Below are 56460 nucleotides of genomic sequence, written 5' to 3' on the forward strand. Positions count from 1 at the left end.
GAAAAAGGCGGCGACTTCAAGTCCTGCCCGATCGGCACTGGGCCGTTCGAGCTGGTCTCCTACGATGTCGGCCAGAAAGTGGTCTACAAGCGCCGCGAAGATAACAAATGGTGGGATGGTGAGGTCTTCCTCGACGGCATCGAGTTCGTCGACTACGGCACCGATCCGGCGGCCATGGTCAGCGCCTTCGAAGCAGGCGAGGTACACACCAATTTCGAGACGTCGGCCGACTATGTGTCGATCCTCGACGGCATGGACCTGGTGAAGTCGGAGATCGTCACCGCCTCGACGATCGTCTGCCGCACCAATGTGACCAACAAGCCTTATGGCGACCAGAAGGTTCGCAACGCCCTGCAGCTCGCGGTCGACAACAATGTCGTCCTCCAGCTCGGCTACGGCAATGCCGGCACGGTTGCCGAAAACCACCATGTCGCCCCGATCCATCCGGAATACTACGAACTGCCGAAGATTGCTCGCGACCCGGCCAAGGCGAAGGCGCTGATGGCGGAAGCCGGCCAGGCCGATTTCGAGCACGAGCTGATCACGGTCGACGAGGACTGGCACAAGAATACAGGCGATGCGATCGCCGCGCAGATGCGGGACGCCGGCATCAAGGTGAAGCGTACGGTGCTGCCGGGTTCGACCTTCTGGAACGACTGGACGAAGTATCCGCTGTCGATGACCAACTGGAACATGCGGCCGCTCGGCGTCCAGGTTCTGGCGATCGGCTACCGCACAGGTGAAGCCTGGAACGAGACGGCCTGGTCGAATCCGGAGTGGGATGCCAAGCTCAACGCTGCGCTCGCAGTCGCCGACGCCGCCAAGCGCAAGGAAATGATGAAGGATATCGAGCAGATCCTGCAGGATTCCGGCATTATCATCCAGCCTTATTGGCGCAAGCTCTACAGCCATTCGGTCAAGGCGGTGCAGAACTACAAGATGCACCCGACCTTCGAGCGCGACTATGGCAAGGTCTGGCTCGAGCAGGCCTGACCGGACGATCCGGAAAGGGGCGTCTCGCCCCTTTCCGTCGCTCTTTGCATGATCCATGGACCGGAAGTCGGCGCAGCAAAAAGTTGCGGACTCTTCGGCCGGGGTCTGCAATAAAAGGGTATTGCATCTGGGACTGGTCTGAAGGCTTGTTCTGCCGCTGGCGGCAGGGCGGCTTGCAAACCGGTTCCAACCCCCAACCCGACCGGCAGGGGACCGCCATGCTTTCTTTCGTTATCAGGCGTCTCGGCACCATGGCATTGACGATGCTGTGCCTGACGATGATCGTCTTCTTCCTGGTCAATCTCGGGCCCAATCTGAAGAAGCTGGCGATCAGCCAGACCGAAATGCACACATCCGCCGAGCAACTTGAGGCCTGGCTGGTCAACCATGGCTATCGGCAGAATTTCTTTGTCCGCTACGGCCAATGGCTGGGCATCATGCCAAAGCAGCCGGTGACCGACCCGGCGACCGGCAAGCCCGCACAGCGTTTCTCCTTCTGCAACGATCCGGTCGTGCCGACATTCTCCGGCATCCTGCAAGGCGATTTCGGATGCTCGACCAAGTTCAAGACGACGGTCGCTTCGAAACTCTTTCCGGCGCTCAGCGCCACCGGCATCCTGATGCTCTGCGTGCTGGCCGTAATGGTGCCGATCTCGCTTTTGATCGGCATTCTCGCCGGCATGCGCGAGGGCTCACGCACCGACCGTACATTGTCGGTGGCTTCGATCGCCTCGACGGCGACGCCCGAATACGTTTCGGGCGTCATCTTCACCGTGATCTTCGCCTCCTGGCTCGGCGTGCTGAACGGTTCGGCGGCCTCGGCCAGCCAGGGCATCACCTTCTACAATTTCACCTTGCCGGTAATGACGCTGGCGATCTACGGCATCGGCTACATCGCCCGCATGACCCGCGCCTCGATGGTGGAGGTGATGACACAGCAATATATCCGAACCGCCCGGCTGAAGGGCCTCTCCTTCGGCAGCGTGGTGATAAAGCACGCTCTGCGCAACGCGCTGATCGCACCGTTCACGGTCATCATGCTGCAGTTTCCCTGGCTGCTCACCGGTGTCGTTATCGTCGAGGTGATGTTCCGATACCAGGGTTTCGGCTACACGCTGGTCGAGGCTGCCGGCAACAACGACATCGATCTTCTGCTCGGCTGCTCGCTGGTCTCGGTGTTTATCGTCTTGATCACACAGCTCATCTCCGATGTCGGCTACGCGTTCCTCAATCCGCGCATCAGAGTTCAATAGGAGACCGGGCGGATGCAGGTCGAATATCTCAGCGCCCTCAACGTCGTACTCGGCGTGCTTGCCCGCTTCTGGCCGGTCTGGATCGCTCTTGCCCTGGTGATGGGAGCGAGCTTCGGCTACAAGAAGAAACTAGGCCTTTACGGCCAGCTTTTCGACAGCGGCGTCGGCATCGTCGGCGTCGGCATCTGCCTGTTCTGGCTGTTTACGGCGATCTTCGCGTCGACCATCTCGCCCTTCGATCCGCTTGCCCAGGTGCCGATCATGAAGGACGCGCTGCCGGGCGCGATCGAGCCGGCGTCGAAACTTGTATACTATTTCGGCGGCGACAAGCTCGCCCGCGACGTGTTCTCCCGCATGGTCTATGGCAGTCAGATCGTGCTGATCATCGCGCCGGCGGCGACCGGTTTTGCGCTGATGGTCGGTATTACGCTCGGCCTGCCGGCCGGCTATTATGGCGGCAGGATCGATACGGTGCTGTCCTTCCTCGCAAACCTTGTGCTGGCCTTCCCGGTGATCTTGCTGTTCTACCTGCTGGTGACGCCGGGCATCATGGACACGCCGATCCCCTACGCGATGGCAGGGCTGTTCTTCCTGTTTCCGATCATCTTCTTCAGTGTGTTGTTCTGGACGCGCTACAAGAACCGTCCCGACCGCCTCTATATCCTGCTTGGCCTGACGTTGGTGCTTGGCGGCTGGATCTATGCCGGCCTTGTCTTCGATGCCGATCCGTTCAAAATCATCCACATCGATCCCAACCAGCTCAACATCTTCGTGGCGGTGGTGTTCGCCTCCAGCCCGGGCGTGTTCCGCATCGTGCGCGGCCTGGTCATGGACATCAAAACGCGCGACTATGTTGCGGCGGCTCAAACGCGCGGTGAATCGCCCTGGTACATCATGCTGTGGGAGATATTGCCCAATGCGCGCGGGCCGCTGATCGTCGACGCCTGCCTGCGCATCGGCTACACTACGATCCTGCTCGGCACGCTCGGCTATTTCGGGCTGGGACTAGCGCCGGAAAGCCCGGACTGGGGCACGGCGATCAAGGATGCAAGCCGGCTGCTGCGCTCCTTCATCCACCCGGCGCTGCCGCCGACGATCGCGTTGATGTCGTTCGTGCTCGGCCTCAACCTCCTGGCGGATTCGCTGCGCGAACAGTCTATGAAAGATTGATGCCGGGAAAGATTGACGCCGGGAAGACCGATGCCGGGTTCGGCCCGACGTGCCTGAAGAACAAGGATTGGAGCGACCCATGAATGAGGCAGTTCGAAATCCCGCCAAGCCGACCAGTGGGCCGACCAATGAGCCGATCATCGAGATCGAGAACCTGTCGATCTCCTTCTTCACCCGTAAGGGCGAGATCCCGGCGGTCATGGATTTTTCCTGCACCGTCATGCCCGGCGAGGCAATGGGCATTGTCGGCGAATCCGGTTGCGGCAAGTCGACCGTGTCGCTCGGCATCATGCGCGACCTCTCCAACATCGGAAAGATCGTCGGCGGAAAGATCAAGTTCCAGGGCAAGGACATGGGAGAACTGTCCGATGAGGAACTGCGCGCCATCCGCGGCAACAAGATCGCGATGATCTACCAGGAGCCGATGGCCAGTCTGAACCCGGCAATGAAGGTCGGCCAGCAGCTGATGGAAGTGCCACTGATCCACGACAAGGTGTCGAAGGACGAAGCTTATAAACGCGCCTTGGAAATGGTGCGCGCGGTGAAGCTGCCGGATCCCGAACGCATGATGCGTTCCTATCCGCACCAGCTTTCGGGCGGCCAGCAGCAGCGCATCGTCATTGCCATGGCGCTGCTGTCGAAGCCGGCGCTGCTCCTGCTCGACGAGCCGACGACAGCGCTCGACGTGACGGTGGAAGCCGGCATCGTCGACCTGGTCAAGGGGCTGGGCGAGAAGTTCGGCACCTCGATGATCTTCGTGTCGCACAATCTCGGGCTGATCCTGGAGACCTGCGACCGCATTACGGTGATGTATTCGGGCGAAGCGGTGGAGACCGGCAAGATCAAGGACGTCTTCGACCGGATGCGCCATCCCTACACGCAAGGCCTGTTCCGCTCGATCCCGCTGCCCGGCGCCGACAAGAATTCGCGGCCGCTGATCTCGATCCCGGGGCAGTTGCCGCTGCCGCACGAGCGGCCGAAGGGCTGCAATTTCGGCCCGCGCTGCCACCATTTCGTCGAGGGCGTCTGCAACGCCGCCGAAATTCCGATGATCGCGGTCGAAGGCCATGACGGGCATTTCTCGCGCTGCGTGCGCTTCAACGAGATCGACTGGGAGGCGCTGCCGCCCGGCGCCAAGAAGGTCAACGAGCGCGTGGTGCCCGGTGCGCCGGTGCTCCAGATCGAAGACCTCAGGAAGTATTACAAGGTCGGCGGCAGCGAAGTGTTCGGCTCGAGCGAGGGCCGCGTCGTCAAGGCCAACGAGACGATCTCCTTCATGGCCCGCGAATCCGAGACCGTCGCTATCGTCGGCGAATCCGGCTGCGGAAAATCGACCCTGGCCAAGGTGCTGCTCGGCCTCGAAACGGCAAGCTCCGGCCGCGTTAAGCTCGGCAACAAGGAGATCCAGTCGACCGGGATCGAGAAGCGCAGCGTCGACACGGTGTCGTCGATCCAGATGGTGTTCCAAAATCCGTTCGACACGCTCAATCCCAGCCATTCGGTCGGTTCGCAGATCATCCGTACGCTGGAAAAGTTCAATGTCGGCAACACGGTGGCCGACCGCCGCAAGCGGATGCTGGAGTTGCTCGACCTGGTGAAGCTGCCGAGGGCGTTCGAGTCGCGCAAGCCGCGCCAGCTTTCAGGTGGCCAGAAACAGCGCATTGGCGTGGCGCGGGCTTTTGCAGGCGACGCCAAGGTGGTGGTGGCCGACGAGCCGGTCTCGGCATTGGATGTGTCAGTGCAAGCGGCGGTGACCGAGCTGCTGATGGATATCCAGCGCAAGAACAAGACGACGATGCTGTTCATCAGCCACGATCTGTCGGTGGTGCGCTACATCGCCGACCGCGTCGTCGTCATGTATCTCGGCTATATCGTCGAGCAAGGCACGACCGACCAGATCTTTTCGCCGCCCTATCACCCCTACACCGAGGCGCTGCTGTCGGCGATCCCGATCGCCGACACCAGCGTGGTGAAAAGGCACATCGTGCTTGAAGGCGACATTCCGTCGGCAATGAACCCGCCCTCGGGCTGTCCGTTCCAGACGCGCTGCGGCTATAAGAAGCTGGTGCCGGACAATCTTTGCGAAACCAAGGTGCCGCCGGTCAAGCATCTCGGCGACGGCCATATGAGCCTGTGCTGGCTGGCCGACGACGTGCTGGCGAAAATGGAGCCGGTGATCAAATTCGACAAGGAGCACGCCGCGAATGAGGGCGTGCCGGACGATGCGTCGCACGGTACTGGTCCGGGCTTTGCCGGTGATCCGCCCAAGCGTCCACACGGCAAGACCGGCAGCGCGGAAGCTGATGCCGAGGGCGAGGTAGCGGAGAATGGAGAAGCGGTCGCCAAAGCCCGCCGTCATGAGGTTCGCGACGAGGTTTCAGAGACCGGCGGCACCTCAAGCTCTGCCGATAGCGCGTCGGCACCAATCATGCCGCCGACAGTCGGCGACGGCCGCCAGGCGGACGACGCCACGCGCAAGCCACGCAAACCCAAGGGCGGCTGAGAGCCGTTAGTAGGCTAGGGCGCGCATTGCCGTAGCTGAGCGGCGTAGTCCTGCGCCATCTGCTCCGTGGCGTGCGCATAGCGCTGCACGTCGGCGTCGCCGCGACTGCCGCGCTTGTAGGCATTCCAGCCGAGATAGTAGGCGAGATACAGATTGTATGTGTCGTTGCGGGCGACGCCGAGCGTGTCGGCGGTCTTGGAATGATACCAGCCGACAAAATCCACGGCATCGGCAAACCTGGTGCGGCGCGCCGCCCAGCTGCCGGTCTCGTTCTGGTATTGCGCCCAGGTCCCGTCGAGTGCCTGCGAGAAGCCGGTGGCGCTGGAGATATGTTTCCAGGGAATGAAGCCCAGCAGCTTGGTGCGCGGCGGCCTGGCATTGCTCTTGAAGCCGGACTCCTTGCGCACCGTCGCCATCAGCACGGGAACCGGCACACCGTACTTCTGCTCGGTGCGTTGTGCCGCCGCCTGCCAATTGTCGAACCAGCCGTCATTCTGGTCGAAAACGGCGCACACATCGTTGATGTGGTTCGGCGGCGTCGCGCAGGCCGAAAGCGCCAGCGGCACGGCAATCGCTACAATTTTACTAAAACTCGACCTACGCATTGGAAAAGCATTAGGCCGAAAACATAAAAGGAATCTTGCTGTCTTCCTTAACGGCTCATCGGCCGCTTTGGCCGACACTGAACAGGTATAAATATTCCGACGTTTGCTGTCGCTTTTACCGACGTGAAATTCTCACAATGGCGCCTTGGCTAAAATCACGCCCGCAGGTGGCGGATTCTTGACAGCCCGATGCTCATGCCGGCGCTTTGATGCGCCGCATGAGCGAACCAAGACGCAAGCGCGGCGCCGAGCGAACCAGCAACAGGGGACCGACCGCCATCCCACAACTGCCGCTCAGGCGGGTGACAAACCCTTATCCGCCGATGGCGATGCTCTCGGCCGACCAGATCGAGGCGATCCATGAAGCCTCTATGCATATTTTGGAGAATTTCGGCATCGAGGTGATGAGCCTGCGGGCACTGTGGCTATTCGAGAAGGCCGGGGCCAAGGTCGATCATGCCTCGATGAACGTCCGCATCGATCGCGGCATGATCGAGGAAGCGCTGAAGACGACGCAGTCCAGCTATACGCTTACGCCGCGCAATCCCGCCCATGCCGTCCACCTCGGCGGCAATACCATCAACTTCACGCTTGTCGCCGGGCCGCCGAATGTGCACGACATGGAGCGCGGCCGCCGTGCCGGCAATTTGCGCGATTATTCCGATCTCGTCCGGCTGGCGCAGCATTTCAACTGCATCCACATGCTAGGCAACCAGGTCTGCGCGCCGGTGGAATTGCCGGCGAATTCCCGTCACCTCGACACCTATTTCGCCAATCTGACACTGACCGACAAAAGCTTTCACGTCTCGGCCATCGGTCGCGGCAGGGCGCTCGACGGCATCGAAATGATGGCAATCGCGCGCGGACTGACGCCTGACGGGATGCGCGACGATCCCGGCGTCACCACGATCATTTCGGTCAACTCGCCGCGCCGCTTCGACGAGATGATGGCCGAGGGGCTGATGACAATGGCCGAGTTCGGCCAGTCGGTGGCGGTAACGCCATTCACACTGATGGGGGCGATGAGCCCGGTGACGCTTGCCGGCGCGCTCGCCCAGCAGAATGCCGAGGCGCTGTTCGGCGTGGTGCTGACGCAGCTCGTCCGCCCCGGCGCGCCGGTGATGTATGGCGCCTTCACCTCCAATGTCGATATGAAATCGGGAGCGCCGGCTTTTGGCACGCCTGAAAACACCAAGGCGAATATAGCGTCCGGACAGTTGGCGCGGCGCTACAAGCTGCCTTACCGCACGACGCCGGGCTCGGCTTCCAATGCCGCCGACGCGCAAGGCGCCTATGAGACGCTGATGGCGCTGTGGGGCGCGGTGCTCGGCCACGGCAACCTCATTTACCACGCCGCCGGCTGGCAGGAGGGCGGGCTGACTGCGTCGTTCGAAAAGTTCATCATCGACGTCGAGATGATCCAGCACATGATGGAGTTTTTGCGCCCGATCGAAGTCAACGAGGCCGAGCTCGCCGTCGAAGCTCTGGGTGCGGTACCGACCGGCGGCCACTTCTTCGGCGAGCCGCACACGTTGGAGCGCTACGCCACGGCCTTCTACCAGCCTATGCTGTCCAACTGGCAAAATTTCGAGGCCTGGCAGGAGGCTGGCGGGCTCGATGCCACGGCGCGGGCGACGAGGCTTTGGAAGAAGGCGCTGGAGGACTATGTCGAGCCGGTGATGGAAATCTCCAGGCGCGAAGCGCTGGAGGCATACGTGGCCAAGCGCAAGGAAGCGATCGGGCAAAGCGAGCCGTGATGATCGAAGGCTCGCGCTCGTGGGGCTCCTCCCCGAATTCATCGTTTCCATCCAACTCGTTGACGTCAGAGAGAATCCCATGAAATCGCATGCAAAGGTCGTGGTTATCGGTGGTGGCGTCGTCGGGTGCTCCGTGCTGTTCCATCTGGCCCGGCACGGCTGGACCGACATCGTGCTTCTGGAGCGCGATGAATTGACCTCCGGCTCGACCTGGCACGCCGCCGGCGGCATGCACACCATCAATGGCGATCCCAATGTCGCCAAGCTGCAGAAATACACAATCTCGCTCTACAAGGAGATCGAGGAACTGTCCGGCCAGGCGACCGGCGTGCATTTGACTGGCGGCGTCTTGCTGGCAGCGACGGAGGCGCGGCTCGACTGGCTGCGCGGCGTCGTCGCCAAGGGCCGCTATCTCGGCATCGAGCTCGAGGAGATATCGCCTGACGAGGCGGCCGAGCTGATGCCGTTGCTCGATCCCAAGCAGTTCGTCGGTGCCGTGCGCAACAAGGAGGACGGTCATCTCGATCCGTCCGGCGTTACCCATGCCTACGCCAAGGCGGCGAGGAAGCTTGGTGCCGAGGTCGAGCGTTTCACCAAGGTCGAGGACATTGTGCGGCGCGCCGACGGGTTGTGGCGTGTCATCACCAACAAGGGTGAGGTGGTGGCCGAGCATGTGGTCAACGCGGGCGGCCTGTGGGCGCGCGAGGTCGGCCGCATGGTCGGGCTGGAGCTGCCGGTGCTGGCGATGGAGCACATGTACCTGATCACCGAGGACATGCCGGAAGTCGCCGCCTGGAACCAGAAGACCGGTACCGAGATCATCCATGCAGTCGATTTCGACGGGGAGCTCTATCTGCGTCAGGAGCGCGGCGGCATGCTCATGGGCACTTACGAAAAGGCCAACAAGCCATGGTCCGAGTTCCAGACGCCATGGAATTTCGGCCACGAACTGCTCGAACCCGACATCGACCGCATCGCACCGTCGCTGGAGGTTGGCTTCCGGCATTTCCCGGCATTCCAGAACACCGGCATCAAGCAGATCATCAACGGACCCTTCACCTTCGCGCCGGACGGCAATCCGCTGGTCGGGCCGGTGCGCGGCCTGCCGGGGTTCTGGGTGGCCTGTGGTGTCATGGCGGGGTTCTCGCAGGGCGGCGGCGTCGGCCTGGCGCTGTCGAACTGGATGATCGAGGGCGATCCCGGCGCCGACATCTGGGCGATGGATGTGTCGCGCTACGGCGACTGGGCGACGATGGCCTATACCAACGCCAAGGTGCGCGAGAATTATTCGCGGCGGTTTTCGATCCGCTTCCCGAACGAGGAGTTGCCGGCTGGGCGACCGCTCAAGACGACGCCGGTCTATGATCTGCTGTCGGCCGAGGGCGCGCAATGGGGCGTCGCCTATGGGCTGGAAGTGCCGCTGTGGTATGCGCCCGAAGGGGTCAAGGACGAATTCTCCTGGCGCCGCTCGAGCGACTTCGAGCATGTCGCGAAAGAAGTGGAGACAGTTCGGCAACGCGTTGGTCTGTCGGAAATCTCGTCATTCGCCAAATACAGAGTCACCGGTTTGGGCGCAGCAACCTGGCTCGACAGTATGCTCGCGTGCAAATTGCCAAGGCCCGGCCGCATGACGCTAGCGCCGATGCTGAAGGAAGACGGCAGGTTGATCGGCGATTTCACGCTGGCCAACCTCGGCGGTCCAAATTCTGCAAGTAAGGATTGGTTCCTGGCCGGCAGCGGTGTCGCCGAGCAGTACCACATGCGCTGGTTCGAAGCGCATCTGCCGAAGGACGGCTCTGTTAGCATCGAGGCGCTGGGAGCAAAACTCACCGGCCTGTCGATCGCCGGGCCGACCGCGCGGAACCTTCTTGAAAAGGTCACACGGTCGGACGTGTCGAATACGGCCTTTCCGTTCATGGCCATCAGCAAAATGGACGTCGGCATGGCGCCATGCCTGGTCGGGCGGGTCAGCTACACCGGCGATCTCGGCTACGAAATCTGGGTCGCGCCGGAATATCAGCGCGCCGCCTATCAGACGCTGATGGCCGCGGGGGAGGAATTCGGCATCGGCCTGTTCGGCTCGCGCGCGCTCAACGCATTACGACTTGAGAAGAATTACGGCTCATGGGCGCGCGAATACCGGCCGATCTATGGACCGTTGGAAGCCGGGCTCGACCGCTTCGTCGCCTACGGCAAGCAAGCCGATTTCATCGGCAAGCAAGCGGCGTTGGCCGAGCGCAAGCAAGGCGGCAGACTGCGGCTGCGGGCCTTTGTCGTCGATACTGTCGATGCCGACGTCATCGGCGACGAGCCAATCTGGTACGGCGGTGCCGTGCGCGGTTGGGTCACGTCGGGCGGCTACGCGCATCATTCGAAAAAGTCCGTCGCCATCGGCTATGTGCCGAAAGAGATTGCCGACGAAGCCGACGGCTTCGAGATTGAGCTTCTGGGCAAACGCCACGCTGCGCGCATGCAGCCGATCCCGCTGTTCGACGCGAATTTCGAGCGGATGCGTGGGTGACGTTTCAGGCACCGCGGCGGTTGTCCAGCGCCAGGGCGCCGGCGCCGGCAAACACCAGATAGAGGAAGATGAAGCAGAACGAGATCGCCGAATCGCCGCCATTGTTGACCGGGAAGAAACCCTGCGGCATGTGCGCCATGAAATAGGCGATCGCCATTTCGCCGCAGAGAAGGAACGCCACCGGCCTGGTCAAAAGCCCCAATGCCAGCAGGATGCCACCGGCGAATTCAAGTAGGGCAGCGGTCAGCGTCAGCCCGGTCAGAGCGCCCGCGTGATCGCTGACGGGAAAATTGAACAGTTTCTGGGTACCATGCTCGATGAACTGCAGCGCCGTCATGATGCGCAATGCGGCCAAAGCCTGCGGCTGATATCTGGCAAGACCGTCAAAAAGCTTCATCTAAAACTCCATTTTACCCCTCCCGGACCGGCCATAAATTATCGCCCGGAAATGGACTACTCACTTCCCATGGCCTGCCATCAACAATCGGTGATTGAAAATGATTCCCCAGTCTGACTTTCATATGTGCTCTCTCTATGGTTGCATTTACATATCTATGGTTGTATTGATGCATAGATACTCCAGACACGTGGGTTCACTTCGCCACGAAAAAAGTCGTCATCAGCCTATTCGCAATCCTTGCAGGTACCAGCTTCGCCATGGCCGGGGACGCCGGCTGTGATGCCTTCAAATGGCCGGTGACACGCGAGCAGGCATTGTTTCCGGCATTGCCCTCCGCACAGTCCGGCGGTGCCCTGACGATCGGGCAGGCGGTGGATTTCACGCTCGCAGCGGTCGATACGATCGGCTTTGCTGTTCCGCCGGAACGTGCGCCTGCAGCCGGTACATTCGGCGCGACGGCAAGCGTGGCCGTGCCCCTGGAGGGAGAGCTCCAGATCAGCCTGTCTAATGAGGCCTGGATCGATGTCGTTCAGGACGGCAAAGCCGTGAAGTCGGCGGGGTTCAGTGGTATGAAGACCCGTCCGGGGATCCGCAAGAGCGTGCGCTTTAAGCTGGCCGCCGGCCCGGCGACTATCCAGCTCAGCGGCGCCAAGAAAGAGACCCTCAAGGTTGCGGTGCTGGCGCCGGAATGACTTTGCGCCCTGAGACAATTCATTTGCTCGCATCGCACCAACGGTGCGGTGCGGCTGTTCAATTTTGATAGGTATCGGGCTGGTTCAGCGTCCCGGCGCGATCAGCGCGAAATGCGGGCGAACCGCCGCCATGGGCACGATAGATTTCGCCTAAAGAACGTCACCCGGATCGAATGGTACTCCGGCTCCCCGAAGCTCTTTCGCTAACTCGCGCTCCCAATTCTTGCCGTCGCCGAACGACACATAGCCGATGCCATCAAAGTCTGAAGGTCTCTCAACACCCTCGCCCATGAGTGCGCAGACGTTCTTTGATTCGAGCTTGCCGATGAAAAATCCTAGCTCGAACACTACGTTTTGTCGGGCTCGCTTTCCTGGGGTTGCACCCGCCAAGCCACCAACGTCTTCCGGCATCATGAGAACGACGGCGAACGAAGCACCCTCGGCTACCTCTTGGAACTTCGTCAGGAGCGATCTGCCCGCATTAGCACTCCGGTGAAGGATAATCGGTTCAAGCTTGAGGCGTCGCAAGAACACCTCGACTTCGTTCAGCGAACTTTTGTCGCGTCCATGAACGACAAACACCTTCCGCGATTTAGGTTGTGGCACTTCTGGTGGCTCCTTAACGGGCATCGCTGTAGATGAGCCGAGAGCCGCGCCCAAATCGCGCACCTGATCAGCGGTGAGTTGACCAACGGCTTTGTCAAATAGCGCTGGGTGAACGTTGCGAACACTTCGCACCGGGTCGCCAAAAAGAATTCTCGTGCCCAGTCCTGTGCTTACCGCATTCTTTGGCACCAGTTTGCCGTCGAGCATCTTCAAACCTTCGGTGTCCAACGCGATCCAAAAATCCATGCGGTTTTGAGCACTGACGTCGTTCAAAATTCCGTTGGGATAGTTCCTGTCCAAGTTCCCCGCTTTCTGGACAAGAAAAATATCCAACCGCTCCCCGTCCAAAGTCAATTCGGATGAGTTAGCTACCGCAAATCTTGCCAGCGCCATTGCACGCGCGAGACGGCCTCCCTTGTCTCGCCCAGCATCTATACCGTCGAGCCCAATCTCCAATATGAGTTGATCAAACTCAGAATGGCCTAGCGAGGCCAAAATGTTGCAAGCGCCGAGCACAAGCTTTCGCGCCAATTTGAATTCAAGCATAACTTCAATGCCTCGCCCAAAACCTCAGGCGCAACAATATACGAAGCGCCGAACGAACCGTAACCGATTTGGGACACGTTAACAAAAAGCACAAGGAAAAAACCTTGGCCGATCAGGCCAAAGCTCATTGGTTAGGGTTGATTTATTTCACAAATCGTCATCAGCCTATTCGCAATCCTTGCAAGCACCAGCTTTGCTATGGCCGATGATGCTGCGCCACCTTTAAATGGCAGGTTGCGCGTGAGCAGGCGCTGTTTGCGGCCGCGCACGCCGCGCCAAGAGGCGTAACAGAACGGCCAAGGCTCTAATCGCCACTGGATGACAGTTCAGTGGCAGGTCACTGGCACTCGTGCCGGTTAATACGATCAGCTTTGCCGTGCCGCCGGAACATACGCCCGCAGCCGGCACGTTCGGCGCGACGGCAAGCGTGACAGTGCCGCCGGAGGCGAGCTCCAGATCAGCCTGTCCGGCGAGGGCTGGGTCGATGTCGTTCAGGACGGCTATGCCGTCGCTCGGTCGATTTCAGCGGCGTGAAACCCTGTCCTGGCATTCGCAAAAGCGTGCGTTTCACGCTTGCGGCGGGTGCGGCGACCGTCCAACTCAGCGGCGCCAAAAAGGCCGGTCTCAAAGTTGCGGTGCTGATGCTGGAATGATCCAGCAGCAGCACTCGGTTGGTCAGGACGCCTACCGCACCGGCGCCATCAGCGCGAAATGGGCACCTTGCGGGTCTGTGCACTGTACGATCCAGCTGCCGCCGGGGACCTCCATCGGACCCATCAGGATCTTGCCGCCATTGTCGGTGACGCGCTTGGCTGCCGCGTCGATGCCGGGCACGTTGAAATAGAACTGCCAGACCGGCGCCGGGATCTGCTCGGGCTTGTTCATCATGCCGCCAACGGGCTCGCCGCCGAAGGCGAAAAGCTGGTAGACGCCCATCGGACCCATGTCCATGGCGTCGCCCTTCTCCCAGCCGAACTGGCTGGAATAGAAATCGAACGCCGCCTTCCAGTCTGACGTGTAGAGCTCATGCCAGCCGATGTTGCCGGGGGTCGCCAACGGTAGCGGCGGCTGGTCGGGGCCGCTGGGCTGCAGGAAGTTGAACATCGCGCCTTGCGGGTCTGCAACGACGGCGAAGCGGCCGACGCCAGGAATGTCGTCGGGTTCGCGGTGAACCGCGCCACCAGCCTTCTTGAGGGAGGCCGTTGCGGCATCGACGTCCCTGGTGAGGATATAACCGACCCAGGCCGGCGGCATGCCCATCTTGCGCGCGTCATCGGGCAGCGTCATCAACCCGCCGACGCCGCGCTCGCCGACATTCATGACGATATAGCGCGGCATGCCCTGGGCCCCTTCGAAAGGCTGCCCCCTCCAGCCCACCACGGAGGTGTAAAACGCCTCGGCGGCGTCGAGATCGGTGGTCATCAGCTCGTACCAGAAGAAGGGCATGGGGGACTGTGGCATTGTCGTGCTCCTTGCGGTTTGTACATCGATCATGCGCGATCCATTCTAGGACGATCTTCACGACGAAAATCCGACAGCGGCCAAAAAAGATGACGGCAAATTGGAAATGTTACCGGGTTGCGCGCCCTGCGGTTTTCGACTTTGCTCTCAGTCAACGAGGGGTTGTTGATCCATGCGCCGGATGTCGCTCATTCCCTGACCAGAGCGGACCATCACCAGTCTAAGGCCTATCCCGCTGCCCGGAATGGTTGTGGAAGGCGTGGTGCGAAGCGAGGGGTCAGATCCAAGCAGCTATGGCTTCACGAGCAATCACCTCTACCGTGCATTCGAGACTGAGCAATAGGAAATGCGAACAGTCGTCTGTCGGCCCGGGTATTGATCGCAACCAGTGCGAGTTCTCGACTCGGAGGAGGGGCCATCTATAGGAGGCTTGCCCGCCAGAGCCAATCAATGGGATTGAGCTGCTAGCGCTGACATGGGTCACTCCCAACATGTCGTCATGAGCCGAAAGTGCTAGCACTCCGTGGAAGTTGATCTTGAGGGTTCGTTCGGATGCCCCGACGAAGAAGTCGCCTTCGACGGCCAATTCAAAGTAGTTGTCGGATTTCAGACGTCACACCTGACAGGCAGCCAGCGGTAAATCTTCCACAGGCTCCCACCGCTGAACCGCCTCCTGAACAATGTCCATCACCTTCTCCAATGTTTGAAAATCGCGCACGATGCTCAAGCGCCTACCGCCCCGTAAGCGCTTTCGAACAGCTTGTCGCCACTGGTAGCCAATTCTGGGCGCCGCATCCATTGAGGCGCAACGGACGGTGCTCAAAAACATGAGTGCATTTATCATGTTTTTATCGAGAGGTTTCAGCGAGTTGCGCCGAAAATTGACCAATTGATAAAAAAATAAAACGTGCTAGCCTTCCCCAAAACAAGAACATGGGGAACTGACGATGCCAGAAGGCCAGTTCAAGCAAGGCATTGCCGGCGGGCGGCTCTCGCCGGACCAATATGCCGACAATTTCGCCGACCTGCACCCGCCGCTCGATCATCACGAGGCGCTGGTCGAGTCCGACCGCTGCTATTTCTGCTATGATGCGCCGTGCATGAATGCATGCCCGACCTCGATCGACATCCCGCTGTTCATTCGCCAGATTTCGACGGGCAATCCGATCGGCTCGGCCAAGACTATTTTTGACCAAAACATTTTGGGCGGCATGTGCGCCCGCGTCTGCCCGACCGAGACGCTATGCGAAGAAGTCTGCGTGCGCGAGGTGGCCGAAGGCAAGCCGGTGCAGATTGGTCGCCTTCAGCGCTACGCCACCGATGTCGCCATGGCCGAAAACAAGCAGTTCTACAAGCGCTCCGAACCGACCGGCAAAACGGTCGCCGTGGTCGGCGCCGGACCGGCCGGGCTTGCGGCCGCGCATCGGCTTGCCCGTCATGGCCACGACGTGACCATCCTGGAAGCCCGCCCGAAGCCCGGCGGCCTCAATGAGTACGGTATAGCCGCCTATAAAAGCGTCGACAATTTTGCCCAGGCCGAAGTCGACTATGTCACGTCGATCGGCGGCATCGACATCCAGAACGGCAAGGCGCTCGGCCGTGATTACCAGCTGTCGGACCTGACCAGGAATTACGATGCGGTGTTCCTCGGCATGGGGCTTGCCGGCGTCAATGCCTTGCGAGCGGATGGCGAGGAGGCCCCGGGCGTCAGCAATGCTGTCGAGTTCATTGCCGAGCTTCGTCAGGCCAGTGATCTGGCCAGCCTGCCGGTCGGCCGGCGTGTTGTCGTCATCGGCGGCGGCATGACGGCGATCGACGCGGCGGTGCAATCGAAGCTGCTCGGAGCCGAAGAGGTGACGATCTGCTATCGGCGCGGCCCGGAGCACATGAATGCCTCCGAATTCGAGCAGGATCTGGCTGCAGCCAACGGCGTCATCATCCGGCACTGGTTGCAGCCGAAGCGGGTCATTGCCGACGCTGGCAAGGTGTCGGCGATCGAGCTCGAATACACCGCGATGGACGGCGACCGGCTCGTCGGCACCGGCGAGCGGCTGACGTTGACCGCCGACCAGGTGTTCAAGGCGATCGGCCAGAGTTTTGTCCCGGCTGCGCTCAACGGCAGCGGTGCGGAGGTCGCGCTGGAAGCCGGCCGCATCAAGGTCGATGCGGAAGGGCGCACCTCGCTGCCAAACGTCTGGGCCGGCGGCGACTGCATTTTCGGCGGCGATGACTTGACTGTTTCAGCTGTCGCGCAAGGCCGCGATGCGGCGGAGAGCATTCATCGGGCACTGACCTCGAACGGGAGGGCATGAGCATGGCAGACATCCGCAACAATTTCGTCGGCATCAAGTCGCCGAACCCGTTCTGGCTGGCTTCGGCGCCGCCGACCGACAAGGCCTATAACGTCATCCGCGCCTTCAAGGCGGGCTGGGGCGGCGTGGTATGGAAGACGCTCGGCGAAGAGGGCCCGCCGGTGGTCAACGTCAACGGTCCGCGCTACGGCGCGATCTGGGGCGCCGACCGTCGTCTGCTCGGCCTCAACAACATCGAGCTGATCACCGACCGCGACCTGCAGGTCAATCTGCGCGAGATCAAGCAGGTCAAGATGGACTGGCCCGACCGGGCGATCGTCGTCTCGCTGATGGTGCCTTGCGAGGAGCATGCCTGGAAGGCGATCTTGCCGGTAGTCGAGGAGACAGGCGCCGACGGCATCGAACTCAATTTCGGCTGCCCGCACGGCATGTCGGAACGCGGCATGGGTGCGGCAGTCGGCCAGGTGCCGGAGTACATCGAAATGGTGGTGCGCTGGTGCAAGGCCAACACCCGCATGCCTGTCATCACCAAGCTGACGCCCAACATCACCGACATACGCAAGCCGGCACGCGCTGCCCTTGCCGGCGGCACCGACGCGGTATCGCTGATCAACACCATCAATTCGATCACCGGCGTCAATCTCGATAGTTTCGCACCGGAGCCGACGATCGACGGCAAGGGTTCGCATGGCGGCTATTGCGGCCCGGCGGTGAAGCCGATCGCCATGAACATGGTGGCCGAGATCGCGCGCGATCCGGAAACGCATGGCCTGCCGATCTCCGGTATCGGCGGCATTACCACCTGGCGCGACGCCGCCGAGTTCATGGCGCTCGGCGCCGGCAATGTGCAGGTGTGCACGGCGGCGATGACCTATGGCTTCAAGATCGTGCAGGAGATGATCGCCGGCCTGGAAAACTGGATGGACGAGAAGGGCCATGCCTCGCTGGACGACATCGTCGGCCGCGCCACGCCCAACGTCATCGACTGGCAGTATCTCAACCTCAACTACGTCGCCAAGGCGCATATCGACCAGGACGCCTGCATCAAATGCGGCCGCTGCCACATCGCCTGCGAGGACACCTCGCACCAGGCGATCACCAGCATGGTCGACGGCGTCAGGCATTTCGAGGTGATCGAGGCCGAATGCGTCGGCTGCAATCTCTGTGTCAATGTCTGTCCGGTCGAGAATTGCATCACCATGGAGCCGCTGGCGGCCGGCGTGATCGACCAGCGCACCGGCAGGCCGGTGTCGCCGATCTATGCCAACTGGACGACGCATCCGAACAATCCGATGGCCAAGGTGGCGGCGGAGTAGCATTGCGGAAAAAAAACGGCGTTCATGGGCGCCGCTTTTTAACTTTCCTATTGCAGATAAAAGTTATCCACGATAATCTATATCCATGAACAGGAGAGCGAAATGAAGCTGGGCGAAGGGGTCGAGGCGGCTATTCATTGCGCCGCTATGCTTGCCGGCGTTGATGGCGCCGCGACCTTGCCAGGTGCTGCCATGGCCGAAGCGTTCGGGCTGTCGCCGAGCTATCTGCTTAAGCATCTCAACGCGCTGACTGCGTCCGGCATTCTGGATTCAGTGCCGGGGCCGTCCGGCGGCTACCGGCTGGCGCGGCCGGCGGAGCGCATAACGCTGCTCGATATCGTGCTGGCCGTCGAGGGGCGTGAACCGGCGTTCCGCTGCGCCGAAATCCGCCAGCGCGGCCCAGCGAAGCTCGATGCCTCGGTCTATGTCAAACCCTGCGGCATCAACGTAGCCATGCTGAAGGCCGAGCGTGCCTATCGCGCCGCGCTCGCCGACGCCCGGCTGTCCGACATCGTTGCAGAATACACGGCCGATGCCGATCCCCGTTCGGTCGCCGCGAACTGCGCCTTCGTCGAGCGCCATCGGCGCCCGCAGAAATCAAGTTCAACCAAGCAAGCATGAAAGGCTACAGACGATGAAACAGAGGCTGCAATTTTTCGGCGCGGCGCCGGAGATCATGAAGGCGGTGTCGGCGCTCAACAAGGCAGTCGACGAATGCGGGCTCGAAAAAAGCCTGTTGCATCTGATCAAGCTCAGGGCGTCGCAGATCAACGGCTGCTCGTATTGCGTCGAGATGCATAGCCGCGAAGCGCGCCGCGACGGCGAAAGCGAGCAGCGGCTCTATCTCGTCTCCGCCTGGAAGGAATCGCCGCTGTTTTCAGAGCGCGAACGCGCGGCCTTGGCCTGGACCGACGCGCTGACCAGGATTGCCGACAACGGTGTGTCGGACGAACTCTATGCAAGGACGCTCGAATATTTCTCGGAAGAGGAGCTGGTCAAGCTCTCGGTGGCGCTCGGCATGATCAACACCTGGAACCGGCTTTGCGTTCCGTTCCATGCAATCCATCCGATGCCAGCGGTCTTGGCCGCCTGAGGACAAGGTGCGCGGCCTTGCGCCGCGCGCCTCTTTTCTGCCCAAGGACCCCCGACAGCATGTTTTTAAACTTTGATAGTGAGATCCTATTCGCCGCCCGCCTGCTGCTTGGCGGCGCCTTTGTCTTTGCCGGCCTGCGCAACATCCAGAATGCGGCGTTGGTGAGCCAATTGATGACGACGCGCGGCGTGCCGCAGGCACGGCCGGTGCTGTGGCTGGGGATCGTCCTGCAGATCATCGCCGGAGCACTGGTGATCGCGGGCATCTGGACCGCTCCGGCGGCGGCATGCCTGATCCTGTTCCTGATCGTCGCCACGCCGATGTTCCATAACTTCTGGGATCATCAGGGCCCGGAGCGCGCGTCCCGCATCAATGGCTTTGTCGGCAACGTCGCGCTGGCCGGAGGATTTCTGGCGCTGATCGCGCAGTCGCTTTGACAACGACTGATGCCTCTTGGAGGCAGCCGCTCACGCCGCATACCGCAAGCCGCCGTCGCAGGTCAGGATCTGGCCGGTGACGAAGCTGTTCGAAACCAGGAACGCGATCGCCTCGGCGACGTCCTCGGCGCGGCCGATGCGGCCGACCGGCGTCCTGCCGGCATAATCGGCAAACACCGCATGGCGCTGTTCATCGGGTAAAAAGTCCCACCAGGGCGTGTCGATGACACCTGGCGCCACGACATTGACGCGTAACGGCTTCAGCTCCATTGCCAGGATCGGCACCACGGTCAGCAGCATGCCGTTGACGGCGGCGATGCCGGCGACACCCGGCGCCGACAATTGCGCCGACACCGCCGAGATGAAAGTCACCGAGCCGCTCTTGTTCAGCGTCGGCAAGGCGGCCTGCAGGCAGGAGAGCTGTGGCCGGACTTTCTCGTCGACGCCGCCGCCGATGTCGGTCAGGTCAAGCGTTTCGAACGCGCCGAGGCCCTTGCCGCCGCTGGCGGCCAGCACCAGGTGATCGAAAGGGCCGAGATCGCTGAAGAACCGGCGAACCTCGTCCGGCTTCGCGGCGTCGAAGGCAGCTTTTTCGACTGTGCCGCCAAGGCTTTGCCATGCGTTGTCGAGCTTTTCCCTGCTGCGCCCGGTGATCGTCACCTTCATCCCCGGGCCGAGCAGCTTTGTCGCGGTGGCGAGGCCGATGCCGGAGGAGCCGCCGACGATCACGGCGTGCTGCGTTTTCTCGATCATGAATTTTCTTTCTTCGATGTTGCGGAAGCGGGTGCGAGCCCGACAAGGCCGAGGCTCAATTCGCGCAACTGCTGCCTCGCCTTAGCGTCATAGGCTTGCGCATCGGCGCGGGATTTTCTTTGGCCGTCGAAATAGAGGCCGCTTCGCCCCTCAAGCGCCGGCGATGTGGCGAGGTTGATGATGGCCTCGGCGCCGGTTTCGACGGAGCTCCAGGGTGTGATGCCCGCCTGCCGCACCATCGTAGTGTTCATGTAGCTTGCCGGATGCAGGCTGTTGACCGTGACACCGGTGCCGTTCAGCTGCTCCGCCAGATCGATGGTGAACATGATCTGCGCCAGCTTGCTCTGGCAGTAGGCACGGACGCCGCCATAGGAGCGGGTCAGCATGACGTCGTCGAAGTCGATCGCCTGCTGGCCGGCCGAGGCGACGTTGACGATGCGCGCCGGCACGCTGGACTTGAGCAGCGGCAGCAGCTCCGTGGTGAGCAGGAAACCGGCGAGATAGTTGACGGCAAAGCGCAACTCGTAGCCGTCGGCGCTGACCTGCCGTTTCGCGTTTGGGCCGGCGGTGCCGACGCCGGCATTGTTGATGAGGACATCGAGCCGCTTGGTCCTTGCGCGCACGGCCTCGGCGAGGCGGCGAACTTCCGCCAGGGAGGAGAGATCGGCGACCAGCAGCTCGGCCTTGCCGCCGGCGGCTTCGATTTCGGCCCCGATCGCCTTGCCCCTTGTCGCGTCGCGGCCATGCACCAGGATGCGCGCACCGCCGGCGCCGAGCCTTTGCGCGACGACGCGGCCGACGCCGTCGGTAGACCCTGTGATGAGGATTGTCTTGTTTTTCAGTTCCATGTTCGGAGCCTCCATCTCGTAGCTCTGAGCGGAAAGATGGGGCACCAGCCACTTGCCAAACAGTTCAAACTTTATCCTGGTATCGGTACTGCTATAATAGCGCCGATGGATTCCACCACGCATTCCGCCGAAGACAGCCGCCGCCGCGAGCTTGGCGCCTTCCTGCGCTCGCGGCGCGAAAGGCTGACGCCTTCGGCCACCGGCATATCGACCGGATTGCGCCGGCGCACGCCCGGGCTGCGGCGTGAGGAAGTGGCGATGATCGCCGGCGTCGGCACGACCTGGTACACCTGGCTGGAGCAGGGCCGCGACGTTCGGCCATCGGCAGAGGTGCTGACGGCGCTCAGCCGGGCGCTGCGCCTGGACACTGCCGAGCAACGGCATCTGTTCATCCTTGCCGGCCGACCGCAGCCGGAGCGTCGCGTCGACGCGCCGGAAAAAGTCGATAGCCCGTTACTGCACATGCTGCAGAGCCTGGTCCTGCAGCCGGCCTATGTCCTTGGGCGGCGCTGGGACGTGCTGGCCTGGAACTCTGCCGCGGCAGCCGTGTTCGGGGACTATGGTCTGCTGGAGGGCGATGCCCGCAACATCGTCCATATGGTTTTCACCAGCCCGCAGCACCGGCGCCTGCTCGTCGACTGGGAGGAACTGGCGCGTGCCGTGCTGGCGTCATTCCGGGCAGAAAGCGCCAGATATGTCGGCGATCCGGATTTCGAGCGGCTGATCGCGCTGATGACGCGCTCGAGCCCGGAGTTTCGCGCCTGGTGGCCGCTACGCGACGTGGCCCGCAACCTATCGGGTGTGAAGCATGTCCGGCACCCGATAGCGGGCGCCATGGCGTTCGAGCATATGAGCCTGTCGATCGACGACGGCTCGGACATGAAGCTGATCGTCTACACGCCGCTCGCCGAGCAAAACTCGATCGCCAAGCTCGAACAACTGCTGGAGACGCTTCCGGCCGAGCGGCGCAGCGCGTGATGCCCATCGCTTCGCTGAAGCCTCAGCCCTTCGGCTTCAGCCCGTCAATGAACAGTTGCTCGAGAAACCTTGCGGCATCCTCGAAGCGGCCGTCGCCGCCGCGATCGGGGCCGAGCACGGCGCGGACCTGGACGTCGAAATCGGCATAGTGCTGCGTCGTCGCCCAGATCGAGAAGATCAGGTGCCAGGGGTCGGTGCGGGCAATCTTGCCGGCGCGCATCCAGCCCTTGATGACGTTGGCCTTCTCGTCGACCAGTGTCTTCAATTCGCCCTCCAGCATCGGCATGATGCGCGGCGCGCCCTGCAGGATCTCGTTGGCGAACAGCCGGCTCTCGCGCGGGAAATCGCGCGCCATTTCGAGCTTGCGCCTGATATAGCTGCGCAGTTCGGTCAAGGGATCGCCAATGTCGTCGAGTTCGCGCAGCGGCGCGAGCCAGGTGTCGAGAAGCCGCTGCATCAGCGTCTCGTGGATGTCCTCCTTGCGGCGGAAATAATAGAGCAAGTTCGGCTTCGACATGCCGGCGGCTTCGGCGATCTGGTCGATGGTCGAGCCGCGAAAACCGTTGGTGGAGAAGACTTCGAGCGCCGCCTCTAGGATGAGCTCGCGCTTTTCCAGCTGGATGCGGGTGCGGCGAGGAGCGGAGCTTTCGACCGCCCCCGTCACCTCGAAAAACCCTCGCCGCGAGGCGTGTCTGGACCAATTCTCTGGACCAGTTTTTCTCCGCCCTGTGGAGCGCACTTCGAAAGCCGCATTTCCGCTAGTAATCCCTTGACCGCTGATAAGGCGGTGCTAACGTTTGTCCAACCGGTCAAAAATTTGCGTAGCACGAAAACGCAGCAAAGACCAAGTGTTGGAAAGACCAGGCGTTAGCCGCACCGAAACGGGTTACAAGGGGAAGTCTTGGTCATGTCCAACCGGCTGAAAGTCACGCCGAACGATCTCAGCGCATTCTGGATGCCGTTCACGGCAAACCGGCAGTTCAAGCAGGCGCCGCGCATGTTCGTGTCCGCCAAGGACATGCATTACACGACCAGCGACGGGCGCAAGGTTCTCGACGGCACCGCCGGTCTGTGGTGCGTCAATGCCGGCCACTGCCGTCCGAAAATCACCGAGGCGATCCAGAGCCAGGCGGCAGAGCTCGATTATGCGCCGGCGTTCCAGATGGGTCACCCGATCGTGTTCGAGCTTGCAAATCGGCTGGTCGATATCGCGCCGAAGGGCATGGACCATGTGTTCTTCACCAATTCTGGATCGGAATCGGTCGAGACCGCGCTGAAGATGGCCATCGCCTATCACCGCGCAAAAGGCGAGGGCTCGCGCACCCGCCTGATCGGCCGCGAACGCGGCTATCACGGCGTCAATTTCGGCGGCATTTCGGTTGGCGGCATCGTTACAAACCGCAAGATGTTCGGCACGCTGCTCGGCGGCGTCGATCACATGCCACACACCCATCTGCCGGAAAAGAACTCCTTCACCAAGGGCGTGCCCGAACATGGCGCCGAACTGGCGAACGAATTAGAGCGTATCGTTGCCCTGCACGACGCCTCGACAATCGCCGCCGTCATCGTTGAGCCGGTTGCCGGTTCCACCGGCGTCATCCTGCCGCCGAAGGGCTATTTGCAGAAGCTTCGCGAGATCTGCACCAAGCACGGCATCTTGCTGATTTTCGATGAGGTCATCACCGGCTTCGGCCGTCTCGGCACGCCGTTTGCCGCCGACTATTTCGGCGTCACGCCCGATATCATGACCACCGCCAAAGGCGTCTCCAACGGCGTCATCCCGATGGGCGCGGTGTTCGTGAAGAAGGAAATCCACGACGCCTTCATGACCGGGCCCGAGCACATGATCGAGTTCTTCCACGGCTACACCTATTCGGGCAATCCGATCGCCTGCGCCGCGGCGCTGGGCACGCTCGACACCTACAAGGAAGAGGGGCTGCTGACGCGCGGCGAGGAACTGGCGCCGTACTGGGAGGACGCGCTGCATTCGCTGAAGGGCGAGCCGAATGTCATCGACATCCGCAATATCGGCCTGATCGGTGCGATCGAACTGGCGCCGATCGCCGGCCAGCCGACGAAACGCGCCTTCTCGGCTTTTGTGAAGGCGTTCGAGCGCGGTGCATTGATCCGCACCACCGGCGACATCATCGCGCTGTCACCGCCGCTGATCATCACCAAAGGCCAGATCAACGAATTGATCGACCATGTGCGCGAAGTGTTGAGGGCGGTGGACTAGATACTCCCCAACATGTAGGGGCGACGACGGGAACCGTCGTCCTAATATGAGAGTAAATGAGAGGAACTTGAATGGCCGCCCCCGGCGAGAATCTGCGAATCAATTCAGACCGTTTGTGGGATTCGATAATGGAGATGGCGAAGATCGGCCCCGGCATCGCCGGCGGCAACAATCGCCAGACCGTTACCGACGAGGACGGCGAAGGGCGGCACCTGTTCAAGCGCTGGTGCGATGAGGCGGGGCTCGAAATGGGCGTCGACGAGATGGGCACGATGTTTGCCCGCCGCGAGGGCACCGACCCAAGCCTGCCGCCGGTCTATGTCGGCAGCCATCTCGACACGCAGCCGACCGGCGGCAAGTATGACGGCGTGCTCGGCGTGCTCGGCGGCCTGGAGGTCGTGCGCTCGCTCAACGATCTCGGCATCAAGACCAAGCACCCGATCGTCGTCACCAACTGGACCAACGAGGAAGGTGCCCGCTTTGCGCCGGCAATGATGGCGTCCGGGGTATTCGCCGGCGTGCTCGACCAGGCCGACGTCTATTCACATGTCGACAAGGACGGCAAGCAATTTGGCGAGGAGCTCGAACGCATAGGCTGGAAGGGCACCGAGAAAGTCGGTGAGCGCAAGATCCACGCTTTCTTCGAGCTGCATATCGAGCAAGGCCCGATCCTCGAGGATGAAGGCATCGACATCGGCGTCGTCACCCATGGGCAAGGGTTGAAATGGCTGCAGGTGACGCTGACCGGCAAGGAGGCGCATACCGGCTCGACGCCGATGCCGAAGCGGCGCAATGCCGGGCTCGGCATGGCGCGGGTGATCGAATTGGTGCACGAGATCGCCATGGACTACCAACCCGACGCCGTCGGCGCGGTCGGCCATATGGAGGTCTATCCAAACTCGCGCAACATCATTGCCGGGCGCACCGTCTTCACCATCGACATCCGCTCGCCGGAAAAGGAGGTGCTGGACGCCATGGACGGGCGCATCCGCGAAGGCATCGACACGATCTGCGACGCGCTCGACATCAAATATCAAATCGAGCAGGTCGGCCATTTCGACCCGGTCACCTTCGACGCGGGCTGCGTCAAGGCTGTGCGGGATGCGGCGGAGCGCTTGGGATATACGCATCGCAATATCGTCTCGGGCGCCGGCCATGACGCTTGCTGGATCAACCGCGTTGCGCCCACCGCAATGGTGATGTGCCCTTGCGTCGACGGTCTCAGCCACAACGAGGCCGAGGAAATCACCAAGGAATGGGCAGCGGCCGGCGCCGATGTGCTGTTCCATGCGGTGGTCGACACGGCGGCGATCGTAGGGTGAGAGGTTTGGGCTGGAGCAGACGGATTCTTGCGAAGAGGGACCCCCACCCTAACCCTCCGCACAAGGGGGAGGGAACTCCTGTCAGCGCCGATTTGCGGCAAATTACCAACGTTTCCAACGCCAAGGTCGTAAGTCGGATTGCGCGGCAGCATTCCCTCCTCCTTGTGGGGAGGGTTAGGGTGGGGGTCCCTCTTCGCAAAAAATTCGTACGCGATTTCTCTGCCTTTGCGGGAAGAGATTGAGGGTGGGGGTACTCGTTTTGGCACCGACCGGTATCGACCCCGCCGCCATCAAACGTGCCAGGGCATTACGCCGAAACATGACGGATGGCGAACGCAAGCTCTGGTCGGAATTGAAAGAGTTCCGTCATCTCTACGGCCTGCATGCCAGGAAGCAGGCGCCGATCGGGCCTTACATTGCGGACTTCGTTCTGCATGAGAAGAACCTCGTCATCGAAGTAGACGGAGAGCATCACTTCACGCCGGAGCAAATGGACAAGGATCGAGTACGCGATGCATGGTTTGGCCGGCAGGGCTATCGTGTGCTGCGGTTTTCGACCGGAGATCTGGCGGAATCTTTCGACGGGTGTATCGAAGAGATACTGCGGGAAGTTGGAGTCATGTAGAGGCCATTTACAGCCCCGTTGGTCCTGACCCAACCTGTAACACCGACAAGACGCTCACAAGAAGCGCGAGAGAACAAGGGAACAAGAAAATGACCAAAGTCATCAAGAATGGCACCATCGTCACCGCCGACCGGACGTGGAAGGCCGATGTGCTGTTCAAGCACGGCAAGATCATCGGCATCGGACCGGATCTGCATGGCGACCATGAGTTCGACGCCAGCGGCTGCTATGTGATGCCAGGCGGCATCGACCCGCATACCCATCTCGAAATGCCGTTCATGGGCACCTATTCGGCCGATGACTTCGAATCCGGCACCCGCGCGGCCCTTGCCGGCGGCACGACGATGGTCGTCGATTTCTGCCTGCCATCGCCGCAGCAATCGCTGCTCGAGGCCCTGCAGATGTGGGACAACAAGACCTCGAAGGCGTCCTGCGATTATTCCTTCCACATGGCGATCACCTGGTGGGGCAAGCAGGTGTTCGACGAAATGGCCACCGTCGTCGACAGGGGCATTACCTCGTTCAAGCATTTCATGGCCTACAAGGGCGCGCTGATGGTCGACGACGACGAGCTCTATTCGTCGTTCCAGCGCTGCGCCGATCTTGGCGCGCTGCCGCTGGTCCATGCTGAGAATGGCGACGTGGTGGCCGCCCTGTCGCAGAAGCTGCTGGCGGCGGGCAACAACGGCCCGGAGGGGCACGCCTATTCGCGCCCGCCGGAAGTGGAAGGCGAGGCGACCAACCGCGCCATCATGATAGCCGACATGGCTGGCGTGCCGCTGTATGTCGTGCATGTCTCCTGCGAGCAAGCGCACGAGGCCATCCGCCGCGCGCGGCAGAAAGGCATGCGAGTGTTCGGCGAGCCGCTGATCCAGCATCTTACGCTGGACGAGAGCGAGTATTTCAACAAGGACTGGGACCATGCGGCACGCCGCGTCATGAGCCCGCCCTTCCGCAACAAATGGCACCAGGATTCGCTGTGGGCCGGCCTGCAGGCCGGGTCGCTGCAAGTGGTGGCGACCGACCATTGTGCCTTCACCACCAAACAGAAGCGCAACGGCGTCGGCGACTTCACCAAGATTCCGAATGGCACCGGCGGGCTCGAGGATCGTTTGCCGGTGCTGTGGACGACCGGCGTCAACACCGGCCGGCTGACGATGAACGAGTTCGTCGCGGTGACCTCGACCAACATCGCCAAGATACTCAACATGTACCCGAAGAAGGGCGCCATCGTCGAAGGCGCGGACGCCGACATCCTCGTCTGGGACCCGAAGCGCAAGAAGAAGATCACGGCCAAGAAGCAGCAGTCGGTGATCGACTACAACGTCTTCGAAGGTTTCGAGGTGACCGGCCTGCCGCGCTTCGTCTTTTCGCGCGGCGAACTGTCGATCGAGGAAAACGAAGTCAAGGCAAAGCCCGGCCATGGCGAGTTCGTCGCTCGCGAGCCCAACGCGGCGGTCAACCGGGCACTGTCGACCTGGAAGGAGATTTCCGCGCCGCGCAAGGTGGAACGTACAGGCATCCCGGCGACGGGCGTTTGAGCTTGGCGAGCCACGGTGCGATTATCTCACTGGCCGCGGTGATCCTTGCCGCCGGGCCGGCGGCGGCTGACGTCCTTGCCGGTTCCTATGGCAATGAGGTCGGTTGCACTGGCGTACGGCTCGGTTATCAGGACAGCGACGATTATGTCGTGCTGACCGCCGACGGCGTCGAAACCTATGGCAGCGGCTGCGAGTTCGCACAGCGATTGACGGCGATGCCTGGCACCCAGTTGTTGAACTCCACCTGTTTCGCCGAGGGCGAGGACGGGACGACCACGGATGTCGTCAAGGTCGTCAACAAAGGAGGGGACGGTTTCTTCGTGACCATTCCCGGCCTTGAGGAGATAGGGCCGCTGAAATCATGTTCGTGACGGTGCCGATGACGGCCGCCGCCTCGATGCCGGCTTCAGGCGACCAACCCGTCCAGTTCCGGCAGCAGGACGACGCTTTCCTGTTCGTTGGGATCGGTGCGGGCAATGACCGCCGAGGCGGGGCTGTCGCTCAGATTGGCCGGCAGATGCGGCACGCCGGCCGGAATGTAGAAAAGATCGCCGGCCTTGACCACGATATGCTGTTCAAGCCGGTCGCCATACCAGGTATGGACTTCGCCGGAGAGCACATAGATCGCGGTTTCATGGTTTTCGTGCAAATGCGCCTTGGCGCGGGCACCCGGCGGCATGGTCAGCAGATGCATGCAGATGCCGGACGAGCCGACTGTTTCGGCGGCGATGCCGGCGAAATAACTCAGGCCCTGTTTGCCTTCATAAGAGCTTTCAGGGCGGATAAGATGGCACGTCGGTTTGGGCGACATCGGGGCAACTCCGGGCGTCTATGTGATGGGACAAGGGCGCGTCGAACTGAGGCGAGTAAAACTGGGGCGAGTAGGACTGGGCGAGTGGAAAGCAACATCGGGATAAAATCAATGGGATTCCGGCCGGCGCCGCAGTGGCCGGAAGCGACAGGCTACGGCCGATGACGGGAGTATCGCCAGCCGTTGTTTCGGCAAGCAAGCTTGGCCTGACCTTCCAGACCAACGATGGTCCGGTGCAGGCGCTGTCGAATGTCGACCTGACCATCGGCAAGGGCGAATTCGTGTCCTTCATCGGGCCGTCCGGTTGCGGCAAGACGACCTTGCTGCGCGTGATCGCCGATCTGGAGAAGCCGACATCGGGAGCCATCTCCGTCAACGGCATGACGCCCGAGCAGGCGCGCCAGAGCCGCGCCTATGGCTATGTCTTCCAGGCGGCCGCACTTTATCCGTGGCGCACGATCGAGCGCAATGTGGCGCTGCCGCTCGAGATCATGGGCCTGTCTAGGGCGGAGCAGGCGGCGCGTATCAAGCGAACCCTCGACCTCGTCAACCTCAGCGGCTTCGAGAAGAAATACCCCTGGCAGCTCTCGGGCGGCATGCAGCAGCGCGCCTCGATCGCGCGGGCGCTCGCCTTCGATGCCGACCTTTTGTTGATGGACGAGCCGTTCGGCGCGCTCGACGAGATCGTGCGCGATCACCTCAACGAACAGTTGCTGGAGCTTTGGGAACGAACCAACAAGACCATCTGCTTCGTAACGCATTCGATCCCCGAGGCGGTGTATCTGTCGACGCGCATCGTCGTCATGTCGCCGCGCCCGGGGCGTGTCAGCGACGTCATAGAATCGACGCTGCCGAAAAAGCGGCCGCTCGATATCCGCGAGACGCCGGAGTTCCTGGCCATCGCCGCGCGGGTGCGGGACGGGCTGAGGGCGGGGCACAGCTATGATGATTGAGGCGGCGCGGAACGGGCTTGCGCGTTCGACACAGGAGGTGCATCGCCCTCGCGAGGGAGGCGCTAACCGTGCATTCGTCATCCTAGGGCGGAGCCGCCGCGAAGCGGCGTGCGCAGACCCTAGGATCCATGCCGTGACGTCGGCCGAAACGCGCAAGCGGTCGAGAATAAGCGCCGGGCAAGCCACCGCAAGCGCCGTTCCTTCCAGAGAGGGAGCTATTTTCAGCACCGCTTCGGAGCGGGAAGGTAACGGCATGGATCCTAGGGTCTGCGCCGCGTCGCTTCGCTCCTTGCTGCGCCCTAGGATGACGAAAGCGAGGTCATCCTCACCCGGCCTCCGCTTCGCTCCAGCCACCCTCTCCCCGTTGGGGAGAGGAGGGCGCTTACCCGGCGAGGCCTGCTAGAATGGACTCGTTTCGCGACAAGATCGTTCCGGTGACCTCGATCCTTCTGGGCGTTGTCGTCGTCTGGTACGTCATGGCTGTCATCCTCAACACGCCGTTCCAGCGCGATCTCGACCGCCGCGCCAATCAGACACCGGGTATTGTGGAATTCATCGGCAAGACGCTGGCGCAGCCGAAGCCGACGCTGCCGGCGCCGCATCAGGTGGCAGTGAATTTTTTCGAAAACACCTTTCTGCGCAGCATCACCTCGAACCGCAGCCTTGTCTACAATGCCTGGGTGACGCTGTCGTCGACGCTGCTCGGCTTTGCCTTCGGCACGGCGCTCGGCATCGTCATCGCCGTCGGCATCGTGCATGTGGCGACGCTCGACCGCAGCCTGATGCCGTGGATCATCGCCTCGCAGACCATTCCGATCCTGGCGGTGGCACCGATGATCATCGTTGTGCTGGCCGCTGTCGGCATCACCGGGCTGATCCCGAAGGCGCTGATCTCGACCTATCTGTCGTTCTTCCCGGTGGCGGTCGGCATGGTGAAGGGGCTTCGCTCGCCCGAGCTTACCCATCTCGACTTGATGCACACCTATAATGCCAGTCCTTCGCAGACCTTCTGGAAATTGCGGGTGCCGGCCTCGGTGCCGTTCCTGTTCACCTCGATGAAGGTGGCGGTGGCCGCCAGCCTGGTCGGCGCCATCGTCGGCGAGCTGCCGACCGGCGCCGTCGCCGGCATTGGCGCCAAACTGCTCGCCGGCGCCTATTACAGCCAGACCATCGACATCTGGTCGGCGCTGGTTGCCGGGTCGGTGGTGGCGGCGCTGCTGGTTATGCTGGTCGGCATTGCCGGGCGCCTTGTCGACCGCGCCATGGGCGGGAGGCCGGCATGAGCTCCATCCTGAGCCTTTCCTCAATCACGCCTCGATCCTGGCAGGGGTATGCCGCGCTTGTCCTGTTTGTCGGCGCGCTGCTTGTTTTGCCGCTCGTCAGTGCTACGCCCGGTTACGGCATGGCGACTACGGTTTCGATTTTCATTCTGCTGCTCGTGGCAATCGAGGCCGACAACTTTCCACCGATGATCGGGGTGGTGTTGCTGTTCCTTGGCGCGCATGGCGCGGCGTGGATGCTGCTCGCCGGCATAACCGGCAATGAGGGCAGCGCTCGCGCATCCTTCTATCTGCTGCTCGCCGCCGCGTGGTTTTTGGCCTGGCGCTGCGTCACGGTCTTGTCGTCGTTTCGCCCGATATCGCGCTGGGCGTCAACCGCCCTGCGCTTGATCATTCCGGCCATCTTCGGCGCCTGGATCCTGATCATCTGGGAAGCGGTGACGCGTGGTGCCGGCATTCCCTTCATCCTGCTGCCGCCGCCAAGCGCCATCGGTGCCCGCATCGTCGGCTCGCTGCCGGTGCTGGGGGCCGATGTCAGGCAGACCATCTTCAAGGCGGTCATCTTCGGCTATGTGGTGGGGAGCAGCGCCGGCTTCCTCGTTGCCATCGCCGCCGACCGCGTGCCGTTCCTGCGGCGCGGGCTTTTGCCGATCGGCAATATGGTATCGGCGCTGCCGATCATCGGCGTCGCGCCGATCATGGTCATGTGGTTCGGCTTCGACTGGCAGTCGAAGGCAGCGGTGGTCATCATCATGACCTTCTTCCCGATGCTGGTGAACACCGTCGCCGGGCTTGCCGCCTCCGGCCATATGGAGCGCGACCTGATGCGCACCTATGCCTCGAGCTATTGGCAGACGCTGTTCAAGCTGCGGCTGCCGGCGGCCGCGCCCTTCATCTTCAATGCGTTGAAGATCAATTCGACGCTGGCGCTGATCGGCGCCATCGTCGCCGAGTTCTTCGGCACCCCGGTGGTCGGCATGGGGTTCCGCATTTCGACGGAAGTCGGCCGGATGAACATCGACATGGTGTGGGCCGAAATCGCAGTTGCAGCACTTGCGGGTTCGGTCTTTTATGGCGTGGTCGCTTTTTTCGAGAGAGCAATCACGTTTTGGCATCCCTCTGTCCGTGGTGGATAGGGGCGGTGGGTTTAGGGCGCTAACTTCAGAGGGTAAAAACATGAAAAGACTAGTTGTTTCGATGCTGGCCGGCGCGATGTCGCTTGCCGCGTTCCAGGCGATGGCCGCGGACAAGGTGACGCTGCAGCTGAAATGGGTCACGCAGGCCCAGTTTGCCGGCTATTATGTCGCCAAGGACAAGGGCTTCTATGAGGCCGAAGGCCTCGACGTCGAGATCAAGCCCGGCGGTCCTGATATTGCGCCGGAGCAGGTCATCGCCGGCGGCGGCGCCGACGTCATCGTCGACTGGATGGGCGGCGCGCTGGCTGCCCGCGAAAAGGGCGTGCCGCTGGTCAACATCGCCCAGCCGTTCAAGAAAGCCGGTATGGAGCTGGTCTGCCCGAAGGACGGGCCGGTCAAGACAGAAGCCGACTTCAAGGGCCACACGCTCGGCGTCTGGTTCTTCGGCAACGAGTATCCATTCTATGCTTGGATGAACAAGCTTGGCCTCAAGACCGATGGCGGGCCGGACGGCGTCACCGTGCTCAAGCAGAGCTTTGACGTGCAGCCGCTGATCCAGAAGCAGGCGGATTGCATTTCGGTGATGACCTATAACGAGTACTGGCAGCTCATCGACGCCGGCTACAAGCCGGAAGAGCTGACCGTCTTCAACTATTCCGCCATGGGCAACGATCTGCTCGAAGACGGGCTCTATGCCCTGGAGGACAAGCTCAAGGATCCGGCCTTCGAGGACAAGATGGTGCGTTTCGTGCGCGCTTCGATGAAGGGTTGGAAATACGCCGTCGACAATTCCGACGAAGCGGCCGGCATCGTCATGGACAATGGCGGCCAGGACGAGAATCACCAGAAACGCATGATGGGCGAAGTCGCCAAGCTGATCGACAATGCCGATGGCAAGCTCGATCCGGCGACCTACGAGCGCACCGCCAAGGCGCTGCTCGACCAGAAGATCATCAGCAAGGAGCCTACCGGCGCCTACACGACGGCGATCACCGACAAGGCCATCAAATAGGGCTGTCAAACTGGCTTGTAGCGGAAAAGGGGCGGGCGACCGCCCCTTTTTAGTGGGATGTAAAATGAACGTTACCGGCGGAAACATCCGCTTGCAAAATCGTTGTGCCGGTGCATCCGCCTCAAGGGTGTCACAACGGAGGTTTCCATGCGCATCCAGTCCTTCACGCCGATGCTTTCGGCGCTGGCCATTTCTGCAGCCATCTTCTCTGCTTCACCGGCCCTGGCCGAAACCATAAAGATGACTGCGACGCTCGATGGTGCTCAGCAGAGCCCGCCCGTCACAACGAAGGGCAAGGGCACCGCCACGCTCAGGTTCAACACCACAACCAAGAAACTCAGCTGGACAGTGAGATATTCCGGCCTCAGCGGGCCGGCGAAGGCCGCACACATTCACGGCCCGGCGGCAAAGGGCGAAAACGCCGACCCGGTGATACCGTTCGAAGGCAAGCTGAGGAGCCCGATCAAGGGCTCGGCGACGTTGACCGATGCCCAGGCGACCGATTTGGAGGCGGGCAAGTACTACGTCAACATCCACACCGCGGCCCACGCGGATGGCGAGATCCGCGGGCAGATAGAAAAGGCGCCGTCGACGATGTAGCGCAGCGATCATAGCGCTGCGATCAACCTGTTGAAGCTTGGGAAGGGATTCGACCTCCCGTTGGCGCTCAGGCCCTGTCCCGTATCTGGGTCATGGTCCGCGTCGGCGTGATTGCCTCGGGATCGAGCCTGATCTCGACGATCGACGGTTTGCCGCTGGCGCGGGCGCGTTCGAAGGCCGGCGCGAAGTCGGCGGTCTTCTCGACTGTTTCGCCATGACCACCATAGGCACGCGCGAGCGCCGCGAAGTCGGGATTCTTCAAATCCGTGGCGACGACACGGCCGGGATATTCGCGCTCCTGGTGCATGCGGATCGTGCCGTAGATGCCGTTGTTGACGACAACGACGATGATCGGCAGTGCGTATTGCACGGCGGTGGCGAATTCCTGGCCGTTCATCAGGAAACAACCGTCGCCGGCGAAGGCGATCACGTCGCGGTCGGGATAGAGCTGCTTGGCGGCGACCGCCGCCGGCGTGCCGTAGCCCATCGAGCCGGATGTGGGTGCTGCCTGCGTGCCGAAACGCCGGAAGCGATGGTAACGATGCACCCAGGTGGCGTAGTTGCCGGCGCCGTTGGTGAGGATGGCGTCGTCCGGCAGTATCGTTTCGAGATAATTCATGATCGGCCCCATCTGGACGGCGCCGGGGCCGCTCTCCGGAGGCGTCGACCAGTCGAGATAGGCGGAATGCAGCTTCGCTGCCTCAGCCGCCCACACCGGCGTTGCAGCCGGCTTGCGTCGGGCAAAGGCTTCGACGAAAGCAGCAGGCGAGGCATTGATCGCCAGCGCCGGCCGGTAGACGCGGCCGAGCTCGCCCGCGTCGGCATGGACATGGACCAGCGTCTGGTCGGGGTAGGGGCTCTTCAGCAGCGTGTAGTCGGATGACGGCATCTCGCCCATACGGCCGCCGATGAGCAGCACGAGGTCGGCCTGCTTGATGGCGGTTGCTACCTTGGGGTTGATGCCGATGCCGACATCGCCGGCATAATTCGGGTGGAGATGGTCGAACAGCATCTGGCGGCGGAAGGAGCAGCCGACCGGCAGCGACCAGGCTTCGGCTATCGTCCGCATCTGGGCAACAGCCTGCGCATCCCAGCGCGTACCGCCAAGGATGACGAAGGGCTGCTTTGCCTTGTTGAGCAACACTTCCAGCGCGTCGAGCTCGACTTCGCCGGGCCGCGTCTCGACAGGGGTGTAATGCCGGGCTTGCGGTGCCTCGGCGAGGCTGGTCAGCATGTCCTCGGGCAGCGAGATGACGACCGGGCCGGGCCGGCCGGAGGTCGCCACCGAAAAGGCCCGCGTGACAAATTCGGGGATGCGTGCGGCGTCGTCGATCTCGACCACCCATTTGGCGATATCACCGAAGAACCTGACGTAGTCGACTTCCTGAAAAGCCTCGCGCCCCTTGGCGTGGCTGGCGACCTGGCCAATGAACAGGATCAGGGGGACCGAATCCTGCATCGCGATGTGGATGCCGGCCGAGGCATTGGTGGCGCCTGGGCCGCGGGTGACGAAGCAGATGCCGGGCTTGCCGGTCAGGCGGCCGTGGCAGTCGGCCATCATCGCGGCACCGCCCTCCTGGCGGCAGACGATGGTGCGGATCGGCGAGTCGTGCAGCGCGTCGAGCACCGCCAGATAGGATTCGCCGGGCACGCAATAGATACGGTCCGTTCCGTTGGCTTCGAGCGCATCGACGATGAGTTGTCCGCCGGTCTTCATTTTCCTGACCTCTCCAGTTCGGCAAGGATTTCTTCGGTGTGTTCGCCGAGACGCGGTGACGGACGTTCATAGACCAGCGGCGTGCCGGACATGACCATCGGCGCCCGCACCGAGGGCAAGAGATTGCCATGGCCGTCATCGAGGTCGAGCCGCATGCCGCGCGCTATGGTCTGCGGGTCGGCAAACATCTGGCCGATGTTATTGATCGGGCTGGCAGGAACCCCAGCGGCTTCGAGCCTGGCCAGCAGCGGATCGCGATCGAAGGCCTTCAGCGCCTCTATCATGTGCTCGCGCAGCTTTGCCCGGTTGGCGACGCGGGCGGGATTGGTGGCGAAGTCAGGATTCGACGCCAGCTCGTCGAGGCCGACGGCAGCGCAGAACTTTGCGAACTGGCCGTCATTGCCGACCGCCAGGATGATGTGGCCATTTTTCACCGGCACCACTTCGTAGGGCGCGATGTTCATATGCGCATTGCCCATCTGCACCGGCGACTGTCCGGAGACGAGGTAGTTGAGGTTCTGGTTGCCGAGCGTCGAGATCTGGGTGTCGTAGAGCGCCATGTCGATATGCTGGCCTTCGCCCGTCTTCTCGGCATGGCGAAGCGCCGCCTGGATGGCGATGACCGAATAAAGCCCGGTGAAAACATCCGATATAGCGACGCCCGCCTTTTGCGGTTCGCGCCCGGCTTCGCCGGTGATCGACATCATGCCGGCCATGCCCTGGATGATGAAATCATAGCCGGCGCGCGGCGCGTACGGCCCCGACTGGCCAAAACCGGTGATCGAGCAATAGATCAGCCGTGGGTTGATTTTCCTCAGGCTGTCATAATCGAGGCCGTATTTCTTCAGTCCGCCGACCTTGAAGTTTTCGATCAGCACATCCGATGTCGCGACCAGCCGGCGCACCGTCTCGGCACCCTCGGGCGTCGAGAAGTCAATAGCGATGGAGCGCTTGCCGCGGTTGCAGGAATGGTAATAAGCGGCTGAAAGGTTCTCGCCGTCATGGCCGATGACGAAGGGCGGTCCCCATTTGCGGGTGTCGTCGCCGCCGTCCGGGCTCTCGACCTTGATCACGTCGGCGCCGAGGTCGGCAAGCAGCTGCCCGGCCCATGGCCCGGCAAGGATGCGTGCGAGTTCGATGACGCGGATGCCTTTGAGCGGCGGCTCAGTCATGGATCACCATGGTTGGTCGAAAGCGCAGCCTCTATCAATCCCGCGCGCCGCTGTCACGGCCCTTGCAATGGGCCAGTATCACTGTGCCCTCAGCACGCGGTCGGCCCAGGCGGCAAAATCCTCCATGATGACGTCTCGGTTGATCTCGTTCAGGCTTTCATGGCGAGTTTTGGCGTAAACCTTTGAAACGAGATTCGAAAAACCCATCATGTGCATCCGGCCGGCAAGATGGCTGACCGCCTTGCCGCTGTCCGAGGCCCGATCTTGCTCGCCTCCGACCAGATTGACGAACAGGTCGCGCCGCACGCCGGAAAAATTGCGGTCGCTGCCGCAATGCAGCGTCATCTTGACGATGTCCTGCCACATCGACACCGATGCGTCCCAGCCGCAGAGCGGGTCGGCGATGTATTTCTCGACTTCGGCGGCATCGCGCGACAGCCAGTCGAATGGCGTCCGGCGATCGGGCACTGCCTTGCCCCAGGCCCGGAACGTCAGCCGGGGCAGCATGCGCGACGGGACGTCTGAGCCAAGCCGGAACCTTTCCCAGGCAAGCACGCCCAGCGCGATTTGGCCGAGCAGTCCGGCCGAGAAATTGCCGTTCCAGATCGCGGCGGCATGGATGCGTGGCGAGTGGCGGAGGACAAAGTTCAGCGCGACCGACGCGCCCAAGGAGTGACCGAAGACGATGACCGGCAGGCCAGGTTGTTCCCTGGCGATGAGATCATGGACGGCGGCGACATCGGCGATGACCTTGGCACCGCCATCCGCATCGGCGAACCTGCCCGGTGGCGCATCGGGCGCCTTGGTGGCGCCGTGGCCACGGTGGTCGTGCGCGTAGACCTGGTAGCCGCGCTCGCCGAGGAAATCGGCGAAGCGGGCATAGCGCGCCGCGTGCTCGGCCAGCCCGTGATTGATCTGGACAATGGCGTGCGGTTGGCCGCTGGCGTGTTTCACATAAAGGTTGAGCTCGGCGCCCGTCGGCGATGCCAGCATCCTCTGCTTGTCAAATGGCATGTCTCGCTCCCGTCGGCGACTGTTGGGCGACGCAGCGATCGACGTCAAGGGACGTAGGTGCCCATTCGACGTAATTGACAGCATGCTGTCAATGTGATTGCATGACAGCATACTGTCAAATGGTCAGCGGCAGATTGGCGGTATGACTGTGAAAACCACCGGGGCCATTTCGCGGCGTGCAATCTTGCTGGCGGGCTTCGCCTTCACGACGGCCACCCTGTTGTCAGGGATTGCTGCTTTCAGTCAGGAAACCAGGGAGATGACCATGATGACGTCCACTGTTCCAGGCCCGCAAGGCCAGCTTGCCACTTACAGGATCAAGGCCGGCAATGGCCTGCCGATCATGTTCCTGCATGGAGATTGCAGCCGCGCTTCCCACTGGGACCGCGTGATGCAGCTCTCCGTCGAAGGCCGCGAGGCGGTAGCCTTCGATTTTCGCGGTCATGGCGCCTCCGCGCCGGCGCAGGACGGTGACTACGGTTATGACGGTCGTGCAATGGATGTCGGTGCCGTGGCCGACGCGTTTGGCCTGAAGCGGTTTCTCATTGTCGCGCACAGCGGCGGCGGTGGCGTGGCGCTCGCTTATGCCGCCAGCCATGCCGACCGGGTCGCCGGTGTCTTGCTCGTCGACCCGGCGACCGATCCTCGTGCGCTGCCGCAGGCGATTCGTGACGGCTTTGTCCGCGATCTGGCCGGTCCGCAAGGCCGTGATGTCCTGAACGCCTATTACACGTCGATTGCCGGCCCTAACGCGGCTGTTCGCCAGCGTGTTCTGGCCGATGCGGCAGTGGTCGATCCGGCGGCGAGGGCAGGTGTCGGCAAGGCGCTGGCCGAATGGAACCCGGAGCCGGCACTCGATGCGTATCGCGGGCCTATGTTCGTTTTGGCTACCGAGGCCAGTGACACTCCAGCCGCGCTCCACCGGCTGCGCACGGACATTCCGCGCCAGATCGTGGCGGGCAGCGGCCATTGGGTGATGCTTGACAAGCCCGAGGTCGTAGCCGAAGCCGTTAATAATTTCGTCGCGACCATCGAGGCCGGCCAGAAATGACGACCAGGACCGAAGCGGCAAATGTGCTCACCGAACTGGTGCTTGCCGTGTTCAGGATGAACGGCAGTCTTCTGGACGCGGCCGACCGGCTGGCCGCTCCAACCGGGCTGACGGCAGCGCGCTGGCAGGTTTTGGGTGCAGTTTTGAAGGAGCCGAAATCTGTGGCCGACATCGCCCGCGACATGGGTCTCGCCCGTCAGAGTGTACAGCGGCTGGCCGACATAGTGGCTGCGGAGGGGCTTGCCGTCTACGCCGACAACCCGGCGCATCGCCGCGCCAAGCTGTTGTCGATAACCGATGCCGGCCGGGCAGCGGTCAAGAATATCGGCACACGCCAGCATGTTTGGGCGAACCGCATTTCGGAGGGTATGGACGCCGACGCGCTGAAAGCCTCGCTTGATCTGCTGCGCACCCTGACGGAACGGGTGGAGGCGGGCGGATCCTGATCGACCACGCGGGAGCCTCTCAATGCGCTGGCGATTGTTTTTACGGCCGGCGAAAGAAATCGTAATTCTGACATGTCGCAAGTTTCTAGCTTGCGGCGTGAATCACGAGGAGTGCCGGAATGCGGATTTGGGCGATATGGGGGACGGTGTTTCTTGCGTTTGCTGGCGCAAGCGCGGCGCGGGCCGATGTGAAGATGACCGGCTCTTTCGTCGCCGATGCCGCCTGTCCGGCAACGCAGGCGATCAAGAGCGCCAAGAATCCCGGCAATGTCTCGACCGCGGCTGGTCAGAGTTATGATCTGCTGGCCGGCAACAAGGACGCGCCCACGCACTATCTCATTCGCGTGCCGGGCGCCGATCCGGAGCGCCGCTGGGTCAAGATCAGCTGCGGTCATGTTTCGGGCGACAGCGCGTCGACGATGCCGGCTGCACCGGCGCCTGCCGAGCCGAACAAGCCATCGGCGTCCGGAAAGCCGGAATATGTCTTCGCGCTGAGCTGGCAGCCGGCTTTCTGCGAGACCAAATCCAGCAAGACCGAATGCCGGGCGCAGACCGCCGCCGGTTTCGATGCGACCCACTTCACCTTGCATGGATTGTGGCCGCAGCCGAACGGAAATTTCTATTGCCAGGTCGCGGCAAGCGACAAGGCGAACGACGATCCGGCACACTGGCGGGATTTGCCGCCGGTCACCCTCGACCCGAAAACGCGATCGGAACTCGACCAGGTGATGCCCGGCACCGCGTCCGCACTCGAAAGGCACGAGTGGATCAAGCACGGCACCTGCTACGGCAAGAGCCAGCAGGAGTATTTCTCCGACGCCTTGAACCTGATGCGCGCGGTGAACGCTTCGCCGGTGCGCGATCTCTTCATCAAGAACATCGGCAAGCAACTGACATCCGATCAGATCCGCAGCACCTTCGACGTTACCTTCGGCAAAGGCGCGGGCGACCGGGTCCGCGTTTCCTGCGTGGTCGATCCCTCGAACGGCAGGCGGCTGATCGGCGAGCTGACGCTCGGCCTGACCGGCCCGATCGCTTCCAACGCTTCGCTCGGTGCCCTGCTGCTTGCCTCGGCGCCTACAGCCAAGGCCGGCTGCCCGAAGGGCGCGGTCGATGCCGTCGGGTTCCAGTAAACAGGCCGTACGCGACTGTCGCTTTGCACCGGGGATGGTATGATCCCGGGGGGTATCATTCGCAGGGGGTGGCGATGAGTGGCGTGACGAGCGGCGCGCTGGCGCGGTTGGCGTTCTGGGCCAAGGGCATGACGGCGACCCGCGACGGCCATATGGAGTGGCCGGGCTTTTCCTACACCGAAGTGGAGTGGGCGCGCATGGCCACGCTCGCCAAACCCGTCGACGGCGGCACGTACCAATTGTTCACGCTGGTCAACGCGGCGATCTTCATCGCCATCGCCGCGTTCGGGATATTCTGTATCTTCCTGCCGCTGGCGGCGCTGCTGTTCCCGCTACCGGCCGAAACCAATGCGCTCAAGTTTTCGCTGCTCCTGGCGGCATGCGCCTTGCTGATCATCGGCATCGGCCTGCCTATCTCGCTGCGTCTTTCGACCGCGCTGGTGGCGCCGAAGGCAATGCGGGCCGCACTTGTCGCCGTGCCCGGCGATCAGGCGCTTGCGGCAAAAGTGTCATGGCAGATCAACCGGATCACGCTCGTGCTCTGCGGCCTGCTGGTACCGGGCATTCTTCTGTTCATTGCCTACGACATCGAAGCCGGCCCGATTATTACCGCGTTGAAATGGCTGGCGATCGCGCTGATGGCGGTTTCGGTTGCGATCGGCGCATGGCAGCGGCGCAAACAACCCTGATTGAGCCAATCGCAGGCCAGGGTAGCGTTACGCGCCGGCGCTGCGCTCCGGCCTGGTCCATGTGTTGCGCCCGTCTGCTTCGTTGCCGCCCGGTTCGCCGACAACGCGATCGCGTCCCGTGGATTTGGCCTTGTAGAGACGCTGGTCGGCCAGCGCGAAGAGATCGGCAAGGCAACGGGTCGTCTCGCTGACCGTCGAGATGCCGGCGCTGACGGTAATGTCGAACCGGCTGGTGCTCGCGGACGTCTTGACCGCTTGCCTGACGGTCTCGCCCAGCAGTCTGGCGAGCGGCTGCGGACGCCAGCCGAGGATGGCGAATTCCTCGCCGCCGATCCTGAACAATTGATCGTCGGTCCCGACAAGTTCGCCAAGCAAAATTGCCAGGGCTTTCAGCACCCTGTCGCCCTCGGCGTGGCCGAAGCGGTCGTTGATCGATTTGAAGTGGTCGACATCGATGATCAGCAGGCTGAGCGGCCTGGCGGTCCGCAGGCTGGTGGCCACGGCGGCCTCGCCGTCGCTGTCGAAGCGCCCCCTGTGGAGCAGGCCGGTGAGGCCGTCGCGACCGACATGCTCGACCAGCGCCTCATAGCGCTCGCGATAGGTCAGCGTGTCGAAAATGTCGGAAAGCCCGCGCGGCGCCGGCACCTGCCGCGCCTCGAACCACCTGATATAGGCGACCAGCATGGTGCTGTAGACCAAGGCCGCTGCCATCTTGGCGAACCAGCCGCCGAAAAACACGGCGACCGGCGCACCGGTGACGAAATGCAGCGCCGTGAAAAAACCTGCCTGGTCGAAGGTGAGCACGCACGCAACGGAGACCAGGATGCGGGTGAAAAGCGCCTTGCGCAGATATTTGCCGAGCTTTTCATAGAGCAGGATGATCAGGATGGCGTCGACGAACAGCAGCGTCGTGCCCCACACCATCAGCCAGCCCATCTCGTCGATGAAGCCGATGTCGGGAAGCTTGCCGTCGGGCAGCGGTGCGATGTCGTGCAGGCGCAGGATCAGCACGAGCCCGATCATCAGGCCATTGCCGAGCAGCAGGCCGTAGATCGGCTGGCGGACGGTCGCCGCGTCCTCCTTGATGTAGAGCAACAGAAGCATGACCAGCTTGCCGGAAAACAGCACAGCCGAGCCCGGCGATACCATGCCGAACGGCAGCGCGACGTAGAAGACGCTGGCGAGATAGGTTTCCAGGAAATGCATGACGCCAAGGGCGCAAACAAAGACGCCGAGGCCGATGCGGCCCCTGAACCGGAAAAGCGTGACCATGATGCCGAAATAGAGAACCGCTTCGGCAAAAAGCAGGAAACTGTTCAACACGGCCCGATCTCTCTCCCCGAAATCGCGGCTGCCAGCGATTTCCTATCCAACATTGTTTGACGCGGAATGGTTAACCGGAGCTTTCGCCTGGGTGCCGGCACGAAATGAAGCGGCTAAGCGTTTGTGGGTGCGACCAAATCCGCTTGGGGCCAAAACTGTTTGCCGTTCGGGGCCGCATCGCTTACATAGCCCCCAACTTCCATTCAATCCGACATCAGTCGACTTTTCAGGGAAAGCGCGCGTGGCACGCCAGTTCATCTATCACATGGCCGGCCTCAACAAGGCCTACGGCACCAAGAAGGTGCTCGAGAACATCCATCTGTCCTTCTACCCGGACGCCAAGATCGGCATCCTCGGCCCCAACGGCGCCGGCAAGTCGACGATCCTCAAGATCATGGCCGGCATCGACAAGGAGTGGAGCGGCGAGGCCTGGCTGGCCGAGGGTGCTACCGTCGGTTACCTGGCGCAGGAGCCGGCGCTCGATCCGAACAAGAACGTGTTCGAAAACGTCATGGAAGGCGTCGCGGCCAAGACCGCCATCATCGAGCGCTACAACGAATTGATGATGAACTATTCCGACGAGACGGCGGACGAGTCGGCCAAGCTGCAGGACGAGATGGACCGGCTCAACCTCTGGGATCTCGAACAGCAGGTCGAGATGGCGATGGAAGCGCTCGGCTGTCCGCCCAAGGAGGCCGATGTCACCAAGCTGTCGGGCGGCGAGCGCCGCCGTGTCGCGCTCTGCCAGCTCTTGCTGCGCCAGCCCGATTTGCTGCTGCTCGACGAGCCGACCAACCATCTCGACGCCGAGACGACGGCGTGGCTGGAAAAGCATCTGCGTGCCTATCCAGGCGCGGTGATGATCATCACCCACGACCGCTACTTCCTCGACAATGTCACCGGCTGGATCCTCGAGCTCGATCGCGGCCGCGGTATCCCGTACGAAGGCAACTACACCAAATATCTCGAAGCCAAGGCCAAGCGGCTCAAGCAGGAAGGCCGCGAGGACGATGCCCGCCAGCGGGCGATCGGCCGCGAGCGCGAGTGGATACAGTCCAGCCCGAAAGCCCGGCAGACCAAGTCGAAGGCCCGTATCCAGGCCTTCCAGGATCTGCTGGATGCAGCCGACAAGCGGCGTCCGAGCGACACGCAGATCGTCATTCCGCATGGCGAGCGGCTCGGCAATGTAGTGATCGAGGTCGAGGGCCTGTCGAAGGGCTTTGGCGACACGCTTTTGATCGAAGACCTCGAATTCAAGCTGCCGCCGGGCGGCATCGTCGGCGTCATCGGCCCGAACGGCGCCGGCAAGACGACGCTGTTCCGCATGATCACCGGCCAGGAAAAGCCGGACGCCGGCACCATTCGCGTCGGCGAGACGGTCAAGCTCGGTTATGTCGACCAGAGCCGCGACGCGCTCGACCCGACCAAGACCGTCTGGGAAGAAATCTCGGGCGGCGCCGAAGTGGTCAAGCTCGGCAAGTTCGAGGCCAACACGCGCGCCTATTGTGCGTCGTTCAACTTTCGCGGCGGCGATCAGCAGCAGAAGGTGGGCAACCTGTCCGGCGGCCAGCGCAACCGCGTGCATCTGGCCAAGATGCTGAAGACCGGCGGCAATGTGCTGCTGCTCGACGAACCGACCAACGATCTCGATACCGAAACGCTGGCCGCACTCGAAGACGCGCTAGAAAACTTCGCCGGCTGCGCCGTCATCATCTCGCACGACCGCATGTTCCTCGACCGCCTGGCAACGCACATCCTCGCCTTCGAGGGCGACAGCCATGTCGAATGGTTCGAAGGCAATTTCGAGGATTACGAGCAGGACAAGATCCGTAGACTCGGGCCGGAAGCCGTCAACCCGCACCGCATGACGTATAAGCGGCTGACAAGATAGTCCGTGCGCCTCGTTTAGAATTCTCTGTCGAGTGTCTCTATGAAGTCCTCGGCGAGTTTGGCTGAAGAGAACCGCGCAACTTCCCGGTAGTCGGGGTGGTGTTCTGCCGTCGGTGGCGAGTTAAGGACTATAAACGCGTCGTTCTCTTGAACCACAATGTTGGTCAGATCGACGCTATCGATGGCTGTCGCATTGCGCGCTTGGCAATATGGACACTCGTCGTCACAGGCGCAGGACCAATCAGTAGCCCAATACCTGTGACATTTATAACATCTGTAGTTGTTGAGATACCAAGCCATTGTTAGACCTGACCAAAAACGATCTGACGTAGATCACCTGCGTTATCGCGCTACCTGATATCGACCACGGGACAGGAACCTAAGATATCCCTTGTCGCGAAGAAACTGAAGTTGTTGACGGATTTTAGGTCTAATATTCTGGTTGTTCGGGTAAAGGAGAGCCAACTGTGGCTCAAATGCGTAGGCCTGGTCGATGTCAAATTCGTCTGTGCCGATCGACTCGATACATCGCATGACCTCAACGAGCCATCCCCTGGTGTCATGGGGCGCATCGCGTAGGAACACAGTTCGCTTCCAAGCTGCCAAAACCTCTTCTTTCGAGGTGATCACACCGTTTCTGACAAGGTGGATTCTTCCCGCTTCAGGGACCCGGCTAAGAAGGATATTCGAACCAATCCAGCCGGCGCGGCGTGCTGCTTGGGAGAGCGGCGTCCTGCGTTCTACGATTGCTGGCGTGAAAAAATGTTTTGGGATAACGCAGACGGACTCCACCAGTCGCTGGTTAAAATCGTATTTGAGTAGAAAAAAGTTGGGGTTCGTTGACGAATTCAGCCGCTCGATTTTTCTGCTATACGCACCATTGGCGAGTTTTCTGCCGAACGGTTTCTTTGCGCTTTTTAGTTCGTATTGATCATCGCACTTATCGCAGTAAAAATCGGCACAGGGAGATTTGCCGGAAACTGCGTCAGGCGCGAATTCCCGCAGTTGGGGCAGTACAGCCATTCTGACGCCCACCGCTCCGTCCAGATTCTCGCGCTTTGCGAACCGCTGTCGTATGCTGCTTGAGTCTCTTGGAATCCCATTTTCATGGTCAAAGGGTCTACGCAATATGCGTGAACGTCAATCAACGCATGGCGGCGAGTCGTTATGACGGCACAGAAAGATTCACGGGGCGGAAAGTTAACTTTCAAAACAGGAAAAGACTGGTCCGCCGCCCTCTACCTGAAATTCGAGGATGAGCGCACGCGGCCCGCGCGCGATCTCGTTGTGCAGGTGCCGGTGCCAGAACCGCGCCGGGTGGTCGATATTGGCTGCGGACCGGGCAATTCGACCGAATTGCTGGTCGCGCGCTGGCCGCAGGCGCAAATCAGCGGCTTCGATACCTCGCCCGACATGATCGAGAAGGCCAAAGTGCGTCTGCCCGGCGTCAGCTTTGCGCTGGCGGATGCGGCGGCGTGGCAGCCGACCGAACCCGTCGACGTGATCTTTGCCAATGCGGTGTTTCAATGGCTGCCGGAGCATCCGGCAGTCTTCCAGCGGCTGATGGGATTTTTGGCGCCCGGCGGCGCGCTTGCCGTGCAGATGCCGGACAACATGGCTGAGCCCTCGCACCGGCTGATGCGCGAGACCGCGGCCGAGATGCCGTTCACCGAAAAGCTCGAGCGCGCGGCTCGCGCGCCGCTGCTGCCGGTCTCGTTCTATTACGACCTTCTGTCGCCGTTCTCGGATCGGCTCGATATCTGGCACACGATTTACAACCATCCGCTGGCCGATGCCGAGGCGATCGTCGAATGGGTGAAGTCGACGGGGCTGAAGCCGTTCCTCGATCCGCTCGACGAAGACGAGCGGCAGCTTTTCCTGAAGCGCTACGCGGCCAGGATCAGCGAAGCCTATCCGAAAACGGCAAGCGGCAAGGTGTTGCTGCGCTTTCCCCGTCTCTTCATCGTGGCGCGGCGCGCTGCTTAGGAACTTTTAGACCCTTTCCAGGGACTTGATTTAAGCCGGCATAAACTGGCTAGGTGCAAAAGAGGTTGCGCCGAGCTTTTTGCGGCGCCGACATGAAGCCGCAACGCCTGCGCACGGGACGAACTGAAAATGCATCGCGTCATCATCAGCGGCATCGGCGTTGAAATCCCCGAGGCTTCGATCACCAATGAGGAACTCGTCGCCAGCTTCAACAGCTGGGTGGACATGGAGAACGTCCGCCGCGAGGTGTCCGGCGAGCCGCTGCTGCAGAAATCGGACAGTGCCTTCATCGTCCATGCCTCGGGCGTCCAGACCCGCCATGTCATCGAACGGGAGGGCATCCTCGACCCGACCCGCATGGCGCCGCGCTTCTCGGCGCGGCCCGACGATGCGCTGTCGCTGGAGGCCGAATTCGGCATCGCCTCGGCCAGCAAGGCGCTCGATCATGCCGGGCTGAAGCCAGGGGATATCGACCTGGTGATCTGCTCGGCCTCGCACCATCAGCGGCCCTATCCGGCGATCGCCATCGAGATGCAGCAGGCACTGGGTACGAAAGGCGCCGGTTTCGATATGGGGCTTGGCTGCTCGTCGGCGGCGGCCGCGTTGCACATCGCCGTCAACCTGGTGCGGGCAGGGGCGCACAAACGCGTGCTGGTGTCGACGCCGGAGATCATCACCGGCCATCTCAATTTTCGCGACCGGCAGACGCATTTCATCTTTGGCGACGCTTCCGTGTCGATGGTCGTCGAAGGGCTCGCCCAGGGCGAGAAGCGGCCGGGCCGATTCGAGGTGCTGGATACGCGTACCTGGACGCAGATGTCGAACAGCATCCGCACCAATCTCGGTTATTATACCCGCGCCACCCAGGACGATCCGTACATGATCGATCTGGAAGGCAATCTGATCAAGCAGATCGGCAACAAGGTGTTCAAGGAAGTCACCGTTGCCGGCCACAAATTCATCGTCGAGTTTCTGGCCGAGCACGGGCTGACGCCGCAAGCGATCCGGCGTTTCTGGCTGCATCAGGCCAATGCGCGGATGAACGCCATGATCCTGAAACTATCTTTCGGTCATGAGGTCGACCATGACCGCGCGCCGATGGTGCTGGAGCGCCTCGGCAACACCGCCGCCGCCGGCGCCATCATCGCCCTGTCGGAGAACCATGCCGACATGAAGGCCGGCGACTACGGCCTGCTCTGCGCGTTCGGCGCCGGCTACTCGATCGGCGGCGCGCTGTTGCGCATGCTCTGACTATTTCGGCACGGACGGCACCGGCATCGGAGCGCGCCTGGCAAATCGCATCAGTCCGCTTGATCGGAGCATCAGCGCTTTCGACTGGACCTGATGAGCTGACCGCGGCTAATTGCGCGTATCACGCGAGGCACGAACCCATGCTGGATCTTTTTCCCGAAGCCGAAACTCCGGTCGAGATCGTGGCCGCGCGAAAACTCGCCGCCAGGGTGGCAGCGCTTTACCTCGCACCGTTCGATCATTTCGAGACACGGGCAGTGGACATGTTGCAGCTCGGCTTCGACGGCATCGACGGCGATTTCCACGCCGGCACGACGCGGCGATCCGGCGGGCGGGAACCCTGGTATCCGCGCGGCACCGAGATGCGCAACGAACGGCAATTGTCGATCGTGGCAGCGGACGAACTGGCAATTGTCGCCGAACGGATGGGCATCGCCGAGATCAAGCCGGAATGGATCGGCGCCAATCTCGTGATCGAAGGCCTGCCGCACCTCTCGATGTTGCCATCCGGCACGCTGCTGTTCTTCAAAGGCGGCGCGACCGTCAAGGTCGACGCGCAGAACGGGCCTTGCCGGATCGCGGGAAGGTCGGTCGCCGAGAATGCCGGGATGGCCGACGTCGAGGCCGGCGCGCTGCTGTTCCCGAAAGCGGCGAAGCGGTTGCGCGGGCTCGTCGCCTGGGTCGAGAAACCCGGCACGATCACTGCCGGCGAGGAGATTTCGGTGCGTGTGCCGGAGCAGTGGATTTACCGGGCCTGATTGTTTGCTAGGCAAGCCGGCAAAGCCAGTCAAAGCCGCGCGCGGCGTATTTTGTTCTTGCTTTGTGCCGGCAGCTATGCTACTAATTTCGGTATGGTGCTAATTGGCTCCAACGATCCGCCCTCCGAGGCGGTTTTTTTGTTTCTGGCTTTGAAAGTTCCGATGTTGCCGGCCTGACGTCGGCAGGACAGAGGGGGGCGCCGTAGAACTCGACGCGTGTGTCTGCCATCGCTCTATTCCTCGTCCTCATCATCGAGCAGACGGGTGGCACGCCAGCGGGTTAGCACGATGTTGGTTTGCTCGATGACGAAGAAGCGCGCGGAATCGCGGTCATATCCTTCGGCCAGCAGCTTTTCGTAGTCGGTATGGGCATGGCGAATATGCGCTATCGTCGCCAGCCACACGGCAATGCTCGGTGGCAAGGTCTTCATGTGCACGGCGCCGGCATCGGCACGGATCTTTTCCATGTCGGCATAGGGCGCCAGCGGCAGGAGCGCTGTCAGTGCCTTGGCGATGGCGCGGCGGCGGCCGGTCGGGGCGCTCACTGCCCGTCCGATCTGGACAACTCGTCCCGCCCGGCCATGGTCGCCGCGGCGAAGGCATCGGTCGAGGCGAAGTAGGGCTTGATGTCGATGACCGGCGTGCCGTCGAGCACGTCGATGGCATCGAGATCGATGCGGCCGGTATCGATATCGACGGCAACCAGCCTGGCGACATGCAGCCCAATTGGGTTCGGCCGGGCAGGGGAGCGCAGCGAAAAGACGCCTTTCGGCTCCATGGCATGGCGGGGTTTCTGGATAATCAGTTGCCGCGGCGCATGGTGCAGCCAGGACAGGACGATCACGTGGCTGGCGCGTTCCAGCCCAAGCAGGCCCTCACGATAAAGCGGGTCGATGACCAAGTGCGCCGGCTGTCCCGTCTCCCGCGCGGCCTTCATGTTTTTGGGGCAAGTCTCCCGCGTGATCCAAGGCGAAGCGATGCGGCCGATGAAGACGACATGGCCATCCGGCGGCATCGTTGCCGGGTCGGTTTCCAGGAGCTTTTCGCCGCTGCGCGTTTCGACCATGGGCCTCGCCTCGATGCATCCGGCTTTGCGCGATCCGCTGCGCATGCGTCATTTTCTTGTCCGGAAGCGACATAGCGCTTGCAAGCCTATCAAAACCGACATAAACATATGTTTATATCTTTTCAAAGAGAATGCTCGCATGCATGTCGCTCTCGACACGATGGTAGATACATTGAAGGCGGCTGCCGAATCCAGCCGGCTGCGTATATTGGCGCTGCTGTCGCGCGGCGATCTGACCGTTTCAGATCTCACCGAAATCCTCGGCCAGTCGCAGCCGCGCGTCTCGCGGCATTTGAAATTGCTGCTGGAGGCAGGGCTGATCGGCCGCTACCAGGAGGGCTCGTGGGCTTTCTTCCGGCTTTCGGATTCCGACACGTCGCGCGATTTTGTGCTCAGGCTGGTCTCCGGCATCCGCGGCGCCGATCCGCAGGTCGAGCGTGATCTCGAACGGCTGGCCGCGGTCAAGCGCAAGCGGCAGGACCGGGCTGCCGAATATTTCTCGGTCAACGCCGCAAGCTGGGACCATATCCGCTCGCTGCATGTGCCGGACCGCGCCGTCGAAGCAGCCCTCATCAAGCTCGTCGGCAAGCGGCCGTTCCAGTCGATGCTCGATCTCGGCACCGGCACCGGACGGCTGCTCGAGATCTTTTCGCCGCTCTATCGGCGCGGTATCGGCATCGACATGTCGCGCGAAATGCTGACGGTGGCGCGCGCCAATCTCGACAAGGCCGGCATTTCGAATGCGCAGGTGCGGCAGGGCGACATTTTCGCGCCGCCGGTCGAACGCGACGCCTTCGATCTCGTTACCATCCATCAGGTGCTGCACTATCTCGACGATCCTGCCCGCGCCATCCGAGAGGCGGCGCGTCTGTTGCGCCCGGCTGGCAGGCTGGTGATCGTCGATTTCGCGCCGCACACGCTGGAGTTCTTGCGCGAGGAGCACGCGCATATGCGCCTCGGCTTTTCCGACCGGCAAATCGCCGACTGGTTTTCCGAGGCCGGCCTCGAGCTCGAGGACAGCCAGGAATTCGAACCGCGCGGTGGCAACGAGGCCAAGCTCACCGTCAAACTCTGGCTCGGCCGCGATCGGCGCATGCTGATTGCCGAGCCTTCCAACGACAGACAACCGGCCAATGCGTATCCGATAGGGGAAACCGCCTGATGAACCAGTTCCGCTTCTCCCGCCGTCCCGACATCGGCGACAAGGTCAGGGTGTCGTTCGAGTTCTTTCCGCCGAAAAACGACGAGATGGAAGCAAGGCTGTGGGACACGGTCACCCGGCTGGAGCCGCTCAAGCCGAAATTCGTCTCGGTCACCTATGGCGCCGGTGGTTCGACCCGCGAGCGCACGGCCCGCACCGTCAAGCGCATCCTCAACGAAACGTCGCTGACGCCGGCGGCGCACATGACCTGCGTCGACGCGGCGCGCCACGAGGTCGATGCGGTGATCCGGGAGTTCGCCGATATGGGCGTCAAGCGTTTCGTCGCCCTGCGCGGCGATCCGGCCGAGGGCGTCGGCGCGGCTTACCGGCCGCATCCGGAAGGCTATGCCAATGGCGCCGAACTGGTCGATGCGCTGAAGGGCGCCGGCGATTTCGACATATCGGTCTCGGCCTATCCGGAAAAACATCCGGAGAGTCCGGATTTCGCCACCGATTTCGACATGCTGAAGCGCAAGGCCGACAATGGGGCGACGCGGGCGATCACCCAGTTCTTCTTCGACAACGATCTCTATGAGCGCTATGTCGAGCGGGCACGGCGGGCCGGCATCTACATACCGATCGTGCCGGGCATATTGCCGGTGCACAATTTCACCCAGGTCGCCAACTTCTCGGCGCGGTGCGGCGCCTTGGTGCCGGCATGGCTGGCCGAGCGTTTCGATGGGCTGCAGAACGATCCGCAAACGCATGCGCTGGTGGCATCTGCCGTGGCCGCCGAGCAGGTGCTGGACCTTGTCGAGCGCGGCGTCGGCGATTTCCACTTCTACACGATGAACCGGGCCGATCTGGTCTTCGCCATCTGCCACATGATCGGCATCAGGTCGCACGAAGTCGAGGCTGCGGGATCCGCCGCGGCGTAAGGCGGCAAGCTCCTTTTTGAAATGTCAAAGATCGGGGGAATGCAAAGGCCGGGCAAAATGCCCGGCCTTTTCAATGGTTTGTAATATTCGGTGCTGGTCTTCCCCCGCTCAGCGGCCTTATGGAAGGACGCCCATAATGAGGGCGCCGATGAATGCAAACGCAGCACAAATCATCAATGCGTTGATCGGCCTCGTCAGTCCCATGTCATAGCCTCCTCTTAAGAGCTATGGCGAGAGTCTAGGGTCATTTGTGCCACAGGCAAGCAGAAACTTTGCTGCAATGCGACGAGATTGTGGAATTTGCGACCTGCCGTTTGCCGTTAGGTATTGAAACTCTTGGTCAAAAGCCGGCGTTGGACCTGTGAATAATTTGTGGCGAAGCCGGGGCAGCAACGAGCATGGCAGCGCTACCGCGGCGGAAATCGGAATCGATTTCGAGCTGAGAGTCGGGGAACATGCTCTAACGCCGCCCGAACAAGCGACCGTCGATGGTGACGAGGCCGAGCGCAATCAGCGCCATGCCCGCCAATTCGAACAGTTCGAGCCGCTCGCCCAGGAACAGCAAGCCGAGCAGGATGGCACTGGCCGGCACGATGAGCGTGACCAGCGAGGCGTTGGTGGCGCCGGCCGAGGCGACGAGGTTGAAATAGAGGATGTAGGCGAAGGCGGTCGACAGCAGCGCCAGCGCCAGCACCGCCGCCCATACCGGCGGCGAGGCCGAAAACAGAGTGGCAGCGTCATAGGTGAACAGAACGACCGGGATCATGATGATGGTCGAGCAGGTCAATTGTCCGGCGGCAATGACCGGTGACGGCACACCCTTGAAGCGGCGGGCGATCATCAGCGCAACCGCATAGGAGACCGAGGCACCGATGAGCGCGAATTTCGCCCAGACCGGCCCGCCGAGCCCGGCGACAAGGCCAGGACCGATCATCACCGCCGTCCCCGCGATACCGAGGGCGATGCCGGCAAGCTTGTTCCACGACAGTTTTTCGTCGCTGGTCAGGGCGTTGGCGAGGATCAGCGTCCAGAACGGCGTGGTCGAATTAAGCACCGAGGCGACACCGGCGCCGAGCTCGGTCTGGCCGGCAAAGATCAGCGAGAAAGGGATGACATTGTTGGCGAGCGCCAGCAGGAAAAACAGTCCGGCATGCGGCAAGGCGAGGCGAAACGACGGACCGCGAACCGCAAGGTAGAGCTGCAACGCGGTCGCCGCGATGGCGACGCGAAACAGCACCAGCACCAGCGGAGGGAGTTCCGACACCGCAATGCGGGCAAAGAAGAACGAACCGCCCCAGATGGCGCCGAGCAGCAGAAGCTGGGCCCAGTCCTTGAGCACCATCGGCCCGCGCATCGTGGTGGTGGCAGCTATCGCCATTGGTCGTCCTCCCAGACGAGATGCCTTGCTCTCTTCAGGCATCTGTTCACGCTCTACCGGTCCGGCGGCAAGGGCCACCCGAAACCTGAGTGATGGCCTAGCTCGCTCATAACCGGCGCACAGAACGGCGTAGCGCCGCGAAGCCAGGGCGGCGAGACATAGAATTGTTTTCATTAGCCGCTAGCTTGGATTAATTGTGCGCAGCCTCAGTCAAGGGATTCGTCCATGCAGCGATTCGAAAATGCCCGCGAGGCAGCGCTGGCGCTTCGCCCGGACGATCCGATCTATTGCTTCCGCCCGCAGGTGCTGAAGGCGGACGCCAAACAGTTCATGGGCATGTTTCCCGGCAAGACCGCCTATGCGGTCAAGACCAATGGCGAGCAGATCGTGCTCAACGCGCTGGTCGAGGCCGGCGTCAGCGCCTTTGATGTGGCCTCGCCCGGCGAATTCGCCGCCGTGCGCGCCGTCTCGCCGGACGCCGAGATGCTCTACATGCACCCGGTGAAGGCGCAGTCGGACATCAGGCTGGCGCTGGAAAAATACGCCATTCGCGTCATTTCGCTCGACCATGAGGACGAGATCACCAAGCTGACCAGGGTGGTGCGGGCTCTCGACATCGATCCGGGCGCCATCACCGTGTTCGTGCGCATCCAGACGAAAGGCTCGGCGGCCTACGAACTGTCGAAGAAGTTCGGCGCCGGACCGGCCAATGCGGTCGAACTGGCCGAACGGCTGAACCGAACCGGCTACAAGGTCGGGCTGTGCTTTCACGTCGGCAGCCAGATCGAGGATCCCGACACCTACGAGCGGGCGCTGGCCTCCGCCGACTGGGTGCGCAACCGCGTCGGCTTCGACATTGCCGGGCTCGATGTCGGCGGCGGCTTTCCCGCCGAATACGGTCATGATCCGAACAGCCGCAAGCCGGAAATGCCGTCGCTCGGCCAGATCATGTCGCGGCTGTCGGGCGACCTCCAGGAGTACCAATTCGACCAGATGCAGCTGGTGGCCGAGCCCGGCCGCGTGATCGTGGCGCGCTGCCTGTCGCTGATCGTGCGCGTGCTGCTGCGCAAGGGCAAAAGGCTCTACATCAATGACGGCATCTGGGCGTCGCTGTCGGATTCATGGACCGGCAAGATCACGCTGCCGGCACGCTTCATCCCCGATCCGGCGATCCGCTCGCGCAATGGCGAGGACAGGACCATCGTGCCGTTCAAGGTCTGTGGCGCGACCTGCGATTCCGTGGATATACTGTCGCGGCCGTTCTGGCTGCCCGAAACCGTCGATACCGGTGACTGGATCGAGATCGGCCATATCGGCGCCTATTCGCTGTCACTCCGGACACGGTTCAACGGCTTCTATCCCGATACTTTCGTCGAGGTGGCGACGCCATTCGACGAAGGCGATGCACCGCAGGGGTTTGCCAGCCTGGAGACGATGGCCGATTAGTTGATGGTGAATGGAAGCAGTTCTTGCGTTCCGTCCGCTTCGGTGAATCGTCACCACCATTCATATTCACCTCCCCGTAGTCAGGCTACTCCGCCGCCGGCCTGGATGTTCTCGCCGGTCAGCCAGCGAGCTTCGTCCGAAGCCAGGAAAACCGCGACATCGGCGACGTCGCGCGGTGCTCCGATCCGGTCGAAGGGCGACATGCCTGCGGCCACGGCCCGGTCCCGCTCCGGAAGCAGGTCGGTGTCGGTGAAGCCTGGCGACAGCGCATTCACGGTAACGGCGCGCGGGCCGAGTTCGCGCGAGAGGACGCGGACGAACTGCTCGACGGCTCCCTTGCTGCCGAGATAGAGCGCCGTCTGCGTGAAAAACATCTTGGTTCCACCGGTGGAGACGGCAATGATGCGGCCACCGTCGCGAACGCGGCGCGCGGCCTCCTGAAGCGTGAAGAAGGTGCCTTTGGCATTGGTGCCGAACACATGGTCGAAGTCTGCTTCGGTAGCCTCGACGAGCGGCTTTATGACGGCGACGCCAACATTGGCGACGACGATGTCAATTGGCCCCATCTGCATTTCGGTTTCGTCGAACAGCCTGCGAATGTCGGGGATGCTGGAGACGTCCGCCTGGATGGCGACGGCTTTTCCGCCATTCCCTTCAATGGCGGCAACGACTTCCCTGGCGGCTTTCTCGTTGCCGACATAGTTGACGACCACGGCAGCACCCTTGGTTGCCAGCCCCTCCGCGATGGCGCGTCCGATGCCGCGCGAACTGCCGGTCACAAGTGCGGTTTTGCCTTCGAGTGGACGATGCATGGCTGTTCCTTCCGTCTGGATACGGCCGCCCCGATCGAGCGGCGTTCCAGCGATAGCTAGGGGCATGCTATTGCTCAGAGAATAGCCTATTATCTAACTGACTTATTAAGCCTGGGGTACATAATGCGCGGAACCGAGTTTTCCGAACTCACGGCATTTGCAACAATCATCGAAGAGGGCAGCTTTGTCCGCGCCGCGGCCAAGCTCAGAATTTCGCCTCCAGCACTCAGCCAGACGATACGCGGGCTGGAAGAGCGTCTCGGTGTCCGCCTGCTCAACCGTACCACGCGCAGCATGTCGCCGACCGCTGAGGGTGAGAAGCTGTTTGCCCGCATCGCGCCGGCGTTGAGCGAACTGGAAGGGGCCGTCGCCGACGCGCATGCATCACGCGGCCGGCCGGCAGGCTCGCTGCGCATCAATGTTCCGCGCATCGCCGCCACGCGTTTCATCGCGCCGATCCTCGGCGACTTCCGCCGCGCCTATCCCGATATCGCCCTCACCATCATCGTTGACGACATGCTCACCGACATCGTCGAAGGTCGCTTCGATGCCGGAATCAGACTGGGTGAGCGGCTGCACAAGGACATGGTGGCGGTGAAGCTCAGCGAGGAACTCGAGATGGCCGCAGTGGCGGCGCCGAGCTATCTGGAGCATCGCCCGATACCCCGCCATCCCGCGGACCTGCATCAGCACCAGTGCATCAATTTCCAGTGGCCGAGCGGCGGCAATCTCTACCGCTGGGAGTTCGCCCGAGGCCAGCGTGCCTTGGAAGTGGCCGTCAGCGGCGGCCTGACGGTAAACGATACGGACCTGATGATGGGGGCGGTTCTGGATGGGGTCGGGGTGGCGTACATGCTGGAATATCAGGTCCGGCCGTGGATCGAAGCGGGAAAGCTCATCCGCTTTCTCGAAGCCTGGTCGCCGAGATTTCCGGGCTTTTATTTATACCACGCGAGTTCCCGGCAGGTTCCCGCGCCGCTGCGAGCCTTCATCGATTTCCTGCTTGCGAGGCGGTGATGTGAATAGTGAATGGTGAATAGTGGTAGCTCTGGTGCTCAATGCGGCTCCGGCGCCATTCTTTTTACCAATCACCATCCTCACAGCCTGGCCAGCAGCTCCGGCGTCGGCCAGCCGTCGACCGGCAAGCCCAGCCGCATCTGCTCCTTGCGGATCGCTTCGCGGGTGTTGGTGCCGAGGATGCCGTCGACGGTGCCGACGTCATAGCCTCTCGCCTCGAGCTTGGTCTGTAGCGCCTTCATCTGGTCGCCGTCGAGGCCCGGGTCGGGGTTGCGCGGATCGAATCGCGGAGCGCCCCCCAGCCGGGCGGCAAGATTTGCCGCTGTCAGGGCATAGGTAAAGGACTGGTTCCACTCGAGATAGACGTCGAAATTGTCGTAGGTCAGGAAGGCTGGCCCCTTGCGACCCATGGGCAGCGCCAGGCCGGCCTTCAGGCCGTTGTCGAGAAGCGGCGTGCCGTCTGGCCTGGTAA

53 protein-coding genes and 1 pseudogene (2 of these 54 cut by a window edge) are annotated in these 56460 nt (G+C 62.1%); 35 read left to right on the top strand and 19 right to left on the bottom strand.

Features of this window, described 5'->3' with window-relative positions:
* From NKJ17_RS06175 to NKJ17_RS06190, 4 genes are all read left to right on the top strand, one after another.
* Nucleotides 1-993, top strand: the 3' portion of a protein-coding gene (locus tag NKJ17_RS06175) for an ABC transporter substrate-binding protein (RefSeq protein WP_352505544.1). 660 nt of this gene lie to the left of the window's left edge; only the last 993 of its 1653 coding nucleotides appear in the window; its start codon lies off the left edge, out of view; its stop codon occupies nucleotides 991-993.
* A gap of 218 nt (nucleotides 994-1211) precedes the next feature.
* On the top strand, nucleotides 1212-2246 hold the full coding sequence (locus tag NKJ17_RS06180; RefSeq protein WP_352491082.1) for an ABC transporter permease: 1035 nt from the start codon (nucleotides 1212-1214) through the stop codon (nucleotides 2244-2246).
* Between the two features lie 12 nt (nucleotides 2247-2258).
* The gene (locus tag NKJ17_RS06185) at nucleotides 2259-3416 is read left to right on the top strand and encodes an ABC transporter permease (RefSeq protein ID WP_254819057.1); all 1158 of its coding nucleotides are present in this window, start codon (nucleotides 2259-2261) and stop codon (nucleotides 3414-3416) included.
* A 79-nt stretch (nucleotides 3417-3495) separates the two neighbouring features.
* Nucleotides 3496-5919 carry a dipeptide ABC transporter ATP-binding protein gene (locus NKJ17_RS06190; protein WP_352505545.1) on the top strand — a complete coding sequence of 808 codons (2424 nt, stop codon included), beginning with the start codon at nucleotides 3496-3498 and terminating at the stop codon, nucleotides 5917-5919.
* Between the two features lie 14 nt (nucleotides 5920-5933).
* Here the strand turns inward: NKJ17_RS06190 and NKJ17_RS06195 are convergent, their stop codons facing one another.
* Complete coding sequence (locus NKJ17_RS06195) at nucleotides 5934-6524, bottom strand: transglycosylase SLT domain-containing protein (protein WP_352505546.1); 591 nt, start codon at nucleotides 6522-6524, stop codon at nucleotides 5934-5936.
* A gap of 218 nt (nucleotides 6525-6742) precedes the next feature.
* Here NKJ17_RS06195 and NKJ17_RS06200 point away from each other — a divergent pair, with 218 nt between their 5' ends.
* Both NKJ17_RS06200 and NKJ17_RS06205 read left to right on the top strand, forming a co-directional pair.
* A complete protein-coding gene (locus NKJ17_RS06200; RefSeq protein WP_352505547.1) occupies nucleotides 6743-8281 on the top strand; it encodes a trimethylamine methyltransferase family protein in 1539 nt (512 codons plus the stop codon).
* A gap of 79 nt (nucleotides 8282-8360) precedes the next feature.
* The gene (locus NKJ17_RS06205; protein ID WP_352505548.1) at nucleotides 8361-10802 is read left to right on the top strand and encodes a GcvT family protein; all 2442 of its coding nucleotides are present in this window, start codon (nucleotides 8361-8363) and stop codon (nucleotides 10800-10802) included.
* A 4-nt stretch (nucleotides 10803-10806) separates the two neighbouring features.
* Here the strand turns inward: NKJ17_RS06205 and NKJ17_RS06210 are convergent, their stop codons facing one another.
* The gene (locus tag NKJ17_RS06210; protein WP_352687533.1) at nucleotides 10807-11199 is read right to left on the bottom strand and encodes a DoxX family protein; all 393 of its coding nucleotides are present in this window, start codon (nucleotides 11197-11199) and stop codon (nucleotides 10807-10809) included.
* 260 nt (nucleotides 11200-11459) lie between these two features.
* On the opposite strand from NKJ17_RS06210, the gene NKJ17_RS06215 reads away from it, so the two are divergent.
* A complete protein-coding gene (locus NKJ17_RS06215) occupies nucleotides 11460-11894 on the top strand; it encodes a hypothetical protein (RefSeq protein ID WP_352505550.1) in 435 nt (144 codons plus the stop codon).
* A 150-nt stretch (nucleotides 11895-12044) separates the two neighbouring features.
* Here NKJ17_RS06215 and NKJ17_RS06220 read toward each other — a convergent pair whose 3' ends face one another.
* Together NKJ17_RS06220 and NKJ17_RS06225 are read right to left on the bottom strand one after the other, a co-directional pair.
* Nucleotides 12045-13046: a TIR domain-containing protein gene (locus tag NKJ17_RS06220; protein ID WP_352505551.1), complete on the bottom strand. Its 1002-nt coding sequence runs from the start codon at nucleotides 13044-13046 to the stop codon at nucleotides 12045-12047.
* 684 nt (nucleotides 13047-13730) lie between these two features.
* Nucleotides 13731-14507 (bottom strand): VOC family protein, encoded by a 777-nt coding sequence (locus NKJ17_RS06225; protein ID WP_352505552.1) that lies wholly within the window; start codon nucleotides 14505-14507, stop codon nucleotides 13731-13733.
* Nucleotides 14508-15454: 947 nt separating this feature from the next.
* On the opposite strand from NKJ17_RS06225, the gene NKJ17_RS06230 reads away from it, so the two are divergent.
* The 5 genes from NKJ17_RS06230 (at nucleotide 15455) to NKJ17_RS06250 (ending at nucleotide 19665) form a co-directional block, all read left to right on the top strand.
* Nucleotides 15455-16819 carry an NAD(P)-dependent oxidoreductase gene (locus NKJ17_RS06230; protein ID WP_352505553.1) on the top strand — a complete coding sequence of 455 codons (1365 nt, stop codon included), beginning with the start codon at nucleotides 15455-15457 and terminating at the stop codon, nucleotides 16817-16819.
* A gap of 2 nt (nucleotides 16820-16821) precedes the next feature.
* On the top strand, nucleotides 16822-18135 hold the full coding sequence (gene preA, locus NKJ17_RS06235; protein WP_352687536.1) for an NAD-dependent dihydropyrimidine dehydrogenase subunit PreA: 1314 nt from the start codon (nucleotides 16822-16824) through the stop codon (nucleotides 18133-18135).
* A 102-nt stretch (nucleotides 18136-18237) separates the two neighbouring features.
* Nucleotides 18238-18756 (top strand): RrF2 family transcriptional regulator, encoded by a 519-nt coding sequence (locus NKJ17_RS06240; RefSeq protein WP_352505555.1) that lies wholly within the window; start codon nucleotides 18238-18240, stop codon nucleotides 18754-18756.
* A 13-nt stretch (nucleotides 18757-18769) separates the two neighbouring features.
* Nucleotides 18770-19228 (top strand): carboxymuconolactone decarboxylase family protein, encoded by a 459-nt coding sequence (locus NKJ17_RS06245; RefSeq protein ID WP_352505556.1) that lies wholly within the window; start codon nucleotides 18770-18772, stop codon nucleotides 19226-19228.
* Nucleotides 19229-19287: 59 nt separating this feature from the next.
* Nucleotides 19288-19665, top strand: a complete 378-nt coding sequence (locus tag NKJ17_RS06250; RefSeq protein WP_352505667.1) for a DoxX family protein — start codon at nucleotides 19288-19290, stop codon at nucleotides 19663-19665.
* Nucleotides 19666-19695: 30 nt separating this feature from the next.
* Here NKJ17_RS06250 and NKJ17_RS06255 read toward each other — a convergent pair whose 3' ends face one another.
* On the bottom strand, nucleotides 19696-20418 hold the full coding sequence (locus tag NKJ17_RS06255) for an SDR family oxidoreductase (RefSeq protein ID WP_352505557.1): 723 nt from the start codon (nucleotides 20416-20418) through the stop codon (nucleotides 19696-19698).
* Complete coding sequence (locus tag NKJ17_RS06260; RefSeq protein ID WP_352505558.1) at nucleotides 20415-21266, bottom strand: SDR family NAD(P)-dependent oxidoreductase; 852 nt, start codon at nucleotides 21264-21266, stop codon at nucleotides 20415-20417. Before NKJ17_RS06260 ends, NKJ17_RS06255 begins: the two co-directional genes overlap by 4 nt.
* A 105-nt stretch (nucleotides 21267-21371) precedes the next feature.
* Between NKJ17_RS06260 and NKJ17_RS06265 the strand changes: the two genes are divergently transcribed.
* Nucleotides 21372-22244, top strand: a complete 873-nt coding sequence (locus tag NKJ17_RS06265) for a helix-turn-helix transcriptional regulator (RefSeq protein WP_352687538.1) — start codon at nucleotides 21372-21374, stop codon at nucleotides 22242-22244.
* Nucleotides 22245-22266: 22 nt separating this feature from the next.
* Here NKJ17_RS06265 and NKJ17_RS06270 read toward each other — a convergent pair whose 3' ends face one another.
* Nucleotides 22267-22908, bottom strand: coding sequence for a TetR family transcriptional regulator C-terminal domain-containing protein (locus tag NKJ17_RS06270; protein WP_254819042.1), 642 nt, complete (start codon nucleotides 22906-22908; stop codon nucleotides 22267-22269).
* Nucleotides 22909-23151: 243 nt separating this feature from the next.
* Here NKJ17_RS06270 and aptA point away from each other — a divergent pair, with 243 nt between their 5' ends.
* From aptA to NKJ17_RS06295, 5 genes are all read left to right on the top strand, one after another.
* Nucleotides 23152-24480, top strand: a complete 1329-nt coding sequence (gene aptA / locus NKJ17_RS06275; RefSeq protein ID WP_254819041.1) for an omega-aminotransferase AptA — start codon at nucleotides 23152-23154, stop codon at nucleotides 24478-24480.
* A 71-nt stretch (nucleotides 24481-24551) separates the two neighbouring features.
* Nucleotides 24552-25802 (top strand): Zn-dependent hydrolase, encoded by a 1251-nt coding sequence (locus NKJ17_RS06280; protein ID WP_352505560.1) that lies wholly within the window; start codon nucleotides 24552-24554, stop codon nucleotides 25800-25802.
* Between the two features lie 244 nt (nucleotides 25803-26046).
* Nucleotides 26047-26427, top strand: a complete 381-nt coding sequence (locus NKJ17_RS06285) for an endonuclease domain-containing protein (RefSeq protein WP_352505561.1) — start codon at nucleotides 26047-26049, stop codon at nucleotides 26425-26427.
* An 89-nt stretch (nucleotides 26428-26516) separates the two neighbouring features.
* Nucleotides 26517-27968: a dihydropyrimidinase gene (gene hydA / locus NKJ17_RS06290; RefSeq protein WP_352475407.1), complete on the top strand. Its 1452-nt coding sequence runs from the start codon at nucleotides 26517-26519 to the stop codon at nucleotides 27966-27968.
* Nucleotides 27965-28339: a hypothetical protein gene (locus NKJ17_RS06295; RefSeq protein ID WP_352687541.1), complete on the top strand. Its 375-nt coding sequence runs from the start codon at nucleotides 27965-27967 to the stop codon at nucleotides 28337-28339. The genes hydA and NKJ17_RS06295 overlap by 4 nt, the downstream gene beginning before the upstream one ends.
* Before the next feature lie 35 nt (nucleotides 28340-28374).
* Here the strand turns inward: NKJ17_RS06295 and NKJ17_RS06300 are convergent, their stop codons facing one another.
* Entirely contained in the window at nucleotides 28375-28779 is a 405-nt protein-coding gene (locus tag NKJ17_RS06300; RefSeq protein ID WP_352505563.1) for a cupin domain-containing protein, read from the bottom strand.
* Between the two features lie 161 nt (nucleotides 28780-28940).
* On the opposite strand from NKJ17_RS06300, the gene NKJ17_RS06305 reads away from it, so the two are divergent.
* The 5 genes from NKJ17_RS06305 (at nucleotide 28941) to NKJ17_RS06325 (ending at nucleotide 33760) form a co-directional block, all read left to right on the top strand.
* The gene (locus tag NKJ17_RS06305) at nucleotides 28941-29732 is read left to right on the top strand and encodes an ABC transporter ATP-binding protein (protein WP_352453396.1); all 792 of its coding nucleotides are present in this window, start codon (nucleotides 28941-28943) and stop codon (nucleotides 29730-29732) included.
* Between the two features lie 404 nt (nucleotides 29733-30136).
* Entirely contained in the window at nucleotides 30137-31015 is an 879-nt protein-coding gene (locus tag NKJ17_RS06310) for an ABC transporter permease (protein ID WP_254819031.1), read from the top strand.
* A complete protein-coding gene (locus NKJ17_RS06315) occupies nucleotides 31012-32148 on the top strand; it encodes an ABC transporter permease (RefSeq protein WP_352505564.1) in 1137 nt (378 codons plus the stop codon). The genes NKJ17_RS06310 and NKJ17_RS06315 overlap by 4 nt, the downstream gene beginning before the upstream one ends.
* 40 nt (nucleotides 32149-32188) lie before the next feature.
* Nucleotides 32189-33160 carry an ABC transporter substrate-binding protein gene (locus NKJ17_RS06320; RefSeq protein WP_254819029.1) on the top strand — a complete coding sequence of 324 codons (972 nt, stop codon included), beginning with the start codon at nucleotides 32189-32191 and terminating at the stop codon, nucleotides 33158-33160.
* Nucleotides 33161-33307: 147 nt separating this feature from the next.
* Nucleotides 33308-33760 carry a CHRD domain-containing protein gene (locus NKJ17_RS06325; protein ID WP_254819028.1) on the top strand — a complete coding sequence of 151 codons (453 nt, stop codon included), beginning with the start codon at nucleotides 33308-33310 and terminating at the stop codon, nucleotides 33758-33760.
* Nucleotides 33761-33827: 67 nt separating this feature from the next.
* Here NKJ17_RS06325 and NKJ17_RS06330 read toward each other — a convergent pair whose 3' ends face one another.
* From NKJ17_RS06330 to NKJ17_RS06340, 3 genes are all read right to left on the bottom strand, one after another.
* Nucleotides 33828-35477 (bottom strand): thiamine pyrophosphate-binding protein, encoded by a 1650-nt coding sequence (locus NKJ17_RS06330; RefSeq protein ID WP_352505566.1) that lies wholly within the window; start codon nucleotides 35475-35477, stop codon nucleotides 33828-33830.
* Nucleotides 35474-36649 carry a CaiB/BaiF CoA transferase family protein gene (locus NKJ17_RS06335; RefSeq protein ID WP_352505567.1) on the bottom strand — a complete coding sequence of 392 codons (1176 nt, stop codon included), beginning with the start codon at nucleotides 36647-36649 and terminating at the stop codon, nucleotides 35474-35476. Before NKJ17_RS06335 ends, NKJ17_RS06330 begins: the two co-directional genes overlap by 4 nt.
* A 78-nt stretch (nucleotides 36650-36727) precedes the next feature.
* Nucleotides 36728-37663, bottom strand: a complete 936-nt coding sequence (locus NKJ17_RS06340) for an alpha/beta fold hydrolase (protein ID WP_352505568.1) — start codon at nucleotides 37661-37663, stop codon at nucleotides 36728-36730.
* Between the two features lie 259 nt (nucleotides 37664-37922).
* On the opposite strand from NKJ17_RS06340, the gene NKJ17_RS06345 reads away from it, so the two are divergent.
* From NKJ17_RS06345 to NKJ17_RS06360, 4 genes are all read left to right on the top strand, one after another.
* Complete coding sequence (locus NKJ17_RS06345) at nucleotides 37923-38714, top strand: alpha/beta fold hydrolase (RefSeq protein ID WP_352687544.1); 792 nt, start codon at nucleotides 37923-37925, stop codon at nucleotides 38712-38714.
* Complete coding sequence (locus NKJ17_RS06350; RefSeq protein ID WP_352687546.1) at nucleotides 38711-39160, top strand: MarR family winged helix-turn-helix transcriptional regulator; 450 nt, start codon at nucleotides 38711-38713, stop codon at nucleotides 39158-39160. The genes NKJ17_RS06345 and NKJ17_RS06350 overlap by 4 nt, the downstream gene beginning before the upstream one ends.
* A gap of 119 nt (nucleotides 39161-39279) precedes the next feature.
* A complete protein-coding gene (locus NKJ17_RS06355) occupies nucleotides 39280-40293 on the top strand; it encodes a ribonuclease T2 (protein WP_352505571.1) in 1014 nt (337 codons plus the stop codon).
* Between the two features lie 74 nt (nucleotides 40294-40367).
* Entirely contained in the window at nucleotides 40368-40982 is a 615-nt protein-coding gene (locus NKJ17_RS06360) for a hypothetical protein (protein WP_352505572.1), read from the top strand.
* A 27-nt stretch (nucleotides 40983-41009) separates the two neighbouring features.
* On the opposite strand, the gene NKJ17_RS06365 is transcribed toward NKJ17_RS06360, so the two are convergent.
* Nucleotides 41010-42305, bottom strand: a complete 1296-nt coding sequence (locus NKJ17_RS06365) for a GGDEF domain-containing protein (RefSeq protein WP_352505573.1) — start codon at nucleotides 42303-42305, stop codon at nucleotides 41010-41012.
* A 241-nt stretch (nucleotides 42306-42546) separates the two neighbouring features.
* Here NKJ17_RS06365 and ettA point away from each other — a divergent pair, with 241 nt between their 5' ends.
* Nucleotides 42547-44196, top strand: a complete 1650-nt coding sequence (gene ettA, locus NKJ17_RS06370) for an energy-dependent translational throttle protein EttA (protein WP_352505574.1) — start codon at nucleotides 42547-42549, stop codon at nucleotides 44194-44196.
* A 341-nt stretch (nucleotides 44197-44537) separates the two neighbouring features.
* Here ettA and NKJ17_RS06375 read toward each other — a convergent pair whose 3' ends face one another.
* On the bottom strand, nucleotides 44538-44729 hold the full coding sequence (locus NKJ17_RS06375) for a hypothetical protein (protein ID WP_352505668.1): 192 nt from the start codon (nucleotides 44727-44729) through the stop codon (nucleotides 44538-44540).
* A gap of 96 nt (nucleotides 44730-44825) precedes the next feature.
* Nucleotides 44826-45304: pseudogene (locus NKJ17_RS06380) on the bottom strand (DpnI domain-containing protein); the annotation flags it as partial.
* A 58-nt stretch (nucleotides 45305-45362) separates the two neighbouring features.
* On the opposite strand from NKJ17_RS06380, the gene tam reads away from it, so the two are divergent.
* The 3 genes from tam (at nucleotide 45363) to NKJ17_RS06395 (ending at nucleotide 48190) form a co-directional block, all read left to right on the top strand.
* Entirely contained in the window at nucleotides 45363-46181 is an 819-nt protein-coding gene (gene tam, locus NKJ17_RS06385) for a trans-aconitate 2-methyltransferase (RefSeq protein ID WP_352687549.1), read from the top strand.
* 129 nt (nucleotides 46182-46310) lie between these two features.
* Entirely contained in the window at nucleotides 46311-47432 is a 1122-nt protein-coding gene (locus NKJ17_RS06390) for a beta-ketoacyl-ACP synthase III (protein WP_352687551.1), read from the top strand.
* A gap of 140 nt (nucleotides 47433-47572) precedes the next feature.
* On the top strand, nucleotides 47573-48190 hold the full coding sequence (locus NKJ17_RS06395; protein WP_352505577.1) for an MOSC domain-containing protein: 618 nt from the start codon (nucleotides 47573-47575) through the stop codon (nucleotides 48188-48190).
* Between the two features lie 233 nt (nucleotides 48191-48423).
* Here the strand turns inward: NKJ17_RS06395 and NKJ17_RS06400 are convergent, their stop codons facing one another.
* Nucleotides 48424-48735, bottom strand: coding sequence for a DUF2293 domain-containing protein (locus NKJ17_RS06400; RefSeq protein ID WP_254819015.1), 312 nt, complete (start codon nucleotides 48733-48735; stop codon nucleotides 48424-48426).
* Nucleotides 48732-49256: a tRNA (N6-threonylcarbamoyladenosine(37)-N6)-methyltransferase TrmO gene (gene tsaA, locus NKJ17_RS06405; protein ID WP_352505578.1), complete on the bottom strand. Its 525-nt coding sequence runs from the start codon at nucleotides 49254-49256 to the stop codon at nucleotides 48732-48734. The genes NKJ17_RS06400 and tsaA overlap by 4 nt, the downstream gene beginning before the upstream one ends.
* 139 nt (nucleotides 49257-49395) lie before the next feature.
* Here tsaA and NKJ17_RS06410 point away from each other — a divergent pair, with 139 nt between their 5' ends.
* Both NKJ17_RS06410 and metF read left to right on the top strand, forming a co-directional pair.
* Nucleotides 49396-50418 carry an ArsR/SmtB family transcription factor gene (locus NKJ17_RS06410; RefSeq protein ID WP_254819013.1) on the top strand — a complete coding sequence of 341 codons (1023 nt, stop codon included), beginning with the start codon at nucleotides 49396-49398 and terminating at the stop codon, nucleotides 50416-50418.
* A complete protein-coding gene (gene metF / locus NKJ17_RS06415) occupies nucleotides 50418-51335 on the top strand; it encodes a methylenetetrahydrofolate reductase [NAD(P)H] (protein WP_254819012.1) in 918 nt (305 codons plus the stop codon). Before NKJ17_RS06410 ends, metF begins: the two co-directional genes overlap by 1 nt.
* A gap of 460 nt (nucleotides 51336-51795) precedes the next feature.
* On the opposite strand, the gene NKJ17_RS06420 is transcribed toward metF, so the two are convergent.
* Complete coding sequence (locus NKJ17_RS06420; protein WP_352505579.1) at nucleotides 51796-52713, bottom strand: DMT family transporter; 918 nt, start codon at nucleotides 52711-52713, stop codon at nucleotides 51796-51798.
* Nucleotides 52714-52938: 225 nt separating this feature from the next.
* Here NKJ17_RS06420 and NKJ17_RS06425 point away from each other — a divergent pair, with 225 nt between their 5' ends.
* Entirely contained in the window at nucleotides 52939-54159 is a 1221-nt protein-coding gene (locus NKJ17_RS06425; RefSeq protein WP_352505580.1) for an alanine racemase, read from the top strand.
* 80 nt (nucleotides 54160-54239) lie between these two features.
* On the opposite strand, the gene NKJ17_RS06430 is transcribed toward NKJ17_RS06425, so the two are convergent.
* Entirely contained in the window at nucleotides 54240-54971 is a 732-nt protein-coding gene (locus NKJ17_RS06430; protein WP_352505581.1) for an SDR family oxidoreductase, read from the bottom strand.
* Between the two features lie 123 nt (nucleotides 54972-55094).
* On the opposite strand from NKJ17_RS06430, the gene NKJ17_RS06435 reads away from it, so the two are divergent.
* On the top strand, nucleotides 55095-55988 hold the full coding sequence (locus NKJ17_RS06435; RefSeq protein ID WP_352505582.1) for a LysR family transcriptional regulator: 894 nt from the start codon (nucleotides 55095-55097) through the stop codon (nucleotides 55986-55988).
* 80 nt (nucleotides 55989-56068) lie between these two features.
* On the opposite strand, the gene NKJ17_RS06440 is transcribed toward NKJ17_RS06435, so the two are convergent.
* Nucleotides 56069-56460, bottom strand: the end of a protein-coding gene (locus NKJ17_RS06440; protein ID WP_352687555.1) for a lytic murein transglycosylase. It continues 781 nt past the right edge of the window; the window shows 392 of its 1173 coding nt (coding positions 782-1173); its start codon lies off the right edge, out of view; it ends in the stop codon at nucleotides 56069-56071.

Source organism: Mesorhizobium sp. M0208 (assembly GCF_040322015.1).
GTDB lineage: Bacteria > Pseudomonadota > Alphaproteobacteria > Rhizobiales > Rhizobiaceae > Mesorhizobium.

Bases quoted from the DNA above. Each gene is read 5' to 3' on its own strand.
- NKJ17_RS06180 (WP_352491082.1), top strand. From the start codon at position 1,212: ATGCTTTCTTTCGTTATCAGGCGTCTCGGCACCATGGCATTGACGATG.
- NKJ17_RS06185 (WP_254819057.1), top strand. From the start codon at position 2,259: ATGCAGGTCGAATATCTCAGCGCCCTCAACGTCGTACTCGGCGTGCTT.
- NKJ17_RS06190 (WP_352505545.1), top strand. From the start codon at position 3,496: ATGAATGAGGCAGTTCGAAATCCCGCCAAGCCGACCAGTGGGCCGACC.
- NKJ17_RS06195 (WP_352505546.1), bottom strand. From the start codon at position 6,524: ATGCGTAGGTCGAGTTTTAGTAAAATTGTAGCGATTGCCGTGCCGCTG.
- NKJ17_RS06200 (WP_352505547.1), top strand. From the start codon at position 6,743: ATGAGCGAACCAAGACGCAAGCGCGGCGCCGAGCGAACCAGCAACAGG.
- NKJ17_RS06205 (WP_352505548.1), top strand. From the start codon at position 8,361: ATGAAATCGCATGCAAAGGTCGTGGTTATCGGTGGTGGCGTCGTCGGG.
- NKJ17_RS06210 (WP_352687533.1), bottom strand. From the start codon at position 11,199: ATGAAGCTTTTTGACGGTCTTGCCAGATATCAGCCGCAGGCTTTGGCC.
- NKJ17_RS06215 (WP_352505550.1), top strand. From the start codon at position 11,460: ATGGCCGGGGACGCCGGCTGTGATGCCTTCAAATGGCCGGTGACACGC.
- NKJ17_RS06220 (WP_352505551.1), bottom strand. From the start codon at position 13,046: ATGCTTGAATTCAAATTGGCGCGAAAGCTTGTGCTCGGCGCTTGCAAC.
- NKJ17_RS06225 (WP_352505552.1), bottom strand. From the start codon at position 14,507: ATGCCACAGTCCCCCATGCCCTTCTTCTGGTACGAGCTGATGACCACC.
- NKJ17_RS06230 (WP_352505553.1), top strand. From the start codon at position 15,455: ATGCCAGAAGGCCAGTTCAAGCAAGGCATTGCCGGCGGGCGGCTCTCG.
- preA (WP_352687536.1), top strand. From the start codon at position 16,822: ATGGCAGACATCCGCAACAATTTCGTCGGCATCAAGTCGCCGAACCCG.
- NKJ17_RS06240 (WP_352505555.1), top strand. From the start codon at position 18,238: ATGAAGCTGGGCGAAGGGGTCGAGGCGGCTATTCATTGCGCCGCTATG.
- NKJ17_RS06245 (WP_352505556.1), top strand. From the start codon at position 18,770: ATGAAACAGAGGCTGCAATTTTTCGGCGCGGCGCCGGAGATCATGAAG.
- NKJ17_RS06250 (WP_352505667.1), top strand. From the start codon at position 19,288: ATGTTTTTAAACTTTGATAGTGAGATCCTATTCGCCGCCCGCCTGCTG.
- NKJ17_RS06255 (WP_352505557.1), bottom strand. From the start codon at position 20,418: ATGATCGAGAAAACGCAGCACGCCGTGATCGTCGGCGGCTCCTCCGGC.
- NKJ17_RS06260 (WP_352505558.1), bottom strand. From the start codon at position 21,266: ATGGAACTGAAAAACAAGACAATCCTCATCACAGGGTCTACCGACGGC.
- NKJ17_RS06265 (WP_352687538.1), top strand. From the start codon at position 21,372: ATGGATTCCACCACGCATTCCGCCGAAGACAGCCGCCGCCGCGAGCTT.
- aptA (WP_254819041.1), top strand. From the start codon at position 23,152: ATGTCCAACCGGCTGAAAGTCACGCCGAACGATCTCAGCGCATTCTGG.
- NKJ17_RS06280 (WP_352505560.1), top strand. From the start codon at position 24,552: ATGGCCGCCCCCGGCGAGAATCTGCGAATCAATTCAGACCGTTTGTGG.
- hydA (WP_352475407.1), top strand. From the start codon at position 26,517: ATGACCAAAGTCATCAAGAATGGCACCATCGTCACCGCCGACCGGACG.
- NKJ17_RS06300 (WP_352505563.1), bottom strand. From the start codon at position 28,779: ATGTCGCCCAAACCGACGTGCCATCTTATCCGCCCTGAAAGCTCTTAT.
- NKJ17_RS06305 (WP_352453396.1), top strand. From the start codon at position 28,941: ATGACGGGAGTATCGCCAGCCGTTGTTTCGGCAAGCAAGCTTGGCCTG.
- NKJ17_RS06310 (WP_254819031.1), top strand. From the start codon at position 30,137: ATGGACTCGTTTCGCGACAAGATCGTTCCGGTGACCTCGATCCTTCTG.
- NKJ17_RS06315 (WP_352505564.1), top strand. From the start codon at position 31,012: ATGAGCTCCATCCTGAGCCTTTCCTCAATCACGCCTCGATCCTGGCAG.
- NKJ17_RS06320 (WP_254819029.1), top strand. From the start codon at position 32,189: ATGAAAAGACTAGTTGTTTCGATGCTGGCCGGCGCGATGTCGCTTGCC.
- NKJ17_RS06325 (WP_254819028.1), top strand. From the start codon at position 33,308: ATGCGCATCCAGTCCTTCACGCCGATGCTTTCGGCGCTGGCCATTTCT.
- NKJ17_RS06330 (WP_352505566.1), bottom strand. From the start codon at position 35,477: ATGAAGACCGGCGGACAACTCATCGTCGATGCGCTCGAAGCCAACGGA.
- NKJ17_RS06335 (WP_352505567.1), bottom strand. From the start codon at position 36,649: ATGACTGAGCCGCCGCTCAAAGGCATCCGCGTCATCGAACTCGCACGC.
- NKJ17_RS06340 (WP_352505568.1), bottom strand. From the start codon at position 37,663: ATGCCATTTGACAAGCAGAGGATGCTGGCATCGCCGACGGGCGCCGAG.
- NKJ17_RS06345 (WP_352687544.1), top strand. From the start codon at position 37,923: ATGACCATGATGACGTCCACTGTTCCAGGCCCGCAAGGCCAGCTTGCC.
- NKJ17_RS06350 (WP_352687546.1), top strand. From the start codon at position 38,711: ATGACGACCAGGACCGAAGCGGCAAATGTGCTCACCGAACTGGTGCTT.
- NKJ17_RS06355 (WP_352505571.1), top strand. From the start codon at position 39,280: ATGCGGATTTGGGCGATATGGGGGACGGTGTTTCTTGCGTTTGCTGGC.
- NKJ17_RS06360 (WP_352505572.1), top strand. From the start codon at position 40,368: ATGAGTGGCGTGACGAGCGGCGCGCTGGCGCGGTTGGCGTTCTGGGCC.
- NKJ17_RS06375 (WP_352505668.1), bottom strand. From the start codon at position 44,729: ATGCGATGTATCGAGTCGATCGGCACAGACGAATTTGACATCGACCAG.
- tam (WP_352687549.1), top strand. From the start codon at position 45,363: ATGACGGCACAGAAAGATTCACGGGGCGGAAAGTTAACTTTCAAAACA.
- NKJ17_RS06390 (WP_352687551.1), top strand. From the start codon at position 46,311: ATGCATCGCGTCATCATCAGCGGCATCGGCGTTGAAATCCCCGAGGCT.
- NKJ17_RS06395 (WP_352505577.1), top strand. From the start codon at position 47,573: ATGCTGGATCTTTTTCCCGAAGCCGAAACTCCGGTCGAGATCGTGGCC.
- tsaA (WP_352505578.1), bottom strand. From the start codon at position 49,256: ATGGTCGAAACGCGCAGCGGCGAAAAGCTCCTGGAAACCGACCCGGCA.
- NKJ17_RS06410 (WP_254819013.1), top strand. From the start codon at position 49,396: ATGCATGTCGCTCTCGACACGATGGTAGATACATTGAAGGCGGCTGCC.
- metF (WP_254819012.1), top strand. From the start codon at position 50,418: ATGAACCAGTTCCGCTTCTCCCGCCGTCCCGACATCGGCGACAAGGTC.
- NKJ17_RS06420 (WP_352505579.1), bottom strand. From the start codon at position 52,713: ATGGCGATAGCTGCCACCACCACGATGCGCGGGCCGATGGTGCTCAAG.
- NKJ17_RS06425 (WP_352505580.1), top strand. From the start codon at position 52,939: ATGCAGCGATTCGAAAATGCCCGCGAGGCAGCGCTGGCGCTTCGCCCG.
- NKJ17_RS06430 (WP_352505581.1), bottom strand. From the start codon at position 54,971: ATGCATCGTCCACTCGAAGGCAAAACCGCACTTGTGACCGGCAGTTCG.
- NKJ17_RS06435 (WP_352505582.1), top strand. From the start codon at position 55,095: ATGCGCGGAACCGAGTTTTCCGAACTCACGGCATTTGCAACAATCATC.